This window comes from Nocardioides aequoreus (assembly GCF_000720335.1).
Lineage (GTDB): Bacteria > Actinomycetota > Actinomycetes > Propionibacteriales > Nocardioidaceae > Marmoricola > Marmoricola aequoreus.
In genome coordinates, this window is sequence record NZ_JOJN01000005.1 from 1 (window position 1) to 56486 (window position 56486).

Annotated in this window: 54 protein-coding genes (1 of these 54 running past the window's edge); 24 read left to right on the plus strand and 30 right to left on the minus strand. The window is 69.7% G+C overall.

The genetic code is table 11. The annotated features are described in order from the left end of the window. The first annotated feature begins 1285 nt into the window (after positions 1–1285). The gene (locus IG63_RS22655) at positions 1286–1465 is read left to right on the plus strand and encodes a hypothetical protein (RefSeq protein WP_157210128.1); all 180 of its coding nucleotides are present in this window, start codon (positions 1286–1288) and stop codon (positions 1463–1465) included. 247 nt (positions 1466–1712) lie between these two features. On the opposite strand, the gene IG63_RS0111180 is transcribed toward IG63_RS22655, so the two are convergent. Continuing rightward, a complete protein-coding gene (locus tag IG63_RS0111180; RefSeq protein WP_030484454.1) occupies positions 1713–2255 on the minus strand; it encodes a hypothetical protein in 543 nt (180 codons plus the stop codon). Positions 2256–2461: 206 nt separating this feature from the next. On the opposite strand from IG63_RS0111180, the gene IG63_RS23975 reads away from it, so the two are divergent. Next, positions 2462–2803 (plus strand): site-specific integrase, encoded by a 342-nt coding sequence (locus IG63_RS23975; protein ID WP_425411790.1) that lies wholly within the window; start codon positions 2462–2464, stop codon positions 2801–2803. Beyond that, positions 2800–3330, plus strand: coding sequence for a tyrosine-type recombinase/integrase (locus IG63_RS0111190; RefSeq protein WP_051706612.1), 531 nt, complete (start codon positions 2800–2802; stop codon positions 3328–3330). The genes IG63_RS23975 and IG63_RS0111190 overlap by 4 nt, the downstream gene beginning before the upstream one ends. Before the next feature lie 149 nt (positions 3331–3479). Here the strand turns inward: IG63_RS0111190 and IG63_RS22160 are convergent, their stop codons facing one another. From IG63_RS22160 to IG63_RS0111235, 9 genes are all read right to left on the minus strand, one after another. Continuing rightward, entirely contained in the window at positions 3480–4565 is a 1086-nt protein-coding gene (locus IG63_RS22160) for a phospholipid scramblase-related protein (protein ID WP_084597005.1), read from the minus strand. A 566-nt stretch (positions 4566–5131) separates the two neighbouring features. Then, positions 5132–8212, minus strand: coding sequence for a P-loop ATPase, Sll1717 family (locus IG63_RS22660; protein ID WP_157210129.1), 3081 nt, complete (start codon positions 8210–8212; stop codon positions 5132–5134). A 323-nt stretch (positions 8213–8535) separates the two neighbouring features. After that, positions 8536–9633, minus strand: coding sequence for a DNA adenine methylase (locus IG63_RS0111200; protein ID WP_157210130.1), 1098 nt, complete (start codon positions 9631–9633; stop codon positions 8536–8538). A gap of 40 nt (positions 9634–9673) precedes the next feature. Further along, positions 9674–11002 carry a hypothetical protein gene (locus IG63_RS0111205; protein WP_030484459.1) on the minus strand — a complete coding sequence of 443 codons (1329 nt, stop codon included), beginning with the start codon at positions 11000–11002 and terminating at the stop codon, positions 9674–9676. A gap of 2 nt (positions 11003–11004) precedes the next feature. After that, entirely contained in the window at positions 11005–12543 is a 1539-nt protein-coding gene (locus IG63_RS0111210) for a DGQHR domain-containing protein (protein ID WP_051706613.1), read from the minus strand. A gap of 388 nt (positions 12544–12931) precedes the next feature. Continuing rightward, entirely contained in the window at positions 12932–13492 is a 561-nt protein-coding gene (locus IG63_RS0111215; protein ID WP_030484461.1) for a hypothetical protein, read from the minus strand. A 113-nt stretch (positions 13493–13605) separates the two neighbouring features. Then, complete coding sequence (locus IG63_RS0111220) at positions 13606–15297, minus strand: WXG100 family type VII secretion target (RefSeq protein WP_157210131.1); 1692 nt, start codon at positions 15295–15297, stop codon at positions 13606–13608. 7 nt (positions 15298–15304) lie between these two features. Next, complete coding sequence (locus IG63_RS0111230) at positions 15305–15601, minus strand: hypothetical protein (RefSeq protein ID WP_157210132.1); 297 nt, start codon at positions 15599–15601, stop codon at positions 15305–15307. Positions 15602–15670: 69 nt separating this feature from the next. Next, complete coding sequence (locus tag IG63_RS0111235) at positions 15671–16378, minus strand: winged helix-turn-helix transcriptional regulator (RefSeq protein ID WP_030484463.1); 708 nt, start codon at positions 16376–16378, stop codon at positions 15671–15673. A 106-nt stretch (positions 16379–16484) separates the two neighbouring features. Here IG63_RS0111235 and IG63_RS0111240 point away from each other — a divergent pair, with 106 nt between their 5' ends. After that, positions 16485–17663 (plus strand): acyl-CoA dehydrogenase family protein, encoded by a 1179-nt coding sequence (locus IG63_RS0111240; protein WP_030484464.1) that lies wholly within the window; start codon positions 16485–16487, stop codon positions 17661–17663. 16 nt (positions 17664–17679) lie between these two features. Here the strand turns inward: IG63_RS0111240 and IG63_RS0111245 are convergent, their stop codons facing one another. Together IG63_RS0111245 and IG63_RS21530 are read right to left on the minus strand one after the other, a co-directional pair. Next, positions 17680–18000 (minus strand): SH3-like domain-containing protein, encoded by a 321-nt coding sequence (locus tag IG63_RS0111245; protein ID WP_030484465.1) that lies wholly within the window; start codon positions 17998–18000, stop codon positions 17680–17682. After that, positions 17993–19054, minus strand: a complete 1062-nt coding sequence (locus tag IG63_RS21530) for a nitrile hydratase subunit alpha (protein WP_157210133.1) — start codon at positions 19052–19054, stop codon at positions 17993–17995. The genes IG63_RS0111245 and IG63_RS21530 overlap by 8 nt, the downstream gene beginning before the upstream one ends. Positions 19055–19200: 146 nt before the next feature. Here IG63_RS21530 and IG63_RS0111255 point away from each other — a divergent pair, with 146 nt between their 5' ends. Together IG63_RS0111255 and IG63_RS0111260 are read left to right on the plus strand one after the other, a co-directional pair. Beyond that, a complete protein-coding gene (locus IG63_RS0111255) occupies positions 19201–20418 on the plus strand; it encodes a M24 family metallopeptidase (RefSeq protein ID WP_157210134.1) in 1218 nt (405 codons plus the stop codon). Positions 20419–20559: 141 nt separating this feature from the next. Next, a complete protein-coding gene (locus IG63_RS0111260; RefSeq protein WP_030484468.1) occupies positions 20560–21024 on the plus strand; it encodes an SRPBCC family protein in 465 nt (154 codons plus the stop codon). A gap of 439 nt (positions 21025–21463) precedes the next feature. Here IG63_RS0111260 and IG63_RS0111265 read toward each other — a convergent pair whose 3' ends face one another. From IG63_RS0111265 to IG63_RS0111280, 4 genes are all read right to left on the minus strand, one after another. Then, the gene (locus tag IG63_RS0111265; protein ID WP_030484469.1) at positions 21464–22063 is read right to left on the minus strand and encodes a UbiX family flavin prenyltransferase; all 600 of its coding nucleotides are present in this window, start codon (positions 22061–22063) and stop codon (positions 21464–21466) included. Continuing rightward, the gene (locus IG63_RS0111270) at positions 22050–23000 is read right to left on the minus strand and encodes a LysR family transcriptional regulator (RefSeq protein WP_030484470.1); all 951 of its coding nucleotides are present in this window, start codon (positions 22998–23000) and stop codon (positions 22050–22052) included. The genes IG63_RS0111265 and IG63_RS0111270 overlap by 14 nt, the downstream gene beginning before the upstream one ends. Before the next feature lie 13 nt (positions 23001–23013). Then, positions 23014–24420 carry a UbiD family decarboxylase gene (locus IG63_RS0111275; protein ID WP_030484471.1) on the minus strand — a complete coding sequence of 469 codons (1407 nt, stop codon included), beginning with the start codon at positions 24418–24420 and terminating at the stop codon, positions 23014–23016. 119 nt (positions 24421–24539) lie between these two features. Beyond that, positions 24540–25940, minus strand: a complete 1401-nt coding sequence (locus IG63_RS0111280) for a sodium:solute symporter family protein (RefSeq protein WP_211249300.1) — start codon at positions 25938–25940, stop codon at positions 24540–24542. Positions 25941–26298: 358 nt separating this feature from the next. Between IG63_RS0111280 and IG63_RS0111285 the strand changes: the two genes are divergently transcribed. Together IG63_RS0111285 and IG63_RS0111290 are read left to right on the plus strand one after the other, a co-directional pair. Continuing rightward, a complete protein-coding gene (locus IG63_RS0111285) occupies positions 26299–26703 on the plus strand; it encodes a VOC family protein (protein ID WP_030484473.1) in 405 nt (134 codons plus the stop codon). Beyond that, complete coding sequence (locus IG63_RS0111290; RefSeq protein WP_030484474.1) at positions 26700–26981, plus strand: winged helix-turn-helix transcriptional regulator; 282 nt, start codon at positions 26700–26702, stop codon at positions 26979–26981. Before IG63_RS0111285 ends, IG63_RS0111290 begins: the two co-directional genes overlap by 4 nt. A 105-nt stretch (positions 26982–27086) precedes the next feature. On the opposite strand, the gene IG63_RS0111295 is transcribed toward IG63_RS0111290, so the two are convergent. After that, positions 27087–28226: an LLM class flavin-dependent oxidoreductase gene (locus IG63_RS0111295; protein ID WP_245604407.1), complete on the minus strand. Its 1140-nt coding sequence runs from the start codon at positions 28224–28226 to the stop codon at positions 27087–27089. A 91-nt stretch (positions 28227–28317) separates the two neighbouring features. Between IG63_RS0111295 and IG63_RS22165 the strand changes: the two genes are divergently transcribed. After that, on the plus strand, positions 28318–30120 hold the full coding sequence (locus IG63_RS22165; protein ID WP_169741788.1) for an ATP-dependent nuclease: 1803 nt from the start codon (positions 28318–28320) through the stop codon (positions 30118–30120). A 181-nt stretch (positions 30121–30301) separates the two neighbouring features. Further along, positions 30302–31618, plus strand: a complete 1317-nt coding sequence (locus IG63_RS0111310; protein ID WP_030484477.1) for an HNH endonuclease signature motif containing protein — start codon at positions 30302–30304, stop codon at positions 31616–31618. A 242-nt stretch (positions 31619–31860) separates the two neighbouring features. Here IG63_RS0111310 and IG63_RS0111315 read toward each other — a convergent pair whose 3' ends face one another. Next, entirely contained in the window at positions 31861–32685 is an 825-nt protein-coding gene (locus IG63_RS0111315) for an alpha/beta fold hydrolase (protein ID WP_245604408.1), read from the minus strand. A gap of 132 nt (positions 32686–32817) precedes the next feature. On the opposite strand from IG63_RS0111315, the gene IG63_RS0111320 reads away from it, so the two are divergent. Next, positions 32818–33099: a HesB/IscA family protein gene (locus tag IG63_RS0111320; RefSeq protein WP_030484479.1), complete on the plus strand. Its 282-nt coding sequence runs from the start codon at positions 32818–32820 to the stop codon at positions 33097–33099. 160 nt (positions 33100–33259) lie between these two features. Here the strand turns inward: IG63_RS0111320 and IG63_RS0111325 are convergent, their stop codons facing one another. Continuing rightward, entirely contained in the window at positions 33260–34348 is a 1089-nt protein-coding gene (locus IG63_RS0111325; RefSeq protein ID WP_051706618.1) for a zinc-binding dehydrogenase, read from the minus strand. 114 nt (positions 34349–34462) lie between these two features. Here IG63_RS0111325 and IG63_RS0111330 point away from each other — a divergent pair, with 114 nt between their 5' ends. Together IG63_RS0111330 and IG63_RS0111335 are read left to right on the plus strand one after the other, a co-directional pair. Continuing rightward, positions 34463–34813, plus strand: coding sequence for a VOC family protein (locus IG63_RS0111330; RefSeq protein WP_030484481.1), 351 nt, complete (start codon positions 34463–34465; stop codon positions 34811–34813). Positions 34814–34838: 25 nt separating this feature from the next. Continuing rightward, the gene (locus tag IG63_RS0111335) at positions 34839–35039 is read left to right on the plus strand and encodes a helix-hairpin-helix domain-containing protein (protein WP_030484482.1); all 201 of its coding nucleotides are present in this window, start codon (positions 34839–34841) and stop codon (positions 35037–35039) included. A 10-nt stretch (positions 35040–35049) separates the two neighbouring features. On the opposite strand, the gene IG63_RS0111340 is transcribed toward IG63_RS0111335, so the two are convergent. Continuing rightward, entirely contained in the window at positions 35050–35619 is a 570-nt protein-coding gene (locus IG63_RS0111340) for a TetR/AcrR family transcriptional regulator (RefSeq protein WP_030484483.1), read from the minus strand. Between the two features lie 37 nt (positions 35620–35656). On the opposite strand from IG63_RS0111340, the gene IG63_RS0111345 reads away from it, so the two are divergent. From IG63_RS0111345 to IG63_RS0111360, 4 genes are read left to right on the plus strand one after another with little or no spacing between them, the layout of a single operon-like run. Next, on the plus strand, positions 35657–36397 hold the full coding sequence (locus IG63_RS0111345) for an enoyl-CoA hydratase/isomerase family protein (RefSeq protein ID WP_030484484.1): 741 nt from the start codon (positions 35657–35659) through the stop codon (positions 36395–36397). An 8-nt stretch (positions 36398–36405) separates the two neighbouring features. Further along, positions 36406–37812 (plus strand): AMP-binding protein, encoded by a 1407-nt coding sequence (locus tag IG63_RS0111350; protein ID WP_245604409.1) that lies wholly within the window; start codon positions 36406–36408, stop codon positions 37810–37812. Beyond that, positions 37809–39407, plus strand: coding sequence for an amidohydrolase (locus tag IG63_RS0111355; RefSeq protein ID WP_030484486.1), 1599 nt, complete (start codon positions 37809–37811; stop codon positions 39405–39407). The genes IG63_RS0111350 and IG63_RS0111355 overlap by 4 nt, the downstream gene beginning before the upstream one ends. Further along, a complete protein-coding gene (locus IG63_RS0111360) occupies positions 39404–39979 on the plus strand; it encodes a GNAT family N-acetyltransferase (protein WP_030484487.1) in 576 nt (191 codons plus the stop codon). Before IG63_RS0111355 ends, IG63_RS0111360 begins: the two co-directional genes overlap by 4 nt. Here IG63_RS0111360 and IG63_RS0111365 read toward each other — a convergent pair. Both IG63_RS0111365 and IG63_RS0111370 read right to left on the minus strand, forming a co-directional pair. Then, complete coding sequence (locus IG63_RS0111365; RefSeq protein WP_030484488.1) at positions 39968–40648, minus strand: alpha/beta fold hydrolase; 681 nt, start codon at positions 40646–40648, stop codon at positions 39968–39970. The two genes, IG63_RS0111360 and IG63_RS0111365, sit on opposite strands and share 12 nt — an antisense overlap. Before the next feature lie 216 nt (positions 40649–40864). Further along, entirely contained in the window at positions 40865–41383 is a 519-nt protein-coding gene (locus IG63_RS0111370; RefSeq protein ID WP_030484489.1) for a pyridoxamine 5'-phosphate oxidase family protein, read from the minus strand. A gap of 118 nt (positions 41384–41501) precedes the next feature. On the opposite strand from IG63_RS0111370, the gene IG63_RS0111375 reads away from it, so the two are divergent. Beyond that, on the plus strand, positions 41502–41813 hold the full coding sequence (locus IG63_RS0111375) for a hypothetical protein (RefSeq protein ID WP_051706621.1): 312 nt from the start codon (positions 41502–41504) through the stop codon (positions 41811–41813). Between the two features lie 16 nt (positions 41814–41829). On the opposite strand, the gene IG63_RS0111380 is transcribed toward IG63_RS0111375, so the two are convergent. Continuing rightward, entirely contained in the window at positions 41830–43071 is a 1242-nt protein-coding gene (locus tag IG63_RS0111380) for a glucose-1-phosphate adenylyltransferase family protein (protein WP_030484491.1), read from the minus strand. A 111-nt stretch (positions 43072–43182) separates the two neighbouring features. Between IG63_RS0111380 and IG63_RS0111385 the strand changes: the two genes are divergently transcribed. Together IG63_RS0111385 and IG63_RS0111390 are read left to right on the plus strand one after the other, a co-directional pair. Continuing rightward, positions 43183–44136: an iron-containing redox enzyme family protein gene (locus tag IG63_RS0111385; protein ID WP_245604410.1), complete on the plus strand. Its 954-nt coding sequence runs from the start codon at positions 43183–43185 to the stop codon at positions 44134–44136. Next, entirely contained in the window at positions 44133–44354 is a 222-nt protein-coding gene (locus tag IG63_RS0111390) for a CDGSH iron-sulfur domain-containing protein (protein WP_030484493.1), read from the plus strand. The genes IG63_RS0111385 and IG63_RS0111390 overlap by 4 nt, the downstream gene beginning before the upstream one ends. On the opposite strand, the gene IG63_RS0111395 is transcribed toward IG63_RS0111390, so the two are convergent. Beyond that, positions 44345–44971, minus strand: a complete 627-nt coding sequence (locus IG63_RS0111395) for an RsmD family RNA methyltransferase (protein WP_030484494.1) — start codon at positions 44969–44971, stop codon at positions 44345–44347. The genes IG63_RS0111390 and IG63_RS0111395 overlap by 10 nt on opposite strands. A gap of 115 nt (positions 44972–45086) precedes the next feature. On the opposite strand from IG63_RS0111395, the gene IG63_RS22170 reads away from it, so the two are divergent. Next, entirely contained in the window at positions 45087–45899 is an 813-nt protein-coding gene (locus IG63_RS22170) for a DUF1295 domain-containing protein (protein WP_030484495.1), read from the plus strand. A gap of 191 nt (positions 45900–46090) precedes the next feature. Here the strand turns inward: IG63_RS22170 and IG63_RS0111405 are convergent, their stop codons facing one another. Continuing rightward, positions 46091–47404, minus strand: coding sequence for a hemolysin family protein (locus IG63_RS0111405; RefSeq protein ID WP_425411787.1), 1314 nt, complete (start codon positions 47402–47404; stop codon positions 46091–46093). A gap of 34 nt (positions 47405–47438) precedes the next feature. Then, positions 47439–47990: a hypothetical protein gene (locus IG63_RS0111410; RefSeq protein ID WP_030484497.1), complete on the minus strand. Its 552-nt coding sequence runs from the start codon at positions 47988–47990 to the stop codon at positions 47439–47441. Between the two features lie 206 nt (positions 47991–48196). Between IG63_RS0111410 and IG63_RS0111415 the strand changes: the two genes are divergently transcribed. Next, entirely contained in the window at positions 48197–49246 is a 1050-nt protein-coding gene (locus IG63_RS0111415) for a fatty acid desaturase family protein (protein WP_030484498.1), read from the plus strand. A gap of 5 nt (positions 49247–49251) precedes the next feature. On the opposite strand, the gene IG63_RS0111420 is transcribed toward IG63_RS0111415, so the two are convergent. Both IG63_RS0111420 and IG63_RS0111425 read right to left on the minus strand, forming a co-directional pair. After that, positions 49252–50604, minus strand: coding sequence for an NAD-dependent succinate-semialdehyde dehydrogenase (locus IG63_RS0111420; RefSeq protein ID WP_030484499.1), 1353 nt, complete (start codon positions 50602–50604; stop codon positions 49252–49254). A 112-nt stretch (positions 50605–50716) separates the two neighbouring features. Continuing rightward, positions 50717–51898, minus strand: a complete 1182-nt coding sequence (locus IG63_RS0111425; RefSeq protein ID WP_030484500.1) for an alcohol dehydrogenase catalytic domain-containing protein — start codon at positions 51896–51898, stop codon at positions 50717–50719. 302 nt (positions 51899–52200) lie between these two features. Here IG63_RS0111425 and IG63_RS0111430 point away from each other — a divergent pair, with 302 nt between their 5' ends. Next, positions 52201–53064 carry a sigma-70 family RNA polymerase sigma factor gene (locus IG63_RS0111430; RefSeq protein WP_084597015.1) on the plus strand — a complete coding sequence of 288 codons (864 nt, stop codon included), beginning with the start codon at positions 52201–52203 and terminating at the stop codon, positions 53062–53064. A 53-nt stretch (positions 53065–53117) separates the two neighbouring features. Here IG63_RS0111430 and IG63_RS0111435 read toward each other — a convergent pair whose 3' ends face one another. Beyond that, entirely contained in the window at positions 53118–53957 is an 840-nt protein-coding gene (locus IG63_RS0111435; protein ID WP_030484502.1) for an SDR family oxidoreductase, read from the minus strand. Between the two features lie 71 nt (positions 53958–54028). Beyond that, complete coding sequence (locus tag IG63_RS20670) at positions 54029–56071, minus strand: catalase (protein WP_281174286.1); 2043 nt, start codon at positions 56069–56071, stop codon at positions 54029–54031. 345 nt (positions 56072–56416) lie between these two features. Between IG63_RS20670 and IG63_RS0111445 the strand changes: the two genes are divergently transcribed. Further along, a protein-coding gene (locus IG63_RS0111445; RefSeq protein WP_051706625.1) for a GAF and ANTAR domain-containing protein crosses the window boundary here: on the plus strand, positions 56417–56486 show its start. 641 nt of this gene lie beyond the right edge of the window; 70 of the gene's 711 nt are visible here — the first part of the coding sequence; the start codon lies at positions 56417–56419; its stop codon lies off the right edge, out of view.

Below are 56486 nucleotides of genomic sequence, written 5' to 3' on the forward strand. Positions count from 1 at the left end.
CCCGAGTGCGGTACAAGAACCCGACCACCAGCATCAACAGCGGCTGGAGCAGCTGGCGAGAAGAAGGCGGCGCCGGAGCCTGGGCCACCACCACCTCACGGTGAGGACCAGTGCCAGGCAAGAAATGCACCTGAGTCGGCCCGACTGGAGTCACAGGGCCCGCTCGCACCCCAGCACTAAGGGGACGCTGCGCGGCGCCTCGAACCTTTTCGCAGGACGACATCGTTAGCGCCGGCCGTGGTGCGCGCCTCAGTCGGGCGTTGATCCCCCTTGGGGCCTCTGACGAGGCGGCGCCGATCTCGACGTCGCACCCTCGGACCTGCGTCGCTCCCCCGCCTGTCGTCACACCGGACAGTCTGCACATCGAGCCTCACTAGCCCAGCGATTGGTCGCAGACCCACGGTGGCGATACCGCATTGGGTGCGTCGATCGTTACTGCGCTACCCGTCGACGACACGGCCGCGGGAGCGGTTGGCGTGGTCGACGCGAATGGGTTGGAAGAAGTCGCGGAAGCCGATACCGGCCTCGCGCCCAACCTGGATGCCGCTAGGCGGGGTGGTGAGGGGGAACCGCATCCCAAGTGGTGATCTGGCGTCGATGTGCGTCGGCCTTGGGCCACCGAGGGCGTAGCCGGGAAAAGGGGCGGTCGCTGGCCATCCCGCTGTTCGCGCCTTTCGAAATGCTCGACAGCAGCGACATGGAAGAATGCAGCGTGCGCCATGGCCCGCATGTGGGCGTCGGCCAGGAGCGCGGCCGGGTTCAGGCGTAGTTGGGTGAGTTCGAGCCCTTGTCGGTGTCCGTCCACCTTGGCCGCTCGCGCCAAGAGCTCGAGGACGGGCTGGTCGAAGATGTCGACCGCGTCACCGGATGTGAGTGCGCTCAGAGCGATGGTGCCGTCGTCGCTAGGCGGAGTGGTGCTAAAAGTCACCCTGAGGTCGGACCGGGCGCGAATTGCGAGCCCGTGCTTGCTCTTGTTATGACGGCCAGCAAGTCAATCTCGGCGGGGCTGAGCAGCGTGACAGCGTAAGAAGGCCAGTCCAGGAAGACATTGCAGGCGTCAACGATCTCCGGCCTATTTCCGCGCGCCGTCGACCTGATGCGGCGGTACCAGCGCCCGCAGCATCCTGTCACTCGCATTCGGCTCATCGGCGCTATCCCTCAACCGGGTGATGACGTCGGCGATCTGGTTGGGACCGCAAGCGACTTCCGCCCAAAGGCAAGCAGCGCCACCAAGCGCATGGGGTGCAAGCCTGGCGCAAGCGAGCCGAAGCAAAGCCTCTGCGGCGTGATGACGCACGGCGAACGCGTCGGCCGCTACCTGGGCGTGGACGTCAAGCTCCCGGAAAGGCGCGTCGGCTGCGGGCCGCTGGAGGTAGCCATTGAACTGCCCGCGGATGCTCCCGGGATCTGCCTCGGGCAGAGGACCATCGACGACTGGCGCGGCCTCCTGCCACATCAGGAGTGAAGAGATGCGAGAGCGGAAGTACTCGAAGGGGTCCGAGGCCAAGAACGTGTCGTCAAGTTCTCGCGCTTGCTCTTGAGTGAGGTCCTGGCCCGTGGGTGGCGGGTACATGGCACAACCCAAGCAGGCGTCCGTCTCGTGGGGTGACTGCCGCACTTGTGTCACACCGCCGCAACTCGGCCCAGTTTGGTCCCCTACGGACCCCGAATGTCCTCGATGGAGGTCCTGCTCATGCTGCGTGCAGGCCTCGCTATCCGTCGTCGTGGTCTTGGTACCAGCGAGGCGGCGGGCTGACCGGCGGGGCGGGCACCTCGATCGGAAGCTCTTGTCCTCCGTGCGTAGTCATGGATACCGAGACTGCGCCTAGTTCAACGCAGAAGTGGATTGCGACTGCCTGCAACCACTCGGCACGAGCGAGGCGTGAGCGTAGGTCGTCGACTCCAAGACGCAGAAAGTCTTCGCCCTTGCCGCGTTGCCGAGGAGTGCGATCGATCAAAAGCTGGCCCGGCTCCGTTGTGGGCAAAGCGCCGGAGTGTGCCAGCCGATTCCGCAGTTCGATGGATTGCAGGTAGACCTCATCGAAGTCGCGCAGGTCGACGGAGTAGTCCGCCTCGACCGCGGTAGCGTGGAGTAACGCGAGACGGTCACCGTCATTGGATCGGTCTAGCCACCGCTTGGTGATGAGGGCGCCGACGGTCGGCATCTGTTTCCTCACGAAGTGCGAGACTCCGGTATCGATGAAGTCCTGCGTCCTAGCGCACGCGTAGATGTGGCGAAGCAGCAGATCATCCATCGCTCGGAGGGTAGCCGCAGCCATTCACCTCATGCGACGTCATTCCCCGCCTGCAGACACGCTTTGGCTTCTCGGCGGCGTAGCCTCCGAGGCTTGGAGTGCCTCGCTGTGCCGGCGGCGGGCGTGGCTGAGGGCCTTCCGGTCGCCGCCCGAGGTGACTCACCATGTCCAGTCCTGACGGCCTGCTGCCGTTCCAACCGATACAGATGTCCCCAGCCCAATTGGCCGCGGTCTCTTACCTGGCCCGCTACTCCAGACGCACCCACCACCTCTACGCCTTCCAGCTACGGCGGTGGTTCTCCTGGTGTGAGAGCAACGGCCTGGATCCCTTGCTTGGGATTCAGCGTGCCCACATCGAGCTCTACATCCGCCAGCTCGGCGAGTCCGGACTAAGGGACTCCTCGGTGGTCACGATGATGCACGGTGTCCGTGGCTTCTTCCGCTACGCCACATCGACGGCACCATCGTCTTTGACCCCGCCGTCTACGCTCGTCTGCCCAAGATCCGCGACGAATCCCGCACCCAAGGCCTGGACCGGCTCGAGATGATCCGATTCCTCCAGGTCGCCCAGACGCTGACCGTTCACCACGGTGCGCTGGCCTTCCTGCTCGGCATCAACGCGCTACGCGCCTCCGAAGCAGCAGCCGTGCGAATCGAGGACTACGCCGAGACCTTGCGCGGCCATCGCGTGCTGCACCTCGTCGGCAAGGGCAACAAGCCCGCCGCCATGCCCGTGACCGTGCCCGTCCTGCGAGTCCTGGAGGCCTGCCGCGGGCAACGCACCTCAGGACCCCTAATCCTGCGCCCTTTGACCGGCAAGCCGGTCGACCGACGAGACGTCTACCGAATGGTCAAGCGCATCGCTCGCGCTGCTGGCATCCCCCGGCACATCAGCCCGCACTCACTGCGGCACGCTGCCATCACGAACGCTCTCGACGCCGGAGTCCCGCTACGCGACGCCCAGATCCTCGCCCGCCACGCAGACCCACGCACCACCGAGCACTACGACCGCGCCCGCGGCAACCTCGACCGTCACGGGGTCCACTTCCTCACCGCATACGTCGCCGGCGTCTAGACCATCGGTCTCCACGCCTCGAGGTGCGTCAGCTCCGCCTAGATACACGCACCCCGAATTCTTCGCGAAGTGTGGTGAAGGAAGAGAGCGACAGACCTGAACGGATCTCCCGTCGCGTCGCTGATGTGAGCGCGAACGCGACTGTGCCGTCACTTGTACGTGCGAGTGCCCAACAATGATGAGCCGCGCGTCTGCTTGCCCTGCTTCAACATGAGGTCGATGCTGAGCGAGGTAGCGATTGCGAGGGACCTCAACGGATCTTCGACGGTCCCGGGAACCTCGACGACGTAATTATCAGCGCGCGTGAACCGTTCCTTCGCCCATCCCGCCCACGACTTGGTGATGCGAGCGACCGCTTCATCATTGGCGTTCTCGATGCGGAAGTCCCAGTCTGTCCGGTCGTCGGCGATGACGGCACCAACCTGGCGGCCATCGACTTCGAGGCGAAAACGTGCTCGGAACATCGTGTCGAGGGTCGCGCCCACCGCCGTAGCGCGGGACTTCCAATCTGATCGCTCCGGATGTGAGGCCACCGAGCGGTAGCCCTCCCTAACGCCAATGCGGTCGAGGACGATACGTCCGATGCGGGTTCCGTCTGGGGCGTCGACGAACATCTCGTTCCACTTGCCGGGGTCGTTTTTCCCGACCAAGCGCCGGCCCGAGGGTGGCTTCGTCACCGCCAGAAGGACGCGGCCGTGCCTGTCGACGACATGAAGCCGGTACTCACGAATGTTGTCGGTGCGTCGATCGAACGTCTTCTTGGCCAGGCCACGACCGACCTCTTCCACGGCACCAATACGTTTCCCGTGCTGATCTCGGACTTTGTACGCGACGTTGGCGCCGCGGCGTTTGGGTTTCTGCGAAACCACAAGAACCGGTTCCGACAGAATCGATGCCTCAACGGGGGCTGCGCTGACAGGTGCCGCATATTGGACCAGCGTCGGCTCCTGTAATGCTGTCTTACGCATTCCTGGCGCATCGATTCGCTGCCGCCCTAGAATGGCGACGTGCTCAGTCCAAGCGGTGCCGTCCCAATACCGGGACTCGAACCGACCGAACGGGTCGGGGTGCCAGCCGGCATCGATCTGCGTGACCGCCGGTACGGAGTTCGGCGCATCGACCGCTTGGAGCCCTCGGGTGGCGACGTGCTCCGTCCACACAGCCCCATCCCAGTAGCGTGACTCAAACCGCCTGAACGGGTCGGGGTACCAGTTAGCGGGGCCATTCACGGGCATGGCGAGACGCTAACAGTGTCACCAGCACTGGCGGAGACCTCGGCACCCGGCGGTCCCAGCTGCTCTGGGACGCTAGTGGCATCGCTACGCCGGTGTATGTCCGACCACGGCGACCGTGGCATCGACGCGCAACACCGCGCTTGAGCTCCTCCGGCGTCGGATTGTCGCATCGCTGGTGCAGACCGTCGCGACTCAACCGCATTCATTACCGCACGACATCCCTTTCCACTCAGCGTCCCGCCCAAATTCACATTCCTCGAGATGGGCGCGAGGCCTTGCCAAGGTGTTTCAGTTGGGCGGCTTGGTCGCTCCCCGATCCTGAGGGACCTTGACCCCGAAGGGTCCTCGGCCAAGCTGCGTCAACTCCGCCCACAAAGACGCGCCTGCCGATTGCCCACGCACCATGCAAAATTGAATCAAAGTTCACCGCGACAGGTGGCTATAGGATCCGAGCACCGCCAGGGGGCGGAACCCGAACTGAGGCCGTCCTTCGAGCATCAAAGACGCCTGCTACGCAGTTCTTCTCTCGCGGTAACAATGACGAGACGGCCCTTGACATTGTCCCGTCACGGAGTCGAATCGAAGTCGAGGTCGTTATTGGACTGCGTTCGGGCGGGCAACACGCGTTGCGGGATCTCAGCCTCGCTATGGCGAGCCGGGTCATACACCCATCCGGGAGCGGGTGATCCGGTGTAACGCAGCTCGGGCAAGTAGTCGACGACAAATTGGCCAAACCTCCCCGAACCGGCCCATCCTCTCTTCGCCAGGCTGGCGTCTTGCTTCAACGCAACGTGGGCGACCACCGCAGACTTGAGCGGAACGTCCGCATGCGCTACCACATCCCGTACTGCCACCAGTACCTTCGGATCAACCTGACGTCTAGACTTCGCAGAGTCCGGACTACTCGCAACTGGCTGGACCTCTTGACCTCTCAGCCTATGTTCTGAACCACCTCGTCGCACCAGCACATCCGAGCCCAAGCGCCCGCCGTCTTCGCCTAGGAGTTCTCCCGAGCCGACGTGTTGGAGTACTTCGATCGCGATTCCGCTGAAGTGCTGCCAGTCCTTGAACCGATCCAAATGATCGGGCTCGGTCCTATTAAGGACTTGAGCAATAGCCAACACCAAATCGTCGCGAAGAGAATCAGGAAGGCGCCCCTTACTCTCGAGAACAGCCGCCATTGACAGTACTTGGTACGGTAGTGCAGCCGGCGTGACTGATTCCGTGTCCGCGGAATACGCGTACAGGAAACCTTGGAGCCTAGGAATAGAATCGGCCCAGGCGGCACCATCAAATACCTGTTCAACAACCTCGCGGAGCACGGCAAAGAGGCCGGGATCTGCTTGTTGCCAGAAGCGGAAAACTGGAAGCATTCGCCCCGCTGCGAGAATTGGCCATGCTGATTTGATCCACGATCCTGGAACAAATTCGGTAGCCATGATGCGCGGCAGACTGGTTTGCCAAAACGCCGCCTCGCGCGACGGCGCCTGACTTAGAGTCTTTACGATTCCGATCGCCAATACGTCTGCGCTTACCTTCGCGGTTCGCCTCATCAACGGTTCCAGGTTGACGTCGTTAGAGGGAGTTCCGTCGACGTTCGGGGCCAGCGCAAGCACGATACGCCTAGCCAAGACTGCTCCCGCCGAACTCAACTTGTCGTTGGCGAGAAATTTCGTCGCAACGAGTTTCAGGTCTGGCTCACCCGACCTGTAGGCAAGGTCTGCTGCCACACATGCGACAGCTGGATGATCAGTCCACGTGGGATATAAGATTGCGAATCCACCTCTAACGTCATCCGCATCCGCTAGATCCCAGGCAGCGTGCACGGCATCCCGTCGAAGAGCAAGCTCCTCTTGCTCCTTTGAGCTGAGGGATGGTGTAGGCGCTTTACGTTTCCACGCTGGCAGCTTCTTGGGCTTGGCTTGCGCCTCCCGGCCGGGCGGGCGCTCCCCACCTAGGCTTTCCCCGCCCTCGGCTTCGAGTTTGCCCCCGAGTTGCTCTGTAAGACTCTGCGCTACATCCAAGTCGTCGCTGAGCTCAGACTTTTGGCCGGTGGGGATGAGTTCATCGCGTCCCGAATTGTGACTTCCGCGACGCCCGCGGGATCGCTTCTTCCGCGCCGGCGGCTCAACATCTTGGCTCGACGAATCCTCAACGAGTTCGTCGCTACCGGCCACCAAGTCAGCTACCGCCGCGACCTCGGCCTGGCCAATGCGGGCCTCTGCGCCATGAACGGAGCGATACATTGCGGGCCGGAAAAGCGGCGGAATTACCCATTCTGACTTGTTTCCTGCCCTCAGCACACCTGCATTTGTGAGTGCTGCAATTAACTCGTTGAGCTCTTTCCCCTGCGCGCCGATCAAGAGTTCCAGATCGGCGAGTTTGAGCGTCATCTTGCTTCCACGAATACCTTCGATGGCAGCTCGGAGTTCTGGGCTCTCGGCAACGACCGTATCTTGCAAGCGAGCGACCGAGAGTTGCGTGTACCCGGAAAAGAGGGCCGCGCGGTTGATGACGGAGTCGCTTTCAACATGGTCGATGCTCTGCAAAGCAGCCAAGCGGGCGGTTCGAAGTAGGTACAGGATATTCCTGGGGTTGAATTCGCGGAAGCCGTCAGCGGTGACTAACAGTAGCCAGACAAGCGGATCTTGGTGATCTATCCGGGAAGGAAGCAGCCCTCGCACAATCTTGCGAAGCGCCGCATCGCCCAGACCGTTCTGCCTCGAGATCCGGGGGTCGATTCGGAGCGCAAGCATATGCACAATTGAAGGAGAGTCCCAAAGGATACGAAGTGTGCGAATGTGGGAGGCGTTGACCAAGCCTGCACGCTCAGTAATTCGGTCAAGGACGTCCAGACGCAGGAAGAGTTTCGACTTCAATCGAGGACCATAACTTGAAAGGTCCAAGTGAGCTTGGAGGAGACCCCGCAAAGCCAGGGCCTCTAGTTCCCGGCTTTCAGGAAATGCTTCGTCCAATCGATCGAAAATCACCCAACAGCGGCGTCCCAGGACGCCCAAGAATTCGTAACACTTCTCAAGGACCAGTTCGAGTTGGTCGAAGCCTGCCCGCAAGAATGGCTGGTCTGGCTCGCCATCTAGGTCGAACTTCCCACCCACTTCGGCGCTCGGGTTTGCGGAGATCTTCAACTTGGCCTCGACTGTACTTGGCCGAAAGCGTTCAAGTGCTCGACCCCATACCCCCTGAACGGTGGGGTCCTCGACAAATAGGCCCACGGACTGAAGAGCCTTTCGAATTGATCGCGTATCGTGGCTTTCGCCGTACGTGCGGTCAAGATGATTGCCGACCAGTCCAACAATGTAGGCTAGGAAAAGATCCCGGAAGTCATATTGCTCCCATTCTTTGTCGGCGACTAACTTCCTGAAGAGGATTGAGCCACGGATGTTAAAAGCGGGCAGAATGTCAACGTCATCGAGCTCGTGAATTTCCACATTGGGATCTGAGAGATAGCGGGCGATCGCGCTCTTCCCCGTGCCCTTTGATCCCAGCACTAAGTCACACTCGTCCTGAACGACTGCCCAGAATGCGCCCGTGCGCAAGAAATGAAAGTCCAACTGCAAGTCGTGTTCCGCTACATCCTCGCCGAAGCGAAGCCTGTTCAGAAGTTCTTGGCGCTCGTCTTTCAACATGTGCCCACCATTCTCTCGAGTGGCCGCGCGTGTCATCCCTCGTAGCAAACGCTTCGGCCCGGTCGCCAGACTAGTGGTCAACTAGGTCTTGCTGTCGAGGTAGTTGCGGACGCGTCGAGTGGACTGGGGGCGGATGACGATCGAAGCCCGACCGCGCCGCGTGCCTGGCGCCAACACGATGGTGCATTGCGCCGCCTGTCAGCGTGTGTACTTGATCGAAGGGTGTGCTGATGTCGCGGTGTTCCATGCACAGGCGGTGGCGCACACGGGGCACTCTCAACGGAACCGACCAGCCGCGTCAGCGCACTCAATGACACAAGGTTTCACTTTGGAGCCATCACAAGGACGGCTTCCTGCAAGTTTCGCCGCCCGCCACGGCCCGCGCCGGAGCCTCCGAGGGTGCTGTGACGAGAGTCGACGTAGAGCTCCGTGACGGTCCAGCGCGATCTGGCCATTTCCACGATCTTTTGCGCGCTGAGTCCGTTGCTCGCTTCAGCCGCAGGGAACGTAACGATGACCTGACAACCCTTCTCGCGCAGGTTGCAGAGAAGGGTGCTCATCGCTTGCAACGCAACGCGCTTCAGACTGAAGTCCGACGACGCACGCTGATCGATGGCTGGCGACCGACCTGAACCACTAACGCTGTCCCATCCGCCACTCGCGATGCCCTCGAGCACGTGGTAGAAGCGGCTGTACTGCACGTCTGAATACGGCGGATCGCAAAACACCAGATCGCCGGGCCCGATGTCATCAAGAGCAACCAGCGCGTCTGCAACTCTCACCTGCCCGATGACCTGCGCGTATCTAGTGCTCAGTTGTTCGACCTGGCGTGCACATTCGGCAAACGCATCCCGTCGCCAAGCGGCGTTGATGTACGGGAGCAACTTCGCGGTTGGTTGGAATGGTTGAGCCGTATGGCCCGGCGCGGCGGCACAAGCGCTGGCCGTTCGGATCAGCGCCGCCTCGGCCACGAAGCGCTCTGGGCCGCCCTCTGGCAGGCCCTCGTACAGCGAGTCGAGCGCGCGCGCTTGCTCGATTGAGTAGTAGTGGCCGCCGTACTGCCGCGTGATGAAGCCGCCACCAGCTTCAGACGGAGCCACACGACGCGCGTCCGACACTCCGGCGGCGTCTACCGAGCTTTGGGCGTTGAAGAGCGGTGCATCAAAGTCCGCCTCCACCTTCCACGCCCGCAGCACGGTGTCGCGTTCGATCGATGCATCCCTGAGCAGGATTGCCCCGCTTAGATGCGCGGAGTAGCGCTGCAGGTCGACCGCCAAGACCTTTGTGTCGGTGTTCTCAGCGACGTAGTGAGCGACGGAGCCTGAACCGGCGAACAGGTCGACGAAGCGCTCGCTCCGGTTGGCCTGGGCCAAGAGGCGCCGACCGAGTTCGCCTCGAAGGAGGGCCGCCTTGCTACCCATGTACTTCACGATCGAGGCCCACCTGACAGGGCTGTCGCACTCAGGCGAAACTCCACGCAACCACTCTCTCCGCCTGCGCAAGTACCGGACCCTCAGCGCCAAGACCCTGGATCATACGGAAGAGGTTGGCTGCCGACGAGTTTTGGAGCACATCCCTAGCGTCTCGAACGTCTGCCCAGAGGTCGACCGGCGACTCGGGTCGGTCCCCGGCATCCCAAACCCCGCGCGCCTCCGCTAGGAGGTCAACCCATGCCTGGACGTCGACCACGGACAGCCCGGCTTGATCCAGCAGGTCTACACAAGATCCTGTCGCGATGCGGAGAAGGATCACCGTGCGCATCATCATTCCCTCGATGAAGTCGACTGCGTGAGTTCCGGTTGACTTCGTCTGGAACGCTGCGTCCAAGAACGGAGCGGACGCCGCCCCAGACGACAGCGACGCAAGTCGCGCCTCCACCGCCCCGTCAAGAAACTGCGCGGGCAGGACGCCGTGGAGCCAAGAAGCCCACCCGGACCAGTCAGTCCCGACGGCTTCACCGTTGTTGTCGAGGATCTGGTGCCCAGCGCCATAGGTCGCGACTAGGACGTCCTCCAGCAAGAGGGCGTCCATCACGGGGAAACTTCCAGGCCCCTCGGGCTCCAAAACGGCCCAGAGGTTGAGCACCATGCGGCGAAGGTCATCTGCGCTCGGATCGGTCGGCCGGAGGCGAGTCGGGTTATAGGTTGAATCGTTCCGCCGATTCCGATCGGTGGCGAATGATTGCAGATCGAGCGCGACGCGCTGCAACAGATCCTCGACCGCGGGACGCAGGCCCCCCGACGGAAGACCAGAGGTCCACTGCGCGAACGGGACATTTTCAGGATGAAGCACGCGACCGAGTAGCGCCGCGGCTCCACCTCCCTGGATCCATTCCGAGAGCGCCTGCCATGTGGCCACGTGCGTTGGTTGCTTGTTCAGCAGCGTAATCGTCGACTGGCTCTCAACTACGAAGTTCCAGCGATCCGTGATGAAGATCCCGTGCCCGCCCATAAGGGACATAGCGGCTCGAAGTTCAGCGTAGTACGCCAAGTGGACGGCGCTATTCACGTCTCCCTGCAGCAGCGCAGACACTGCGCGACCGAGGTAAGACCAGCCGTCGCCGCAGTGAACTATCGACGCGTTCGCGACGTACCTCAGGAAGTCGGAATGATGAGCCGCCGGCACTTCCTTGTCGGTCTTTATCTGGTCGAGGGGGTTCGGAAAATAGGCGTTCGTGTGCGGTATCCACTCGGCAGCGGATGTCAGGGCGGGGTCGGCCACCACGGTCGCGATAGCGGCTCGAGATGCCCGATTCAGGATCTGGATCTGATCGGCGGTCAGCGGGTCCACGGTCAGAACTCAAGACTGGCCGCGGTGGCCTTCACGCGTTCAGACCCCACCGTGGCGAGGTGCTTCTGCAGTCGGGTTCGCAGTTCTTTGTAACCTCCCGACCCACGCAGCGCGGCCTTGGCAACCCTTTCAGTCTCTGTGAGTCCGGGCGTATTGCTCGATCGCCAATCGAATGACGCGAGACCATCGCAGACCTCTTGGATGAACTCAAAAACCGGCTGATCCCTGAGGGTCGCAGCAGCGTGGCCCACGCTTTCGGGCGTGACATCCGAGAAGTCCGTGTCATCCTGCCACTGGTCCAGTTGCAGCTCGTGGGATCGGGTGTAACAGAAGTCATTCAGGGTGGACTGGAACCCGCGAACCCCCTGATCTGATGCAAGCAGGCTGAACGGCCCAGAGAACGCTGGGTCGCTGTCGGAACCTCCAGGGCCTGTTGCCTCTAACGTTGCGGACTCGTCTCGCAGACTTTCCGCCCACTCCGCATCGGAGGACGTGACCGCTTCAGCAAGGGTCTTCCATGCGACGAGCAAGAACGCACTTTGCTGGATCCGCGACCAGGTAAGTCCGTCGTTCTTGTCAGGCGTGCCACCGAAGATGCCCCCCGGCCCACCCCGGCCGCGCCAGGGCTTCACCATGCTGGCCATCAAGCTGCGAATGAAAGCGGCCTGGGTGACGGGTCCGTTCTCCTTGCGGCTTCCACCGAGCATATTGATGCGCCGATACCATGGACTTTCCGGGCTTGACCACAGCATCTCAGTGAGTTCTTGACTTCTGGACTCGCGGTACACGATCACAGACTCGCCCTTGTCGAGCCAGTCCTGCTCCCGCAGCAACGGGTACAGGTCGAAGGCAAGCGACGGATTGATCTTCTTCGGTTTGATGTTGATGGTCCAGAACAGGTACGCCTGCCATGAGATGTCGAGACCATGAAACGCCACGACTGGCAACGCATAGTCGGCCAGCGCCGGATCATCATCGTCGAACGCGAAGAGCCGGTGTTGACCGTCGATGACTTCAAGCGGCGGGATGGCGTCGGGCAGGACCTCGTTGGGCAGTCTCAGTTGAGCGATGCCGCCCTTCTCGTCGTCAGTGATTACAATCGCGTTGTCCGCGCTTAGCGCCTGGCCGCCTCGCTCATCACCAGGCTGCAAGATGTTGACGACTACGGCAGTAGGGAGCCACCCCGGCTTCTTGAGAGCGTCATTCTCAGGATTTTTGCGCTTGGCCTCACTCAGACCAGACCAAGGGTGTCCCCCCTCGACGAATAGCCGAATCTCCTCGCTGCGCTCAGGATCATGCTTGCGTTGGATGCGCAGGTCGTCTTTGCGCGGCTGCACTTGGTCCGTGGACCGACGGTAGATCCCAGATAGTTTACGAAGTCGCGAGGCCGAGATGGAGCAGAGGTAGAAGTGCTCGCTAGGACGCGCTTGGTTTTGCGACGGGTCAAACGTGATGTCGTTCCACACTTCAAGCCACTGACGCACCTTCAGCGCAGGGACTTCCGAACTCAACTCTGCCGTCGCCTCGACGTCGTCAGCCATCTCCCCCAACTTCCATACCGGTGTGCGAGCAACACGCAGCCTAGTACGACTGACTCACGTCCAAGCGTGTTCTCGACGTTGCAGGGACCGCGACTCCGCGTGGGTGGGTGCACACGCATCTCCCGGGCAACGTCCTGCAAGCCGCTCGCTACTTCGACCACTACACCCCTCATCGCTCTGGTACATCGCCGACCACGAACTCAGGCGTCTGATCACGTGAGGCGCGAGCCAGCCCACGGGTGACGCACGCACACATACTGCGATCGGCGCTCTACTCGACCTGCGTCATTGCGCCGCTAGTGACGCACCTTCCGACACCGGTTCGTGGCTTCGGCGCGCCCCTCAGCGTCGGGTCTGCCGCACCTTCGCCCTGCGGTCGAGCCCGTGCTCAGCTCCGCGGCGGCGTCTCCCCCGTACGCCGGATCAGGTCCAGCGCGTCGGGCTCGTAGTAGCGAGGGTCGAGCAGCACCGTCCACTGGTGGGTCTGGCCCTCGCCCTGCTCGCCGCGGATCGTCACCTGCGTGACGAAGCCGCTGGGCGAGACTCCGAGGGGCAGGCTGACGTCCTGCTCGCCGCCGCGGGCGAGCGTCTCGCGCCAGTTGTCGATGGCCTCGGGCCGCAGCCCCCAGGTGTCGACGGCGGCCTCGAGCGCCTCGAAGGCCTCGGCCTCGGTGTCGTAGGACTCGAACCAGGTCACGGAGTCCGCGGTGTCGCTGCTGCTGGTGAAGGTCGCCGAGAAGGTCGAGGTCGTGACGGTCTCCTCGCCGTCCGGCCCCTGCAGCGTCAGCTCCACCGCGGGGCCGCCCGGGCGTCCCACGATCGGGCCGAGGCGGTCCGGGGGCAGACCGACCTCGTCGCGCGTGAGCTCGAGGTCGCGCAGGTCGAGCCGGGCCTCGCCGGACTCAAGGATCCGGTCGATGCCGTCACGGTCCAGTCGGGTCTCGCTCACGGTGGGGTCGCCTCCTGGGTCGGGTTCGGGGCTCTCGTCGCTCGTGCACCCCGCGGTCGTCAGCACGAGGGATGCCGCTGCGGCCACGGCCGCGGCGCGCCACGTCGTACACCTCATCGGCGGTACTGCCAGTCGGTCGCGAGGTCGTGCAGGATCTCCGGCGTCCGCTCCAGCAGCCGGTAGTCGCCGACGCGGTCGTCGAAGTCGCTGCCGACGAGCTCGCGCAGCCGCTCGGGGTCGTTGGCCAGGAGGTCCTGGTACGCCGGCAGCGTGTCCTCGGTGATGAGGTCCCAGCGGTCGTTGCGGTCGGCGATGTTGCCGTCGGGCAGCGGGGTGACGACGTCGCCGAGGTCGGCCTGCGGCAGTGGGATCGGGCCGACGTTGCCGGGCGTCTCGAGGTCGATCACCGCGGGGAAGACGTCGGCGTACCCCTGGGCGCCGGGGATCGACGGCGCCCCCACGAGCGTGGTCATCCAGGTCATCGCCTCACCCGTGCCCGGGCGGTCGCGCATCGCGTCGTAGTCGTCGGCGATGATGTCGAACTGCTCGCGGTAGAGCAGCGCCTCGTTGCCGGCCTGCACGCGGTCGGCGTCGCCGCTGGCGATGTCGTGCCACGCGTCGCCGGTGCGGCTGTCCATCAGGCCGGCGGCCTCCATCCGGTCGGTCTCCCCCGTGCCACCGAGCAGGTACGCCTCGTGCATCGAGGCCTGATCGAAGAAGATCTCCTGCTGCATCGAGAGCAGCGTCTCCTCGTAGTAGGCGATCTCGGAGTCGGGCAGGTCACGCAGCGCCTCGAGCATCTCGCGGGCGTCGTCGTCCCACGACCCGGGGGCGTTCGGGATCGAGGGCAGCGCGCTGTCGACGCCCTGGGCGAGGTCGCGAAACATGTCGAGGTCGTAGAAGCCCGCCGCGAAGCTCGGCCCGATGAGGTTGGCCATGCCCGCCCACTGCAGCTCGGGGTGGTCGAGGAAGAGCCGGCCGTAGGAGTCGTAGACCGAGGTGATGGTCTCGCTGTTGGCCGAGGCGCCCGCCGAGGGGTCCCAGTCGTCGCGGTCGATGCCGGCGGACTCGAGCGCCTCGTCCTGCCAGTACTGCTCCAGGAAGTCCCGGTACGCCGGGTCGCTCGCCGCCAGCTGCCCGCGGTCGACCGCGCCGTCGAGCAGGTCCTTGGCCGCGTCGGGGTGGTCCTCCATCCAGCGCAGGAAGTCGGGCGACGACAGCAGCTGCTCGACCTGCTCGGCGTCCATCCCCTGCGTGGTCGAGGGCGGCGAGTACTCCAGCCCGGCGTCGACGTCGGCGGAGGTCGCCCGGAGCTCGTCGAGGGCGCTGTCGATCTCGTGGGCGACCTGCGCGTCCTCGGTCGAGAGCGTGCTCAGCGCCGCGCTGATCGCCTCGACGTGCCCGTCGAGCTCCGCCTGGCGGGCGTCGGCCTCGTCCTCGGGCACGGTGCGGCCGTCGGTGACCATCCAGTCGTCGCTCACGCGGAAGCCGTCGCCGACGGCGGCGTCGACCTTCGCGAGCAGCGTGTCGCGGGCCGACTGCAGCCGCGGCACGCCGTCGTGCAGGGCCTGCTCCACGTCCTCCAGGCAGCCTCGCAGCCGCCGGCCGAACTGGACCTCCACCCGCACCCGGCTCTCGGCCGCGCGGGCGGCCGCGCCCTCCCACTCCGCGACGAGCTCGTCGAGGCTGCGCTCGGTGGCGCGCAGCTCGTCGGCGAGCCGCTCCGTACGGCGTGCGACCGCCTCGGCCGCGGCCGTGAGCACAGCCGGGCGCCAGCGGCGTACCGACGACAGCGTGTGGCTCACGGTCGCGTCACCGGCTCATCGCGTCGAAGCCCGCGACGATCTCGGCCTCCGTCGCCTCGTAGTCGTCCTGGGTGCCGTCGGCGACGTCGGCCATCGCCCGCAGCCTGCCCGCCAGCACCTCCATCGCCGCGTCGACGTCGGCTCCGACGGTCTCCACGGCCTCGGCGGTGCGCGTCGACGGCAGGTCGCCCGTCACGCCCGACCCCACCGACGTGGCGTCGATGCGCGACAGCGCGTCGGCCGCATCACGGCACTCCCCTGCGAACGCCCGCAGCCGTCCCGGCGGCACCTGCATCCCCGACATGCACCGAGGGTCTCAGATGGATCTCCGCGCGGCGGCCGAACGCGCCAGCGGCCAGGGTGTGCGACCCCCTCACCGGTGTGCTGGCGAGGAGAGCGCGCGATCCGCACGCTCCCGGGTGACCTCTGCCCACGGACTCCACAGGAACCACGTGGGCAGGGCAGCGGCCAGGCGGGGCGGCCCGGCGACGCCGATCCGTCCGGCGTCGACGGCCTCGGACCAGCGCTGGTAGCCCTGGAAGACCTCGGCGAAGGCCGCGGTGGTGGCGGCGGCGACGTCGGTCTCGAAGCCGGGGTGCTGCAGGCACACCGATGCCTGGCCGCGGTCGAGGACCAGCCAGATCGTCTGCGGGTCCGGCGCTGTGTGCCGGAACTCGATCACCGTGCGGTGCGGAGGGAAGCGGGCCGGGTCGATCCTGCGGTGCATCCACCACATCAGCGTGGTCGGCAGCACGTCGTGCGGACGGAAGTCCTCGAAGAGCCACTCCACCGCCCAGCGCCCGAGACTGTCGATGACACGCTCCAGGTCCCGCCCAGCCGGGGTCAGGTGGTACTCGCTCCCCCGGCCGGTTGGCGCCAGCCACGTCTCGACGACCCCTGTCTTCTCGAGGTGTCGCAGCCGCTGCACGAGCAGCGACCTCGAGATGCCGGGCAGGCCCCTCGCGATGTCGTTGAAGCGGGTGTTGCCCAGCACGAGCTCTCGGATGATGAGCGGGGTCCACCGGTCGGCGATGACCTCGCTGGCCATCGCCACGGGGCAGTAGCTGCCGTAGTCGGCCATGCCCCATGGTCGCAGGATCGGCGGGTGGCTGGAAGTCCAGGATCAGGACCACCGGGGTCACGATCGTGCACTGGATGGGGTCTGCGCACCGGCTGATGCTCGATCCATGACCACGACAGCCCAGCCCCGCACCGCCACCACACCCAGCGACCACGACACGGCCACAGGCTCGCTCGTCGAGCGCGCCAGGACCATCGGGCCACGGCTCGCCGAGCACGCCACCCGCCATGACGTCGACGGCACCTTCGTCACCGAGGCCTACGAGGCACTCCGTGACGCGGGCCTCCTGAAGGCCGCCGTCCCCCTCGAGCTCGGCGGGGAGGGTGCCACGATCCGGGAGCTGGCGGCCCTGCAGCGCGAGCTCGCCCACCACTGCGGCGCGACCGCGCTCGCCAGCTCGATGCACCAGCACGTCGTCGCCTTCACGGCGTGGCGCTACCGGCGTGGGCTGCCCGGCGCCGAGGCCACCCTCCGCAAGGTCGCCGACGACGGGCTGCTGCTCGTGTCGACGGGCGGGGGCGACTTCACCCATCCCCGCGGGGAGGCGGTCCCGGTCGAGGGCGGATACCGCGTCTCGGGTCGCAAGCGCTTCGCGAGCCAGTCCCGGCACGGATCGGTGATGTCGACGATGTTCGTCCTCGACGACGCCGAGCAAGGCCGTCGCGTGCTCAACGTGGCGGTCCCCCTCGCGGCAGCGGGCGTGACGGTCATCGACACCTGGGACACCCTCGGCATGCGAGGGACGGCGAGCCACGACATCCTCCTCGAGGACGTCTTCGTCCCGGAGGACAAGGTGCTCGCCAACCGGCCGTACGGCGTCATCGACCCACCGCTGCAGGTCATCGCGAGCGTCGCCTTCCCGATCATCGCCGGCGTCTACCTCGGGGTCGCCGAGGCGGCGTACGCCGAGGCGCTGGGCTCTGCCGCGGCGCGACCCGAGGACCCCTCGGTGCAGCGCACGGTCGGGCTCATGCGGCACAAACTGCAGGTGGCCGAGTCGGCGCTCGACGGCGCGCTGCACGTCATCGGCGACGACCCGACGCCGTCGCACGACCGCTTCCTCGCGGCGATGACCGCCAAGGCCGAGATCGCCCACGCGGGCATCGAGGTCGTCGACCTGGCCATGGACGTCTCCGGCGGGCCTGCCTTCTTCACGGGGTCGGTCATCGAGCGCGCCTACCGCGACGTCCGTGCCGCGAAGTTCCACCCGCTCACGCCCGAGGCCACGCTCCTCGAGTCGGGTCGGCAGGCACTCGGAGTACCCGGCCTGCTCGCCCAGGCGTGATGTCGAGCCAGGTTGCTCAACTTGGCGATGGGGTGCGGCCTTCTCGATCACCGGGTGCAGCGGGCTCGACCTTCCGCAGCCACTCCTCGTGGATGTCGGCCAGCACCTCGTCACGTCGAGCGGGGTCGTCCGGGACGGCGAAGAGGACGGAGTACAGCGGTGGGTAGGGGTGCTGGTGGTCCAAGGGGTTGACGACGACCCCGTGGTAGGCGACGACCGTCCCGGTCCGGCCCTCCAGGTAGCGCGGGGTGCGGGGGTTGCCGTCCTGCACCCCGCTGAGCACCTGCACGTGGTCACCCAGCTGGAAGCGAGGCTCCTCGGCCGCCGCCTCAGCCACGGGCGTCTCCGGGCTGGTCCTCGGGCGACGGCACGAGGGCCGCGCCGACCAGACTCTCTGCCGTGACCAGCGCGGCGAGCGCGTCCTCGTCGAGCCCCTCCGTGCCAGGCGGCCGCTGAGGCAGCACCATCCACCGGACGTCGGAGGTCGAGTCGTGGACGCGTACGCGGACGTCGTCCGGGATCGCGAGCGCGAACATGTCCCGGATGGTCTCTCGCGGACTCCGGACGATGCGCTCCTTGTACTCGTCGGTGCGGTACCACCACGGGGGGTTGCCGAGGAGGTCGTGCGGATAGCAGGAGCACAGCGTGCAGACGACGGTGTTGTGCTGCTCGTCGGTGTTCTCCGCCACCCCGAGCCGCCCCAGCTTGCCCGGAGGGATGTCCAGCTCGGGGACCGCGGCGCGACCGGTCTCGAGGAGCCGTTGCTTGAAGTCCGGGTCCAGCCAGGCCCGCGCGACGATCCTGGCGCCGTTGTGGTGGTTGATGGTCGTCAGCTGCCGGCGCCGCTCCTCGAGCTGTCCGCTCGTGATCCGGCCCCGGGCCAGCATCGCGTGGGTGAAGGCTCGGAGCAGGCGGTGGGAGTCGGCGAGCTCGGCGTCCAGACGCTCGAGCCTCTCCTCGAGGGTGCCCGCACCCAGCCCGCGCGTGGCGATCCGGAAGAACTCGTCGTAGTCGCCACGCTCCTTGCGGGTCTCGTCGATCGCGACCGGCGCCGCGCCGCTGTGCGGGACCGAGACCGTGGCGATCCCCCGGACCAGCTCGTCGAGCTGGTCCTCGACGTGACGGATGGGTCCGTCGGCGTCCTTCCAGACCCGGTCCCTCCACGCGGGTGCGTCAGCGGGGCTGTCGGCACGCAGCAGGTCGGCGAAGGTGATGATGCCGCGCCGCAGGAAGTGCAGGACACGCGACTCCAGGCGCTTGCGGCGGAAGTACTCGAAGTCGGTCTCCACCGCGGTGACGTGACCCTCGGGGTCGTGGATTTGGGTGTGTGCGCTGCCGCCCGCGAGCCCGTCGTGGGAAGGGGTGGAAGCGCTGGCGCCGTGCTCGGTCAAGGTCCATACCTCCGTGAAAGCCGGTGAGATCGTCGCAGCATACAATCGATTGCAGGACCCCGTCGGCGCTGCTAGCGTGCGCCTTCCGTCACCTGGCGCTGGGCCATGGATAGGCGCTGCAGACGTCCGGTATCGAGGAGGAACGCGTGAGCCTTCAGCTGGATCGAGGGGGTCCCCCACCGTCGAGCACCGTCGAGACGCTCCTCGCGGGCGACTGGCCCCGGTTCTCCGGCGCCGAGCGGGCCAGGCGACGCGAAGCGATGCTGGACGCCGCTGCGGAGCAGGGCAGCGACCTGGTCATCGCGTACGGCGCAGACCGCGCGGGAAGCGCGGTGGAGTGGCTCTGCGGCTGGCCGGTCACCCGCGAGGCGGTGCTCGTCATCGACGGCCGCTCGGGCGAGGACCTGCTGCTCGTGCAGTTCCACAACCACGTGACGCAGGCGGGTGAGCTTGCCGAGGGCTGCGAGGTCCGGTGGGCCGGGCCGTCGACCAACGACACGGTCGTCGACGTGCTGACCGGGCGCGACGGGAGCCGACGGCGGGTCGGGGTCGTCGGGCCCGTCCCCGTCGGGCTCCACCAGCGGCTCGTCGCGACGGCGGACGAGGTCGTCCCCCTGGGTGCGGCGTACACGACGCTTCGTCTCGTGAAGTCTGCCGAGGAGCTCGACCGTCTCGCGGTCGGTGCCTTCCTCTCCGACCGAGGGGTGCTGGGCCTTCGCGACGGGCTGAGGGCCGGCCTGGTCGACCACGAGCTCTCCAACCTCGTCGAGCGCGCGTACGTCCCGCTCGGCGGGACCACCCACATCCACTACTTCGCGATCACGCCGATGGCGAGTCCTCGGCGTGCGGCGCCGGCGCAGCACACCACGAACCGACGGGTGCAGGACGGGGACGTCGTGGTGACCGAGATCAGCGCCGCCTTCCAGGGCTACTCGGGCCAGGTGCTGCGCACCATGACCACCGCGGATGAGCTGTCTCCCCTGTACCAAGACCTGCACGCCGTCGCGGACGCGGCCTTCGCCGCCGTCTGCGACGTGCTCCGACCCGGCGCCACCGCCGCCGACATGGTGGAGGCCGCCGGACTCATCGAGGATGCCGGCTACACCATCGTGGACGACCTCGTGCACGGCTTCGGCGGCGGATACCTCCCACCCGTCGTCGGCTCGCGCAGCCGACCGGCCGGCCCCCTGCCCGACCTGGTCCTGGAGGAGGGCATGACCCTCGTGGTCCAGCCGAACGTCACGACACGCGACCACACCGCCGGGGTCCAGACCGGTGAGCTGATGGTCGTCACCGAGTCCGGCGCGAAGTCGCTGCACGGCGTCGACCGTGAGCCCTGGCTCGGGGTCGGCGCCAAGGCGTAGTACGTCGCGGGCACCCGTGCTCCCCCGCCGCCGCCGACATCGCGCCGGCCTCGGGCACGGCCTGTCCGAGGCCGGTCGGCGCTCACTGCGCAAGACGTGTGCGAAGGTCCGCGAGTAGGCGGGAGCAGGATGGGGTGGAGCATGACCAGGACGGTGCGGAACCACGTCACTATTCCTGCTGATGCGGCCGCGGTCTGGGGTCGCGTCGTTGATCCCGAAGGCATCAACGACGAGATGCGGCCGTGGATGACGATGAGCATGCCGATCGAAGCATCCGGGCTGACCCTCGAGAGTGTTCCGCTGGGACGTCCAGTCGGTCGCGCGTGGCTGCGTCTGTTCGGCCTGATCCCGTTCGACTTCGACCACGTGACCATCGTCGAGCTCGAGCCGGGCCGCCGCTTCCTCGAGCGGTCCACGATGTTGAGCATGCGGCTGTGGGAGCACGAGCGGACGTTGACGCCTGTCGCAGGAGGTACACAGGTGAGCGACCGCGTCACGTTCCGGCCTCGCCTACCGGTCCCGGGTCTCGCCGCGGTCCTGGCGAGCGTGGTCGATGCCTTCTTCAAGCACCGGCACCGACGGCTCAAGAAGTACTTCACTGAGTGAGGCTCGCTTGAGCCGGCGCCGCCGGCAGCGCGCGGCAGATGCTCACGTCCAGGCCATGGTCAGGAAGCGAGCCTCGCGTCTGATGACGGCGAGCATCGTCGGGAGCAGATGACAGAGTTCGCCCCGATCCCGTCCGAGTCGACCAGCCCGCCGACGTCCTCGTCGCGCTCATCCGCGGATCCGGCTGCTCGAGCTGCGGCGTCAGGCGGCGGAAAAGACGCACCCATCCCACGAAATAGGGGTCGCACCGTTCCCCTGGCTCGCGGCAGACATCCGGACGTTCGACTCGGCGTCCCGCGCGGGCGTGGCGACCAGATGACCCCCTACACCTCGGTGTGGAGGTGGAGCGCGTGACCTGGCGACCCGGGAAGACCGGGACAAGCGCAGCCGACCCGTCCCGCACCTGACGGGCGGCGCCGGTGCCATCGGCCCGACGGTGTCACGACTTCGCGACGCTCGGCGTCAGTCCGCCCCACCGCTCGACGAGTCCAGACTCGATGTCGAACAGGTCGAGCACGCGACCAACCGTGTGGTCGACCATCTGCTCCAGACTGTCCGGATGCGTGTAGAACGCCGGCACGGGTGGGGCGATGATCGCGCCCAGCTCCGTCAGCTCCGACATGGCGCGGAGGTGGTTGCGGTGCAGCGGCGTCTCCCGCACCATCAGAACGAGCCTGCGACGTTCCTTGAGGACGACGTCGGCGGCACGGGACAGGAGGCTCCCGGTCACGCCGGCGGCGATCTCCGACATGGTCTTGACCGAGCACGGCGCCACCACCATCCCCATGGTCCGGAAGGATCCGCTGGCGATGGTCGCCCCGATGTCCTGGGGACGGTGCACGACGTCGGCAAGCGCCTCGACGTCGGAGGGGGCGAGCTCGGTCTCCTGCGTGATGGTCATCCGCCCCGCGCGCGAGATCACCAGGTGTGTCTCGACAGGAGTTGGTCGCAGGATCTCCAGCATCCGGATGCCGTAGGCGGCACCTGATGCTCCCGAGATCCCGATGACGAGGCGGGGGGTCAGGTCAGGAAGCGTCATGGGTTGTCTCCAGACTGTCGGGGAGGGTGGCTAGCGTCGTCGACGTCCGCTGCTGGGCGGCCAGGTTGTCGGTCAGGAGCGTGAGGAACACCTCTTCGGCGGCGGGGCGCGTCCGACTCGGATCGGTGAGGTACAGCATGCGTCGCCGGATGCCGGGCGCGGCGAGCGGGAAGGCCCGGAGCCGGCCCTCGAGCAGCCCCGGACTGATGACGCTGGCCGGCAGGATCGTGAACCACCTTCCTCGGCTCACGACCTCCTCGATCACCGTGGCGTCGTCGATCTCCATGTGCGGGTGGAGGTCGATGGAGTGTGCCTGCAAGACGACCTCGATCGCGCGACGCAGGCCGTGGCGGCGGGAGGGGAGGACAAGGTCGAGCTCGGCGAGCCGGTACAGCGGCACCGGTCGCTGAACGGGGACATCACATGTGGCGCCGGCCACGAGCAGCAGCTCCTCGTCGAAGATCTCGTGGGCGCTGAACTCCTCCTGGCCGAACGTCTGGTTGATGACGGCACCGTCCAGCTCACCGAGGCGGAGCTTGTTGACCAGCTCGGGACTGAAGCCGGTGGTGACGTAGAGCGTCACGTCGGGCCACCGGTCAGCGAACTGGGCGACGGTTTCCCCGAGCGCGTTGTTCGTGGCCGACGCGACCAGCCCCACCCGCAGCGAACCTGACACCCCCGGATGGTTGGTGAGGGCGGTCCTCGCCTCGACCACCTGCTCCAGGATCGGTTGGAACAGCTCGTACGCGCGTTGACCTGCGGCCGTCGGGCGCATGCCCCTCGGTGTGCGCTCGAAGAGGGTCTGGCCGAGCTCGCTCTCCAGCTTGGCGATCTGCATCGAGAGCGCCGGCTGGACGATGTTGAGCGCCTTGGCGGCGCGGGTCATGCTGCCTTCACGACACAACTGCGCGAAGTAGGTGAGTTGACGCAGCTCCATGGTTCCTCCGGCCTCAGCCACGCTCGTAGGCCCGAGCGTGCCAGTCTGCCGCGGCGGGTGCCACCGAGGACATGTTGACCGCCTCCTGGCCGGGGACGCGGATGCGGGTGAATCGCATCCCGCGCTGATCCACCGGGACTGTGGCGTCCAGCACCATCTTCGCGCCGAACCCGTCGGCCGTGGACGGGTCGAGCTTGGAGCCCTGGGTGCCCGGCACGACCAGGAGGTCGCGGTCGGCCTGGAAGCGGGTGGCCACCGCCCACTCGACCTCGGTGGGGTTGTGCACGTCGACATCGGTGTCGACCACGGTGACGTGCTTGATGTCGTAGTGAGTGCCGAGCGCCGCGAGTCCGACGTTCTTCGCCTCGCCTGCCTGAGGGTCGGCGACCTGGACGTAGAGGTGGTAGCGGCGCGTTCCTCCCTGCGAGAGGTGCAGGTCTCGCACGCACGGGAAGCTCAGGCGTAGGTGGGAGAGGAAGGACGCCTCGCGAGGGATGCCGCCCAGCAGGAGATGCTCGCGGCCACCTCCCACGATCGTGTGGTACAGCGGGTCCTCGCGGTGCGTGATGGCGTCGAGCTGGATGACGTGACGCTGAGCGCGCTCCCCGTAGTACTGGGGGAACTCTCCGAAAGGTCCCTCTTCTTCGCGGACGTCTGCGAGGAGCCGTCCCTCGAGCACGATCTCGGCATCCGCCGGGACCGTCACCTGGTTGGTCACGCAGCGGACCACCGGCAAGGGGCTGCCGCGCAGCGCCCCGCTGATCTCCAGCTCGTCGTGGTCGACCGGGACGATGGCTTGTGAGGCCATGAGGGTGAGCGGGTCGACCCCGATCACGATCGCGACCTCGAGATCCTCCCCGGCGGACTCCTGCTCCCGGAAGAACTCCATCGTGTGCCGCGGCAGGAGGAGGGCGCCGAGTCGATCGGGGCCGCTCACCTGGAGTCGGTGGATCGAGACGTTCTGCACCCCGGTGCGCGGCCGTCGGGTGATGAGGAGACCGGCGGTGATGTAGGCCCCGGAGTCGTGCTCGTTGTGGGTCGGGATGGGCAAGGCCTTCTCGAGGTCCACGTCGCGGTGAACAACCTCGTGGCAGGGTGCCGAGTCGACGAGCTCGCACGGGACGGGTTCGCGGCACGCGCGCTCGAAGGCCGTGATCAGCTCGGACTCCTCGACCCCGGCCGCTTCTGCCATCCAACGGCGCCGCGAGAGGAGGCCCGATATCACCGGTACGTCGTGCCCGCCCGGCCGGGCGAACAGCGTGGCCTGGGTGCCGTCGAGCCGGTTGGCCACGGCAGCGAGGCCGAAGCGCAGGTCGACGCCGGGCGTCGCCGCCGCAAGGCGTCCGGTCCCCGCCAGATGGTCCAGCCAGCCACGCAGACTGGCGCCCATCGGCGCTTCCCGGGTCGTGTGGTCGCTCATGAAGCCTCCAAGGATGGAACGGCGGACGTGTCGTCAGTGCTGGTTCGGGGAGCGCTTGGCTGGCGGCCGGAGGTCCGGCCAGGCAGGCGCTCCGACCCGGGCCCAGGCCGGGCGCTAGGTCACGTCGTGCGCGACGCCGCCACCTCGGGCTCGGCAGGATGACCGAACACGTCGGCCGCCTTGTCTGCCGGATTCCGGGAGACAAGGTGCGCGAGCGTCATCACGAGGATCGGAGTGAGGATCGCGATGTAGGAGTTGTCCATGAAGGGATCGCCGGCCAGGAACCAGCCGATCGTCATGGGCACCGTGATCAGGATGGACACGAAGGCGCCGGTCCGGGAGCCGAAGGAGGGCTTGAAGAACATCAGGACCACCAGGACGGCGAGAGACGCACGCAGGGCCTTGGCGAGGAACGTCACGGACAGCACGTCACTCGCAAAGAGGGCAAGCGCGATGGGTGCGACTCCCGCCACCATGGTCGCGGTCCGCAGGAAGACCACGTTCCTGCGGTCGTCGCCACCCTGGTTGAAGTAGGGCTGGTAGAAGTCGCGCAGCATCAGGGTCGCGGAGCCCAGGATCAGTGCCGCGATGCTTCCCAAGATCGCTCCGACAAGGCCGCACATCACCAGGCCGGTGGCGAACGGGTTCATGTCGACGGCGAGCACCGGAAGCGCGTCGATGGACTCGATGTCGGGATAGAGGATGGAGCTGGCCATGCCGACGATCGCCGCGAGGATGCCGAAGGGGATCAGCATGGCGGCGGCCCAGATGCCCGCGACCTGCGCCTTCGCGGGGTCGGGCACCGTCACGACCGCCTGGATGACGTACTGGGTGGCGAAGATGGCGCCCACCCCGGCGATCAGCCACGCGAAGACCTGGCCCCACCCCACACCCGAGACGGAGAAGGCGTCGGCCGGCAGTGCTGCCTGCATCCCGGAGAAACCCCCGGAGCGATGGACTCCCACGTAGGCCAGCAGGCCGACGGTCCCGATCTTCATGATGGCGTGAAGCACGTTGCTGTACACGACTGAGCGCATCCCGCCGATCATCACGTAGAGGGTGCCGAGGACGCCGACCACCACCGTGGCCAGGCCACGGTCGATGTCGAGCAGCTCGTGCAAGACCGCTCCGCCGGCGGCGTAGATCGCGACCGCCACGATGAGGAGGGCCGAGATCATGATGAGCGAAACCGCGATGCGGGTCCGGTCGCCGTAGCAGGCGGCCAACGCCTCCGAGATCGTGTTCTTCCCGAGCTGGCGAAACTTCTTGGCGAGCAGCAGGCTGAAGAGGAGGAAGCCCAGGGCCAGGGCGATCACGTTCCACGCCGCCGAGATCCCGAACTCGTAGGCGGACTGCGCGGTGCCGATGGTGGCCGAGGTCCCGATGAACTCCGACATCAGCAGGAACCCGATCATGGCGGCCGGGAATGCCTTGCCGCCGCCGGTGAACCCGGCGGAGGAGCTTGAAGAGCGACGCGCGTAGTACGAGATGCCCGCGATGATCAGCATGTAGATGGCCACGATCGTCAGGATCACTGCTGTGGATTCCATGTCCGTCCGTCTCCGAAAGTAGGTGAGAGGTCACGCGACGGTGATCGCGGTCACAGCACCATATGAATCGGACCATGGGGCGTCCAATATCCATCTACGATCGCGCCCATCAGCATCCCTGATCCGGGCTGCCAGGTGTCGTCTCGCGCTGCTCGACGGGCGCCGCCTAGGGGATCCGGCAGTGGGTGGAAGGGCGCCCCACGCGAAGACAGCAACGGAACGGCACTGCGCTTCGCGGCTCGACGGCAACCTGGTGCTCCCAGCAGGGTGGCGCAGCAGCGCAGCGGTCGACCTTGAATGGTCACTTGCATTTGCAAGCGTGAGACCCATGAGCCTCTTCATCCCCTGCCCCGTGGACAGCGTCGAACGCGCGACCGCCTTCTACTCCGCCCTCGGACGGACCCTGAACACCGAGATGTCCGACCACAACGTGTCGTGTTTCGCGATCGCGCCCGAGCATTACGTCATGCTCGGTAGCCGCGAGATGTACGCGAGCGTCGGCGGCGTCGAAGAACTGATCGGTGGACCAGCTACTCCGTCGAAGGTCACGGTCTCCTTCGACCTCGACAGCCGCGAGGCCATGGACGCGATCGTCGAGCGCGCCAGCGCTGCCGGCGGACGGATCGGAGACACGGACGACTACTCCTTCATGTACCAGCGGCAGTTCGACGACCCCGACGGCTACCACTACTCACCGTTCTGGATGAAGCCAGACGCCCAGACGACCGCGTGAGCGACCTGGCCGCTGCTCTCGACGTCGTCGGAGCACGGTGGGCCCTGCTCATCGTCGAGCGGATGCTCGAAGGACCGCAGCGGTCCTGCGACCTGCAGCGCGATCTCGGAGTGCCGACGAACATGCTCGCGACCCGCCTCCGCGAGCTCGAGGCTGCCGGAGTCCTGACACGCCTGCCGCTGCGGCACAACACGCGTGCCTACGCGCTGACCGATCGCGGCCTTGCTTTGCGCGACGCCATCGCCGCACTCGGACGCTGGGGCGATGAGGAGTCCTGACGCTGGCGCGGTAGTGCGCCTTCCTCACCCTCCGCGATCGAGCACTGACTCCGCCACCAGGACGGGTCGGCACGGTGACGTCCCGACCGGCCCTCCGGCATGCCGTCAGCGCCAGCCCAGCTCCGGCGCGACGTACCTGAGGACGCTGTCCAGCAGGTGCGCGTTGTAGTCGACGCCGAGCTGGTTCGGAATCGTCAGCAGCAGGGTGTCCGCGGCAGCGATCGCCTCGTCCTCGGCAAGGTCCTTGACGAGCTGGTCCGGCTCCCCGGCGTACGTCTTGCCGAAGCGGGCCGTGCCGCCGTCGATGATCCCGACCTGGTCCTCGCTCCGCGACTCCGCGCCGAAGTACGCGCGGTCGGTGGCGTTGACGATCGGGAAGATGCTGCGGCTGACCGACACCCGCGGCTCGCGCTCGTGCCCGGCGTCCCTCCAAGCGTCCTGGAACATGTGGATCTGCTCGGCCTGGAGCTGGTGGAACGACACCCCGGTGTCCTCGGTGAGCAGGGTCGAGCTCATCAGGTTCATCCCCTGCTCCGCCGTCCAGACGGCGGTCTGGCGAGTGCCCGCGCCCCACCAGATCCGCTCACGCAGGCCTGGCGACTGCGGCTCGATGCCCAGCAGTCCAGGCGGGTTCGGGAACATCGGTCGAGGGTTCGGCTCGGCGAACCGCCGCCCGTCGATGACATCGAGGAAGACTCGGGTGTGCTCGCGCGCCATGCTGGCGTGGTCGTTGCCCTCGCCCGGGTCGTAGCCGAAGTACTTGTAGCCCTCGACGACCTGCTCCGGTGACCCCCGGCTGATGCCGAGCTGCAACCTGCCGCCGGCGATCAAGTCCGCCGCGCCAGCGTCCTCGGCCATGTAGAGCGGGTTCTCGTAGCGCATGTCGATCACGCCGGTGCCGAGCTCGATACGACTCGTCCTCGCGCCCGCCGCCGCAAGCAGCGGGAACGGCGAGGCGAGCTGCCGGGCGAAGTGGTGCACGCGGAAGTAGGCCCCGTCCGCGCCGACCTCCTCCGCCGCGACCGCCAGGTCGATGGACTGCAGCAGCACGTCGGAGGCCGTCCGCGCCTGCGACTGAGGCGACGGGTTCCAGTGACCGAAGGACAAGAAGCCGATCTTCTTCATGTGACAACAACCGGCATCGGCGACGCCTTCTTCCCGGGGACGAACACGAGGTCGTCCAAGCGATGCGACTAGAGGCGCTAGCCGACTCGCGGCGGTTAGACGCGCACCGTAGGCGGCCATCTGGAGCCGCTGAACGTGACCCGAGGACCCGTTCACATGACAGCATCCCCACATGACGGGGACCCGGCGCTCTTCGCCTACTACCGCCCACGTGGAGCGCGTCGAGATCGAGAACCTCCGCGGCTTCAAGCGGGTTGCGATCGACATGACGCACAGGTCAAGGTTTCTAGTCGGCCCGAACAATGCGGGCAAGACGTCGCTGCTAAGGATCCTCGACTGGTCGCTCAACCGCGCAGACGCCGCGCTGCTGACGGGAGCTCGCGGACTCTCGGACCAGGAGGCGCGCCTCCTGTTGCCTGCCGCGGACGCTGCTGGCCGGGCTCGGCGGATATCCATACGTATTCGCGTGAGCGATCTGAGAGTGGCTCGGGGATTCCGCGCGAAAGAGGGTGTCGCCCAACTACGCCTAAAGGTCAGCAGCCGCAGCGTTAGCGCCCACCTGGGACCTCCCCGTCGAGGCGAACCCTCTGCCTCAGATCCCAAGGCTATCGAACTCCTTGAACTCCTTCGTCAGAGCGAACAATGGCTTTACGTCCCGAACGTCCGTGACACTAATGCAGGAGCTTTCCGCGACCAACTCCGATCTGTCGTTCTGGAGCGACTGAAGTCTTCAATGTTGCCCGCTGCTCAGGGGCGTCCCGCGGAGCGCGTGCGACACGTACGAAATGCCCTCGATTCATTGCGCGAGCGTGCTGAGGAAGAACTGGTTGAGGTGATCGAAGAGTTCAGCCAGGAGTCGCGACATCTGTTCAATCGTGCCGAGCTCAGACTCGCGTTCGAGCACGATGACGCTCTCGGTTGGCTCGCCGATGCAGTTGCCTTGAGACTCACAACCGGAGCTCACGACTCGCGAATGGTTCCAGTGGAGGAGGTCGGCTCGGGGCTTCAATCACTCTTGGTGATTGGCCTGCTGAAGGGTGTAGCGCAGGGGCAGCGGCGGGTACGGCTATTGCTTGAGGAACCGGAGACCTTTCTCCACCCTTCGGCGCAAAGGGAACTGGCACGCAGTCTCTTGGACAACGATGACCTGTGGTTCATCGCATCCACTCACAGCGCGGCCATGATTGATGAAGCGACAGTCTCGGACGTGATCATCGTCCGCGACCACCGACTCTTCGCGGCGCCAGCCGCGACGGGTGTCGATGACCGACAGTCCGCATACATGAGTGGGCGCGGCGCCGAGGCACTCTTCGCTCGCAGTGTGCTTCTGGTAGAGGGCGCCGGCGATGTGGCCGCGTTCGAAGAGATCCGCAGAAGACTGGCTAGGCATCCGGCACTGCGCCCAGCATGCAGTCAGATGACCGTCATTGCGGTTGGCGGCAAGACGGCCTTTACGCCATGGATCAGGCTTCTGCGAGGCTTCTCCGACCAGGAGCGACGGCAAGCCATCCGCTGGCTTGTGTGCGCAGACGGCGATGCCGCGACCCAGGTGATCAAGTGCCTCAACCAAGCTGGTCTAGAGGTGCCCGAAGCCGTGAGAAGCACTCGGGCGAACGTAGATGCGTCCTACGCTGCACGGGATCAGTTGGTTCACCCATCGGCCGTCCGCGAATTTAACGGCGCGGCAGTGGACGCCGGCGTGGGTGTGCACCTGCTTCCATTCGACCTTGAGTTTGCGCTGATGAACGGCATGTCCACGACCCGAGCCGCCGAGGTTGGCGCGGCAATTGGGGTCGATGCCCAGAATGGCGAAGAGCTGGCACACAAGTTGGGGTCAAAGTGCCGGCCAGCAGCCGCCAAGGGAGCCAGCAAGGCAGACGTAACGAGGCGCGAGGTGGCGCGCGTGTGCAACTGGACGCACCTTGACCATGAGATGCAGTGGGCTATCGGTCGGTGGCTGCAGCCAGTTCTGAGTAGCCAAGAACACCTCTCGTTGGCCTCGGAGGCGCTCTGACGCTGGGACTGTGGCGTTTGCGCCGAATCGCCACGCCATTTCGGGCGCTGCGCCGCTGCGGGCGGCCGTTGATCGACAGTCGCAACTGCCCAGAAGATCGTTCTGAATTCATTGTCCGCATCGTGGATGAAACCGCAGCTCAGAGGGCTGGACTGTCGTACCTCACGGCTTGAATGGAGCCATGACAGAGCAGGTCGGCGGGGGTGGCGAGGTGGTGGCGGAGCGCCACCCGGTGGCCGACTTCACCGACCGTCTGCTCGCCCGGCTCGAGGGGCTGCGGGAGTCGCCGGTGCCGGTGTGGTCGATGGGCGCGGAGGACAAGCGGCACACCCTGATGGCGCTCGCGACCGCGCAGGCCGAGCTCGAGGCGCTGCGCCTGGAGGTGCTGCTTGCCGCCGACCGCGACGAGGCCGCGATCGATGCCGGCGACCGCAGCGCGGCCGACTGGGCCGCGCGGGTCACTCGGCAGACCAGGGCCTCGGCGCGAGCCGATCTCACGCTGGCCGAGGACCTCGAGGACCGCTACCCCGTCGTCGGGGCCGGCGTCCGGGCCGGGGCGGTGCGCGTCGACCAGGCCCGCGCGATCGTGCGTGGTCTCAGGCTGCTGCCCACCTCGGGCAAGTTCGCCGTCGATGCCGACCAACGTCGCCAGGCCGAGGAGCATCTGGTCGACCTCGCCGACGCCCACGACGCCAAGGCCCTCGAGCAGCTGGCCCGGAGCATCTACTCCGTCATCTGCCCCGAGCACGCTGACGACTACGAGGGCCGCCTGCTCGAGGCCGAGGAGGCTCGCGCAGCGCGCAAGGTCACCTTGGAGATGCACGAGGACCACCAGGGCGTCGTCCACGGCCGCTTCCGCCTTCCCAAGCTGCACGGCCACATGCTCCGCAAGCAGCTCCAGGCGATCATGTCGCCCCTGCGTGCCGACGCCGCCGACACCTGCGCCGCGCCCGGCGAGCGGAGCGAGCGCGACACGCGGCCCGTCCCGGTACGTCGTGGCGAGGCGCTGTGCGAGCTGATCGAGCGCACCAGCGCCCGCGACCTGCCGCAGACCGGCGGGGGCGACGCCACCGTCATCGTCACCATGACCCTCGCCGACCTGCTCCACCGGCTCAACCGGGCCGGAGTCGCCACCCTCGACACCGGCGCCCGCATCTCCGCTGCCGAGGCGCGACGCCTGGCCTGCCACCACCGGGTGGTGCCGATGGTGCTGGGGGGCGACTCCGTCGTGCTCGACCAGGGTCGCTCCAAGCGCCTGCACACCAAGCAACAGCGGCTGGCGCTCTACGCCACGCAGACCCACTGCTCCGCCGAGCACTGCGACGTGCCCGCCTCGATGTGCCAGGCCCACCACGACGTGTCCTGGCAGCACGGCGGCCGGACCGACACGACCACCGGACGCCTGCTCTGCGGCCAGCACCACCGCCGGCTGCACGATCCCGGCATCGAGCACCGGATCTCTGCCGACGGCAAGGTCGAGCTCCACCGGCGCACCTAGGCCGACCCGGCGGGTCTCGAGACGGGCGCTGCGCGCCTTCCTCGACCACCCGGGGTCCGGTTGCGCGCCTCCCCCGACCACCCGGACCCGGGCTTCCCCTGACCACCCGGACCCCGGCTGCGCGCCTCCCCCGACCACCCGGATCCCTGTTGCCCGCGGTCCTTGGCCACCCGGCACCCAGCACCACGCGCTCGCCTCACCCGGCACGTCGCGTGCCATGCCCACGCGCCGGTGGCGTGGTGTTAGCGGACCTCGGTGAGCCACCGGTGCAGCGTGGTGGCGAGCTGCACGGGGGCGTCGAGGTGGATCAGGTGCCCGGCGTCGTCGACGATGGCCAGCTGGGCGCCGGGCACGACGTCAGCCAGTCGCTGGGCACGGTCGACGGGGATCCAGGTGTCCTCGCGTCCCCAGATGACCGCCACCGGGAGGTCCAGGTCGGCGTACCGGCGCTCCACCTCGTCGGTGAAGCGCTCGTCGGCGGCGGCGATCTGCCGGTAGAAGGCCGCCTGCCCCTCGGCGGAGAGCCACGGGGCGGTCAGCGCGTCGAGGTCGGTGCGGCCGAGGCCGCGGTGGCTGGCGCCGGCGATGTAGGCCTCCAGGGCGCCGCGGTGCACGTGAGGTGGCTGCGCCGCGAAGACGTGGGGCTGGTCGGCGACCAGGCGGAAGAAGTCGGAGCCCCACGGCCGCAGGGCCACCACGTCGACCAGGGCCAGGGACGCGTACGCCGCCCCGTGGAGCAGGTGAGCGCGTAGCGCCACGGCGCCCCCGATGTCGTGCGCGACCACGTGGGGCGACGTCAGCCCCCAGTGCTCCAGCAGGTCGCGGAGCAGCTCGCCCTGGGTGCCAAGGTCGACCTCGTGGCGCTCGTCCATCGACGACCGGCCGTAGCCGGGCATGTCCCACAGGTACACGGTGAACTCGGAGCTCAGCGCCTCGGCGTACGGCGCCCACAGGACCGAGGACCACGGCGTGCCGTGGCAGAAGACGACGGGTGGGCCGGAGCCGGCGCTCATCCACGCGACGCTGCGGCCGCGCCACCCGAAGGACTGGTCCAGCTCCGTCGCCACGGGCCCAATCTCGCACAGGCGACGGGACGCACCCGAGGAGTGCAGCGGGGCGCGCCGGCGGTGGCGGTCGCTTGTGTCCTGAGGACCCGCGAGCAAGGGTGGACGATCCTGCACACCATCGGAAGGGGAGCCATGCTCACGCTCACCGAGAACGCCAGTGCCATCGTCAAGGAGATCGCCTCGCAGACCGAGGGTGAGGACACCGGTCTCCGGATCGCGGTCGAGCCCGGCCCGGAGGCCGCCTTCGGCATCACCGTCACCGAGCAGCCCGAGCCCGGCGACCAGGTCGTCGAGCAGGGCGGCGCGACCGTCTACCTCGAGAGCAACGCCGCCGAGGTGCTCGACGACAAGGTGCTCGACGCAGGCGTCGACACCGCGGGCAACGTGGAGTTCGCGCTGGCCCAGCAGGCGTGACCTGACGCGGGCGCCGGCAGGACCATCCGCCGGCGCCCGCGGGAGGCGCGCACGTCGGCCGGGCTCGTCGCGACCCGTGCGCAGCCGACCGGCACCGGGTCTCGAGACAGGCGCTGCGCGTCTGCCTCGGCCACCCGGGACCCCGCGCAGGTCGGACGGGTCAGGGGACGACGACGAGCTTGCCGACGTGGGCCCGCTGGGCGAGCACGCGCTGCGCCTTGGCGACGTCAGCGAGGGCGTAGGTGGCGGCGACGACGGGTCGTACGGCGCCCTTGCGCGCGAGGTCGACGAGCAGGTCGAAGATGCGGGGCGAGTGCATGGTCGACCCCACCAACGAGACGTTGGCGAGGTAGAGACGGCGTACGTCGAGCCGGACCTCCCAGCCGTCCAGGGCGCCCGCCACGACCCACCGTCCCCCTGGTCGCAGCAGGTCGAGGCCCGCCTCGAGCGTGGGACCGGCGACCACGTCGACGACCACGTCGTAGCCGTCGGGGGCGGCGCGTGCGAGGTCCTCGACCACGCTCCCCCGGGTCCGGTCGACGACCACGTCGGCGCCGGCCGCGCGGACCGCATCGCTCTTGCTCCCCGAGCACACCGCCACGACCCTGGCGCCACGGGCGCTGGCCAGCTGCACGGCAGCCAGGCCCACCCCGCCGGAGGCGCCCGTGACGGCCACGGTGTCGCCGTCGGCAGCGCCACCCCGCTCGAGCATGCCCAGCGCGGTGCCGTAGGCGATGGGGAGCGACGCCAGCTGCTCGTCGCTCAGCGGTGAGTCGCCGACATCGTGCACCCGCGCGAGCGGCGCGACGACGTACTCGGCGAAGCCGCCGTCGCGCTCGCTGCCGAGCACGTCGGCCGGCCGTGCGTCCGGCGAGTCGTCGTCGTACAGCGCCGGGTCGACGAGGACGCGCGTCCCCAGCAGTCCCCGCCCGTCCGGGTCGCCCGCAGCGGCCACGCGGCCCACGACGTCGCCTCCCTGGATCCGGGGGAAGTCCAGCGGCCCGAGCCAGCCGGCCTTCGCGTCCGGCCCGGAGCCGGAGCCGTAGCTGCCCTCGCGGGTCCACAGGTCGGTGTTGTTGCAGCCCGCCGCCAGGACCCGCACCAGCACCTCGCCGGGCCCCGGCTGCGGCCGGGGGACACAGCGCACGTCGATGGCGTCGAGGCCACCGTGGTGGGTCGTCACGGCGGCCAGCATGGTGTCCGGCAGCGACGCGTCGTCCGCCTCGTGGGGATCGGGGCTCGAGGGCATGACCCAGGATGACAGCACCCGGACGCCGATGGATCGGGTCGGCCGGCCGGGTCTACCTCGATGACGGCTCCCACCCACGGGACCGCGACCGGCCCGCCACGACGAAGGAGACCCATGACCGTCACCACCGTCCTCGCCGCCATCCCCTCGAGCGACCTCGACGTCTCGCGTCCCTGGTGGAGCACCCTGCTCGGCCGGGAGCCCGACCTGGTGCCGATGCCCACCGATCTCGAGTGGCACGTGCCCGAGGGCGGAGGGCTCCAGCTGATCGAGGACGCCGAGCGCGCAGGCTCCGGGAGCGTCACCCTCGTGGTCGACGACGTCGGGGCGGAGGTCGATGCCGCCCGCGGGCGTGGGCTCGACGTCCCCCATGCGCAGACCGTGCCCTCCGGGCAGTTCCGCCTCTCCGTGCTCGCGGACCCCGACGGCAACCGCGTCGTGCTCGCCGAGTCGCTCGAGCGCTGACCCCCACGACCAGCAGGAGACGCCCGTGACCGACCACGCCGCCCCACCCCCCGACCGCGGACCGACCTTCGACGGCGTCCGGATCGGCCGCCCGGCGACCGGCGCGCTGATCGACGCGGGCTACGGCTCGCTCGCCGACCTCCCCGCAGACCTCGGCGAGCTGGCCGGGCTGCACGGCATCGGACCCAAGGCCCTCCACATGCTGCGTGAGGCCCGCGGTCGCTGAGGTACGCCGCTCAGGTCGGGGCGCCGAGCATCGCCAGCGCCAGCTCGACGTAGCGCTCGGTGAGCTCCTCGAGACCGACGCGGCCGTCGGCGGCGTACCACCGCGCGACGCCGGTGCACATCTCCAGCAGCGCGAGCCTGGCCAGAGCCGGGTCGGGCACGCGGAAGTCGCCCGCGGCCGCCCCCCGGTCGATGACCTCGGCCCACAGCGACTCGTACCGATCGCGCAGCGCGACCACCTCGGCGCGCTGCGGCTGCTCCAGCGCGCGGAGCTCGCCGTCGACCACGAGGGTCTGCAGCCGTCGCTCGGCGTGCTCGCGCACGTGCATCCGCACGAGTGCGCGCACCTGGTCGCCAGGGTCGCTGGCCGAGACGACCGCGGCCTCTCCCTCCACGAGCAGGTGCTCGAGGCTGGCGCGCATCACCGCGGCCAGGAGGTCCTGCTTGGTGCCCATGTAGTGGTAGAGCGACGCCGAGGAGAGCCCTGCCTCCTGGGCCAGGTCGCGGATGCCGACGCCGTGGTAGCCGCGCTCGGCGAAGAGGCGTACGGCGGCTTGCTGCACACGGTCGGCGGTGTCCACGGACGACAGCCTATCGATCGATCGATAGAGTGCCCGCATGGACGTCGAGTACTCCTGCCGCGACGGCATCGCCCACCTCGAGCTCAACCGGCCCGACCGCCTCAACGCCGTCTCCGCCGACCTCGTCGAGCAGCTGCTGGCCGGGCTCGACCGGGCCGCCGCCGAGGCCGCGGTGATCGTGCTCTCCGGCCGCGGTCGCGCCTTCTGCGCCGGCCACGACCTCAAGGAGCCACCGCCGGCCGAGACGCCGCTGCAGACCCGCACCCGGCTGCACCGGCTGCAGGAGGTCACCCGTCGCGTCCGCTCCTTCCCCGGCATCGTCGTGGCGGCCGTGCACGGCTACGCCCTGGGCGCCGGCTGCGAGTTCGCGCTCTGCTGCGACCTGGTGGTGGCCGACGAGACCGCACAGCTCGGCTTCCCCGAGGTCGGCGTCGGGCTCAGCGTGACCGGGGGCATCAGCAGCCTGCTCCCCCGCGTGGTGGGCCCGGCTCGGGCCAAGGAGCTGCTGGTCCTCGGCGAGCGCTTCGGCGCCGACCGAGCCGCCGGCCTCGGTCTGGTCAACCGCGTCGTCCCCGCCGGGGAGCACCTGGACGCCGCGATGCAGCTGGCCCGCCGCATCGCCGAGCGTCCCCCGCTCAGCACCAGCCTGGCCAAGCGCGTGGTCGACCGCTCGGTCGAGGCCGAGATCGAGTCGGCGATGGCCGCGGAGGTCGACCACGCCCTACTCACCAGCCTCTCCGGCGAGGGCGAGGCGCCACGCGAGGCCTTCACCCGATGACCGACCCGATGAGCGACCTCGTCACCCGGCTGCGGCACGCCGCCGCGAGCTGGCCCGACCGCCCGGCGTGGACCTTCGACCTCGACGACGGCTCGGGGCGCACGCTGACCTTCGCCGAGGTCGACGACGAGTCGACCGGCCTGGCCGGGGCCCTGCAAGTACTGGGCGTGCGCGAGGGCGACCGGGTGGCGGTGATGCTCGGCAACCGTCCGGAGCTGCCGCTGCTCTGGCTCGCGCTCGCCAAGCTGGGCGCCGCCCTGGTGCCGGTCAACCCGCGTTACCGCAGCGTCGACACCGCCCACCTCGTCACGTCGAGCCGTGCCGTCGCCGTCGTCGGCGACGCCGCCCACCTGCCGCTCCTCGCGGAGGTCGCGCACGTGCCGGCGTACGACGTCGACGCGCTCGCGCCCACGCAGCCGCGGGACCTGCCGGGGCCGGACCCCGACCGCGTGGTCAACGTGCAGTTCACCTCGGGCACCACGGGGGCGCCCAAGGGCTGCCTGCTCCCCCACCGCTACTGGACGACACTCGCCGACAGCCTCGTAGACGGCTTCCCGCACCTGTCGTCCGACGACGTCATGCTCACGGCGCAGGCCTTCACCTACGTCGACCCGCAGTGGAACGTCGCGGCGGCGCTCACCGCCGGTGCCCACCTCGTCGTCCTCGACGGCTTCCACCCCTCGACCTTCTGGTCGAAGGTCCGCGACCACGGGGTCACCTACTTCTACTGCCTGGCCGCCATGCCCACCCTGCTGCTGCGGCAGCCGCCCGACGCGGCCGACCGCGACCACCGCGTCAGCCGGGTGCAGTGCTCGGCGATCCCGCCCGCGCTGCACGCCGAGCTCGAGGAGCGCTGGGGAGCGCCCTGGTACGAGTGCTTCGGCATGACCGAGACCGGAGCCGACATCCGCGTCGGCGACGACGACCACGACGAGCTCGTGGGCAGCGGCTGCCTCGGGTCGCCGGCGCCCCACCGCGAGGTGCGCCTCATCGACGGCGAGCTGCAGCTGCGCGGCCCCGGCATGATGCAGGGGTACGACGGCCTGCCGAGCCCCTTCGCCGACGGGTGGTTCGCGACCGGTGACCTGGCCCGCCTCGACGAGCAGGGCCGCGTCTACCTCGTCGGCCGCAAGAAGGACATGATCCGCCGCAGCGGGGAGAACGTCGCGGCCCAGGAGGTGGAGGCCGTGCTCGCCAGCCACCCCGCGGTGCGCCTGGCCGCGGTGCTCGGCGTGCCCGACGAGCTGCGCGGCGAGGAGGTCAAGGCCTTCGTCGTCGGCGACGTGACCGAGGACGAGCTGGTCACCTGGTGCCGCGAGCGGCTGGCCCCCTTCAAGGTGCCGCGCTACTGGGACTTCCGCGACGACCTGCCGCGCACCGCCTCCGAGCGCGTGGCCAAGGAGCTGCTCCGATGACGCTGCGCGCCGACCTGCTGCTGACCAACGCCCGCTTCGTCACCCTGGGTGCCCCCGCCAGCGCGCTGGCCGTGCTCGGCGGCCGCATCGTGGCGACCGAGGAGGTGCCCGCCCGCGAGGTCGTCGACCTCGGCGGCGCCACCGTGGTGCCCGGCTTCCACGACGCGCACAACCACATGGCCTGGCACGGCCTCGGGCTCGCCGAGGTCGACTGCCGGGTCGACAGCCTCGACGCGCTGTACGCCGCCCTGGCCGCGGGCGCCGACGACCTCGACGACGACGCGTGGCTGGTCGGCTCCGGCTACGACGACAACAGGACCGGCGGCCACCCGACGCGGGAGGGCCTCGACCGGGTCTCCGGCGGCCGCAAGGTCTGGGTCAAGCACACCTCGGGCCACATGTGCGTGGTCAGCTCGGCGGTGCTCGCCGAGCTGGGCATCGCCGAGCGACCCGTCGAGGTCGACGGCGGGCTGGTGGTGACCGGTGCCGACGGCCGACCGACCGGGCTGCTGCAGGAGACCGCCCAGAGCCTCGTCGCCCCCCTGGTGCTCCCGTACCCGCTCGAGACCCTGGTCGACGCCATCGAGCGGGCGGGTCGCCAGTACCTGACCGAGGGACTCACCAGCGTCGTCGAGGCCGGCGTCGGCGGCGGCTGGATCGGCAAGAGCCCGGTCGAGGTGGAGGCGTACCTGCGTGCCCGCGAGCAAGGCCGGCTGCCGCTGCGGGTCGAGCTGATGGTGACCTCCGACGTGCTGCACGACGTCGTCGGGCTCGACCAGTCGCCGGCGCTGGGGCTCGACCTCGGCCTCCGCACCGGCTTCGGCGACGACTGGCTGCGCCTGGGCCCGGTCAAGGTCTTCTCCGACGGCTCGCTGATCGGTCACACCGCGGCGATGTCGCGTCCCTTCTGCGACCTCCCCGACGAGGTCGGCTACCTCCAGGCCGACGCGGAGGCGCTCACGGCGCGCATCGTCGGCGCCCACGTCGCCGGCTGGCGCGTGGCCACCCACGCGATCGGCGACGCCGCGATCGACGTGGTGCTCGACGCCTACGAGCAGGCCCAGCGCGTGCGTCCACGGCACGACCCGCGTCACCGGATCGAGCACTTCGGCGTCTCCCGTCCCGACCAGGTGGCGCGGGCGGCGGCGCTCGGCGTCGTCCCCGTGCCGCAGGGGCGCTTCGTCAACGAGATCGGCGACGGCATGCTGCGCGCCCTCGGGCCGGAGCGGGTGCCGTGGGCCTACCGACAGCGCTCGCTGCTCGACGCCGGCATCGTGGTGCCCGGCAGCTCCGACCGTCCGGTGGTGCAGGGCGCGCCGCTGCTCGGCATCCACGACCTGGTCAACCAGCAGACCGCGTCGGGGCAGCCCTTCAGCCCCGGGGAGGCGCTCACCGGCCTCGAGGCGCTCACCGCCCACACGCTCGGGTCGGCGTACGCCTCGCACCAGGAGCACGACAAGGGCAGCCTCGAGGTGGGCAAGCTCGCCGACCTCGCCGTGCTCTCCGACGACCCGACGACGGTCGCCCCCGAGCGGATCCGCGAGATCGAGGTGCTGCGCACGGTGGTCGGTGGGGAGACCAGGTGGCAGCGGTGAGGTGGGTGCGCGACCCCGGCCCGGCGCTGCGTGCGCACGCGGAGGAGATCTACGGCGACGCCTTCCCGCCCGAGCTGCGGGCGCCCTTCGACGACCTCTTCGACGACGAGGTCCTGGTGTACGCCGAGGACCCTGACCGTGCCGCCGGTCTCGTGGTGCTGCGACGCATCGGCGAGCAGCGCTGGGCCTTCGTGCGCTACTTCCTCGCGGGCCGCCGCGGGGCGGGCGTGGGCAGCCGGATGTTCGCCGACCTGCGCCGCGAGCTCGGTGACGCGCGCGTGGTCCTCGACGTCGAGGACCCGGGCGAGCCGGGCATCGACGGCGCCGAGCACGCCGTGCGCCTGCGCCGCATCGCCTTCTACGAGCGGCTCGGCATGACGGTGCTTCCCGTGCGCGGCTACGAGCCGCCCCACGACGACGGCCACGCCCCCGCCCTGCTCCTGCTCAGCAGCGACGTCGACCCCGGCCTCGACGTCCGCCACCTGGTCGAGACCGTCTTCCGCGACCGCTACCACCTGGCGGACGATCACCCCGTCGTACGCCGGGTGCTGGAGGCGAGCTCACTGCTCTGACGTCGCTGCGAGCAGCCCCGCCAGCTCCTCGGGACGGCTCAGGTGCGGGCAGTGCCCCGAGGCGATCTCCAGCGGCGCGGTCACGCCCAACCGGGCGGCGGCGACCCGGCGCTGCAGCGGCGGCGGCAGGAAGCGGTCGGCCGTGGTCACGACGTACGCGCTCGGCACCGCCAGGACCTCCACCTCCGGCCACGGCCGGAGGGCCAGGGCGTCGCCGACGGGACGCTCGTGGCGCACCGCCTCCTCGGCCACGTCGCCGGGCACGTCGTGGTGGAAGGTGACCGCCGGGTCCGCGCTGCCCGTGACACCGTCGAGGCGCCCCTGCTCGGCCACCGCCGCGGACCAGCCGAGGGCGTCGAACCACCCGTAGCCGTCTTCCCCCGCTCGCGGCACCATGCCGGCGACGTACACCGCCCGCACCGCCGACAAGCGCTCCGCGACGAGCGGCACCAGGAAGCCACCCGCGGAGTGCCCGACCACCACCGCGTCCCGCGGCCCTCCCAGGGCGTCCACCACGGTGTCGGCGCACTGCTCCCAGGTCAGATCGTCGCGGACGGTGGGCAGGTCTGGCGCCACTGCTGCGTGGCCCAGCCCGCGAAGCGCCCGGACCACCGCTCGCCAGTGCCAGCCGCCGTCACCGGAGCCGTGCAGCAGCACGAAGGTCGTCATGCGCGGGCAGACCCGGCGTGGACGCCGGACTCACCGGTCGCCGGCGGTCGAGCCTGTCGAGACCTCGTCGCGCACGTCACCGGGTCTCAAGACAGGCGCTGCGCGCCTTCCTCGACCACCGGGACGTCGCACGCGCATTCCTCGACCACCGGGGTGGTCGAGGAGGTTGCGCAGCAACCGTCTCGAGACCCCCCGTGGTCGCGGGAGGCGTCGTCGCTAGTCGAGCCGCACGGTCTCGTTGGTCGAGGGGAACTTGTCGGGCTCGCCGCTGACGGCGGCGCGCAGGCCACCGACGAGCTGCTTGACCTTCGACTTCGGCGCGTCCCAGTACTCCGCGGTGTCGACCTCGACGCGCAGCAGCGCGAGGCCAGGCGTCTCGAGCCCGTCGGCGAACCACACCTCGAGGGCGGGCGACCACAGCGTCTCGGCCTTCGCCCGGTCGTGCACCACCGTCGCGCGCCCCGACAGCGACACCCACGAGCTGTTCTTCTCGTCGGAGAAGGAGACGTTGACCTCGGGGTGGGCGACGACCTGGCGTGCCTTGTCGGAGTCGTCGTAGCAGAAGAACCACAGGTCGCCGTCGAACTCGACCTCCTGCAGCGCCATCGGCCGACTGACGTGGCGTCCGTCGTTGGTCATCGTGGTCAGCATGCTCATCCGCGCCCGGTCGACCAGGCCGGCGACCTTGGCCACGGCGTCGTCACGGGTGGGTGTGTCGGTGTCGTGCTCGCTCATGTGTCTCCCTCCGAGATGGGCCACGCAGCTCGCGACCCCCTCCAGGGGTGCCCGAAGCAACCACGCTCACGCGGGTACGCCCCGACGAGAGCCGTACGTCGACTGGGAGGATCGCCCGATGGGACAGAAGCAGGCACGCAAGAAGCACGAGCGACGGGTCAAGGAGCTGGTCGCCGCCGCCGAGGCGGCAGCCACCCGCGCCGAGAAGGCCGCGCGCAAGGCCCGGCGCGAGCGCAAGCGCGCTGCCGAGGCGCCACGGCCCGCAGGGACGACGCCGGTGCCGACCGAGGCCCCCGAGTCCACTGCCGCGCCGACCGCCGAGCTGGAGTCGGCGACGAAGGCCGAGCTCATGGAGCGGGCACGCGCCGCCGACGTCACCGGTCGCGGCTCGATGACCAAGGCCGAGCTGGTCGCGGCGCTCGGCGGCTGACCGCTCCCCCGGCGAGTCACACGCTGCCGCCCGGCGGCACCCGGCCGCCGGGGCCGACGTCGCGTCGCACGTGCGACTCCCGACCGATGATGGCGATCGCGTCGGGGTCCTCCAGCGAGGTCTCGGCACCGCCCACCGTGGCCTCGGGCCCGATCTCCGCGTCGCTGTCGACGACGGCGCGCACCACGCGTGCCCCGGAGCGCACGGTGACCCCCGCGCCCAGCACGCTCTCGACGACCTCGGCTCCGGACTCGACCACCGAGTCAGGGCCGACGACGCTGCGGGTGACCGTGCCACAGACGCGGGCGCCGGGGCTCAGCATCGCGTCGGCGAGCGTGGCGCCCGCGCCGACGTACGCCGGCAGCCGCTCCGGCTGCTGCGTGCGGATCGGCCACGCGGGGTCGAAGAGCCCGACGTCGCCGGTGAGCAGCTCGAGGTGCGCGTTGAGGTAGTGGTGGGGCTGCCCGAGGTCGCGCCAGTAGCCGTCGAGCCGGTGGGCGTAGGTCTTGCCCCGTGCCACCAGGCGCGGGACCAGCAGGTCGCCGAAGTCGCCGAGGCCCGAGTCGCCCGCCTCGCGGTCGGCGTCGGCGCCCGACAGCTCGCGGTGGAGCTCCTCGAGCACCTCCACCAGCACGTCGACCCGGTAGGCGAAGACCTCGGCCGCGACCACGGTGCCGCGCGGCTTCTCGGGCTTGTAGCTGACGTCGGTGACCCGGCCGAGCCGGTTGTGCTCCACCACGGCGTGGTCGGACGGGTCCTCACCCGTGACGCCGGCCAGGTCGGTCACCACCATGGTCAGCTCGGCGCCCTTCTCGGCGTGCGTCGCCAGGACCTCGCGGTGGTCGAGCCGGTAGACGTGGTCGGCGCTCATCACGAGCACCGTGGTGGCACCGCTGCGGCGCAGGTCGTCACGCAGCCGGTAGAGCTCGTCGGCGTTGCCGTGGGCGAAGCCCTCGTCGTCGAGGGAGCCGCTGCCCTGCCGCGGCACCAGCAGGCGGAGACCGCCCCGGGTGCGGTCGAGGTCCCACGGCCGGCCGTTGCGCACCTGCTCCTGCAGCGACTCGGCCTGGTACTGGACCGAGAGCCACACGTCGTCGACCCCCGAGTTGACCAGGTTGGACAGCGCGAAGTCGATCAGCTGGTAGGACCCCGCGAAGGGCAGGGCGGGCTTGGCGCGCTCGGCGGAGAGGACGTCCATGCGGGCACCGGCGCCACCGGCCTGCACGATCGCGACGACACGAGGGTCTGGGGCGGTCACGGCGTCACTGTGACACGCAGGCATGGATCGCCGTCGGCGGGGCATCCAGCGGGCAGGGAGATGCCCTGGTCGTGAAGCCGCCGCGACGCCCCCAGCCGGAGGAGCTGCGACGTGACCCACCTGCCCCGCCCGCGCGGAGAGCTCACCGCGCGCCTGGTCGAGACCCTGCGCGGGCCTCTCGACGGACCGCCCCTGACCCTCGGCGGGCCCGCGCCCGACGCCTCGCTCGCGCTGTGGATGCTCCACGAGCTGCACTACCGCGGCTTCGACGAGGTCGACGACCGCTGGGAGTGGTCCCCCCGCCTGATGCCGCTGCGCCGCGACCTCGAGGACGACCTCGAGCGACGCCTCCGTGAGCGGTACGCCGGCGTCGCGACGTACGACGACCTGGAGGTCGACGAGGCGGTGGTCGCGGTCATCGACGACCACGAGGGTCCGTCGCTGGCGCGTCACGTGCAGCGCCACGCCACGCGGCAGGAGGTCGAGGAGCTGCTCCGGCAGCGGTCGATCTACCACCTCAAGGAGGCCGACCCCACCAGCTGGACGATCCCGCGGCTGAGCGCCGGTCCCAAGGCGGCCCTGCTGCTCGTGCAGCTCGACGAGTACGGCGCCGGCGACCCGGCCCGGCTCCACCACGCCCTCTTCGCGCAGGGGCTCGCCGACTCCGGCCTCGACGCCGCCTACGGCGCCTACGTCGACGAGGCCACCGACGCCGTGCTGGAGCAGAACAACGCGGTCAGCCTCTTCGGCCTGCAACGACGGATGCGCGGCGCCGCCCTGGGCCACTTCGCGGCCTTCGAGGCGACCAGCTCGATCCCGTCGCGGCAGCTGGCGCAGGGCATGCGCCGGGTGGGGCTGCCCGAGTCGATGGCCGGCTACTACGACGAGCACGTCGAGGCCGACGCCGCCCACGAGCAGGTGGCGCTGCGCGACATCTGCGGCCGCCTGGTCCGCGAGGAGCCTGCGCTGCGCGACGACGTGCTGCTCGGCGCCTGGACCTGCCTCGACCTGGAGGCGCGCACGGCGCGCGACCTGCTCGGGCGCTGGGAGGCGGTGGCGGCGTGAGCGGCTCGCGTCCCCCCGTGCTGCGCGTCTGCGCCGACGGTCCCGTGCTCGTCACCGGCGAGGTGGAGGTCGAGGACGCCGACGGCGTGCGGCACCGGAGCACCCGCCCGGTCTCGGCCGTGTGCCGCTGCGGCGCCAGCAGCCGCGCGCCGTGGTGCGACGGCACCCACAAGCTGCTGCGCGCCCGCGACGCCGACCGCGGCTCACCTCAGGGGTGACGCAGCAGGAGCACGACGCCGCCGGCTCCCTCGCGCAGGCCGTCGGCGTACCACCCGTCCGCGGCGGCCCAGCCGACGATCTCGTCGGCCTGCGCCTCCGTGCCGAGCTGCAGCAGCAGCGGGCCACCACGGGGCAGGTGACCGAGTGAGGCCGTGACGCAGGCGCGGGCGAGGTCGAGGCCGTCGTCGCCGCCGTCGATGGCCAGCGGCGGGTCCTCCGCGAAGTCGCCGATCCGGTCGCTGCGCACCCACGGCGGGTCGGCCACCACCACGGCGAAGACCTCGCACCCGGTCAGCGCCCGCTGCAGCTCGCCGCGGCGCACCTCGACCCGGTCGCCGAGCCCGGCGCTGCGGGCGTTGCGCTCGGTCAGCTCGACGGCGGCGGGGTCGACGTCGACGCACACCAGCGCGCGACCGCTGAGGGCCGCGGCTCCCAGCCCGATGTGCCCGGCGCCCGAGCACAGCTCGAGCAGCGGACCCCGCGGCGCGGTCTCGGCGAGCTCGGCCGCCCACCGCGACTGCAGCTCGGTCCACGGCCGCGGCTCCAGAACGCGCGCGTCGTACTCGATGCGGAGCCCGGCGAACTCCAGGTACCTGCCGACGTCCGTGCTCTCCACCGAGGCTCCTCGCTGTGCTGGTCGTGGGTGTCGTCGCCCGTGTAGCCCGCCGGCCCCCACGCGATGCGCGCCTCCCCGGACGGATCGACCACGCCACGATGGGCACCCCCAGGCCATGGACCTCGACGTGAGCAACCTGCGCCGTGTCGCGGTGGCCTCGGCCGCCGTGGTGGGCGTGATCCAGGCCGGCACCGCCACCCTCGCGCTCCGCGCCGGGCGCCGTGACTACGCCGACGGTGCGTGGGGCCCGGGCCTGGCCGCCGTGGCCGTCACCAGCGCGGCGCTGGGCACCGGTCACGCCGGGCGCCGCTGGGCGCTCGCCGGCGCCACGACGGCGTGGGCGAGCCGCCTCACCACGCTCATGGTGGGCCGGCTGCGCGGCAGCGAGGAGGAGGACGAGCGCTACACCGACTTCCTCGAGGGCGACTCGGCGCCCACGGTGGTCGCCAAGGTCTTCCTGACCCAGGCCGTGGCCCAGCTGCTGGTCTCGGCCCCGATCCAGGTCGCCGCCGCGGCACGACTCCCCCGCTCCCGGCGCCGGTGGCTGCTGCCCGCCGGGCTCGCCGTGATGGTCACGGGCGCCGTCGTCGAGGCCGTCGCCGACCGGCAGAAGGCCGACTTCATGGCGCGCAAGCAGGCCGCGAAGGAGCGCGGCGACGACGCCCCCGACGTGCTCGACACCGGCCTGTGGCGCTGGTCGCGGCATCCCAACTACTTCGGCGACTCCGTGGTCTGGGACGGCGCCTGGCTGGCCTCGGCGGCGTCGGCCCCGGCGCTGTGGACGCTCCCCGCCCCGGTCGCGATGTCCTACTTCCTGGTCTACGCGACGGGCGCCAAGCGCACCGAGGACCGGATGGGCGAGCGGCCGGCGTACCAGGACTACCAGCAGCGGGTCGCCTTCTTCCTCCCGCGTCCGCCTCGTCGCTGAGCCGTTCCAGGTCCCGGACCGGACACTGCGGCTGCAAAGGTTTGCGGTCGCAGGACAGCGGGGATGGTGCTGCGCGGGGAAGGTACGGCCCGCGTCGCCTGCCCCTCCACGCTTGCGGCGGCGCGGGCCGGTCGGTCAGCCGGTCGGTCAGCCGGTCGGTCAGCCGGTCGGTCAGTCGGTCGATCAGTCGATCAGTCGGCCGGGTCGGAGGCGGGCTCCTCGCGGGGAGCCGTGGGCCGCAGGGCGACCTGGGCCACGCGGCGCCCGTCCATCGATGTGACGACGAGCTCGTCGCCGTCGAGCGGCACCACGTCGCCGCGGGCGGGGAGCCGGCCGAGGCGGTCGGTCACGAAGCCCGCCACGGTCTCGTAGCGACCGTCCTCCAGCTCGACGCCGGTGTGCTCGCGGAACTCCTCCAGCGTGATCCCGGCGTCGACGAGCCGGGCGTCGCCCGCCTGGATCACGACCTCGGCGGCGGGCGCGTCGTACTCGTCCTGGATGTCGCCGACCAGCTCCTCGACGAGGTCCTCGAGCGTGACGATGCCCTCGAAGCCGCCGTACTCGTCGACGACGACGGCCAGGTGGGCGCCGACGGCGCGTAGGTGCGACATCGTGGGCAGCACCCGGTTGGTCGAGGGCACCCCGGGCAGGTCGCGCACCAGGCCGTCGATGAGGGCGTCCTCGGACGCGCCCAGCAGGTCGCGCACGTGCAGGTAGCCACGGGTGTCGTCGAGGCCGTCACCGACGACGGGGTAGCGCGAGTAGGGGTGCTCCTTCACCGTCGCCGTGACCTCACCGACGCTCTGCCCGGCCTGCAGCACCGTGACCATCGGCCGAGGCGTCATGACCTCGCGGATGATCCGGTCGCCCGCCTCGAAGACGTCGTCGAGGAGCTCTCGCTCCTGCTCGGGAAGCCCCTGCAGCCCGGCGATCTGGGTGCGCAGCTCCTCCTCGGTGACCTCCTCGGCCACCGCGTGGGGGTCCTGGCCGAGGAGGCGGAGGACCAGGTTGGTCGACTTCGAGAGCAGCCAGATCACCGGGCGCATCAGCGTCGCGAAGCGGTCGACCAGCGGCGCCACCAGCAGCGAGACCCCTTCGGAGCGCTGCAGGGCCAGCCGCTTGGGCACCAGCTCGCCGAGGACCAGCGAGAAGAAGGCGACCACCAGGGTGAGAGCCACCAGCGCCACCGTGGGCGCGATGCCGCTGGGCACGCCGATGGTCTCGAGGCCGGGGACGAAGTCGGGGGCCAGCGAGGAGGCGCCGAAGGCCGCGGAGAAGAAGCCCGCCACGGTGACGCCGATCTGCACCGCGGAGAGGAAGCGGTTGGGGTCGCGTGCGACCCGTGCTGTGCGCTCGGCCCGGCCGCCGCGCTCCGCCAGGTTGTCGACCTGGCTGGGGCGCAGCGAGATCAGCGCGATCTCGGTGCCGGCGAAGACTCCGCCGACGAGCACGAAGCCGAGCACCAGCGCGGCGTTGCCGAGGGTCATCAGGTCCACGGTGGCCATTGTCCGGCAGCCGTGGACGCGCCGGGGACCGGGACTAGCGCGGGGTCCCGTCGGTGCGCCCGTCGGTGCGCCCGTCCGGGCCGTCCGCGGGGCCGCGCACGAAGTCGGGGTCGTGGGGGTCGGTCGGTGCCACGTCGGGCTGCGTCTGACCGGCGTGCGTCTGGTCGGCGTGGCCCGACTGCTCGGTGCCGACCTCGGCGTGGCCCGACCGCGCGGTCACCGGGTCGGTGGGCGTGTAGTCGTCGGCGCGGTGGTCGACGGCGGGGTCGAGGCGGTCGGCCTCGCGGACGGCGTCCTCCTGCTGCGCGCGGGTCTGCTCGTACGCCGTGCGCTGCTCGCGCGCGTGGGCCTCCAGGCGCTCCGCCTCGGCGCGGGCCTCGGCCGCGGCCGCCTCGCTCTCCTGCGCCCGGACGGCCTGCTCGGGTGCCTGGGCGGCCACCTGGGCCGCCTCGGTGCGCAGCTGACCCGCCTGAGCCGCCTGCTCGCGGCGACGCTGGGCGCGCTGCTGCAGCACCAGTCCGACCGCGACGGCGGCGACCACCACCAGCAGCACGACGATGAGGGTCACGATCAGGGCCGTCGACATGGCAGTCCTCCTGGGGCACGGGGATGGGGGGTACGAGATGGGGCACGGGTCCGCGGCGCGGACGCTGCCCCGGCCAGTGCCCGCGCCCGGGCCGGGCAAACCCGGCGTCGTACGCCGGTGACAAGCCCGCGGGACTGTGCTGTCCTGAGCGGGCTGCCCCGGACGTGGCGGCGCCGGCCTCCCAGGGCCACGACCCGGAGCGTGCCATGACCGTCGCCCGACGCGACCAGAGCCTCTACACCGACCTGGCGCGCGCGGTGCGCGACAGCGGGCTGATGCGACGACGCCACGGCTGGTACTCGGCACAGATCGCCACCATGGTCGCGCTCTTCGTGCTGGTCTGGGTGGCCGTGGTCCTCGTGGGCGACAGCTGGTGGCAGCTGCTGCTGGCGGTCGCCCTCGGTGCGGTGGTCACGCAGTTCGGCTTCCTGGGCCACGACGCCGCCCACCAGCAGGTCTTCGCCTCCTCGGCCTGGAACGAGTGGACGGCGCGCGTCCTCGCGGGCGCCTTCGCCGGCCTGGCCTACGGGTGGTGGCGCGGCAAGCACCACAAGCACCACGCCGCCCCCAACCAGGAGGGCCGCGACCCCGACATCGCCCCCGGCGCGATCGCCTTCACCGCCGCCATCGCCGAGGCGCGGGCCGGCGGCCCGCGCGGCTGGTTCGTCCGGCACCAGGGGTGGCTCTTCTTCCCGCTCCTGACGCTCGAGGGTCTCCACCTCCACGCCAGCAGCGTGCGGCTGCTCCTGGGCCGGGCGCCGGTGCGCCACCGCTGGGCGGAGCTGGTGCTGGTCGTGCCCCGGCTGGCCGGCTACGTCGTGGTGCTGCTCCTGCTGCTGCCTCCCGGCAAGGCCGCGGCGTTCTTCGTGGTGCAGATGGCGGTCTTCGGGTTCTGGCTGGGGTGCTCCTTCGCCCCCAACCACAAGGGCATGCCGATCGTGCCCGCGGCCACCCAGCTCGACTTCCTGCGGCGGCAGGTGCTGATGTCACGCAACGTCGGGGGCGGCCTCGTCCTGGAGACGGCGATGGGCGGGCTCAACCTCCAGATCGAGCACCACCTCTTCCCGAGCATGCCGCGGCCCAACCTGCGGCGGGTGCGCCCCATGGTCCAGGCGTACTGCCGGGAGCACGACGTCGCCTACACCGAGACGAGCCTGCTGGCGTCGTACGCCCTCGTCGTCGACTACCTCAACCACGTCGGGCTGCGCGCCCGCGGGCCCTTCGAGTGCCCCCTGGCGGAGCGGCTGCGGGCCTGAGCCGGTCAGCCCGCGACGTAGTACATCCGCTTGTTGACGAACTCGTCCATGCCGAGCGGCCCGAGCTCGCGGCCGAAGCCGGAGCGCTTGACGCCGCCGAAGGGGATCTCGGCGCCCTCCCCCGCCGTCGTGTTGACGTTGGCCATCCCGACCTCGAGCCGCTGCGCGACCTTCTCCGCCCGGGCCACGTCGGTGCTGAAGACCGCCCCGCCCAGGCCGTAGGTCGTGTCGTTGGCCAGCGCGAGCGCCTCCTCGTCGGAGGACACCTTGTAGACCACGGCCACCGGGCCGAAGAGCTCCTCGGAGTAGGCCCGCATCTCCGGCGTGACGCCCGAGAGCACCGCCGGGGAGTAGTACGCCGCCGGCGCCTCGCCGAGCACGCCGCCGGCGTGCAGGGTGGCGCCCTTGGCGACGGCGTCCTCGACCTGCTCGGCCAGCAGCTCCGCGGCCCGGCGCGAGGAGAGCGGGGAGTAGGACTCCACCGCCTTCGCCTTCTCGGTGAGCTTGGCGACGAAGTCGTCGAAGAGCTCCTCCCGCACGATCATGCGCTTGTTGGAGTTGCACGCCTGGCCAGTGTTGTAGGTCCGGAAGTCCCAGGCGTCGCCGACCAGGCCGTCGAGGTCATCGGTGTCGAGGACGACCATGGGGTCGGAGCCGCCGAGCTCCAGCACGCACTTCTTCAGGTGCTTCCCCGCCAGCGAGGCGACCACCGAGCCGGCCCGCTCGGAGCCGGTCAGCGACACCCCCTGGATCCGGGGGTCGGCGATGACCGTCTCGATCTGCTCGTGGGTGGCGAAGAGGTTCTGGTAGACGCCCTCGGGCAGGCCGGCGTCGTCCATGATCTGCTGCACCGCGAGCGCCGAGCGCGGCACCGACTCGGCGTGCTTGAGGATGATCGTGTTGCCGAGCACCAGGTTGGGAGCCGCGAAGCGGGCGATCTGGTAGTAGGGGAAATTCCACGGCATGATCCCCAGCAGCGGCCCGATCGGCAGTCGCTGCACCATCGCCCGGCCGCCGGAGAGCGCCTTGATGGGCTGGTCGGCCGCCAGCGTGGGCCCCTCGTCGGCGAAGTAGTCGAAGATCGCCTGGCAGAACTCCGCCTCCTCGACACCCTCGGAGCCGGGCTTGCCCATCTCCTGGGTGGCGATGGCGGCCAGGTCGTCGGCGCGCTCGGCGAAGAGCGCCGCCACCTTCTTGACCACGGCGGCCCGCTCCGCCATCGGCACCTCGCGCCAGGAGGCGTACGCCGCGGCGCTCGCCGTCAGCGCGGCCTCGACGTCGGCGTCGGTCGCGTGGTCGAAGGTCTGCACGACCTCGCCGGTCGACGGGTCGGTCACCTGGTAGGCGGGGCTGCTCATGGTCTCTCCTCGGAGGTCGGGGCGCTGGGTGCCGAGGAGGCCATCATGGCCGTCCCCCGGTCGCGCCGTCGACGCCGGTGCAGCAGCCCCGCCACCAGGCCCACCACCAGGGCTACGGCGTGAAGACCACCTTGATCGTGCCGTCGGTCTTCTTCTGGAACTGCTCGTAGGCCTGCGGGGCCAGGTCGAGCGGCATCCGGTGGGTCGTGAAGCTCTCCGTGCCCAGCGGGTCGGCGTCGTCGAGCAGCAGCGGCATCAGGTCGTCGACCCAGCGCTTGACGTTGGCCTGGCCCATCCGCAGCTGCACTTGCTTGTCGAAGAGCGTGAGCATCGGCATCGGGTCGGCCTGGCCGCCGTAGACGCCGATCAGCGAGACGGTGCCGCCGCGGCGCACCGCGTCGATCGCCGTGTAGATCGCGCTCATCCGGTCGACGCCCGCCACGCTCATCACCTTGGCCGCGAGGCCGGACGGGAGCATGCCGAGCACCTTCTGCCCGGCCGCGGCGACGCGGGAGCCGTGCGCCTCCATGCCCACGGCGTCGACGACGGAGTCGGCGCCCCGGCCGGCGGTGCGCGAGCGCACCTCCTCGGCGACGTCGTCGACCTGCTGCAGGTCGATCACCTCGGCCCCGGCCGCCGCGGCACGGGCCAGGCGCTCGGGCACGAGGTCGACGGCGATGACCCGTCGGCCCTGGTGCAGCGCGATCCGCGTCGCCATCTCGCCGATCGGCCCGAGCCCCAGCACGAGGAGCGTGCCGCCGTCGGGCACGTCGGCGTACGCCACGGACTGCCAGGCTGTCGGCAGCACGTCGCTGAGGAAGAGGAAGCGGTCGTCGGGCGGACCCTCGGGCACCTTGATCGGCATGTACTGCGCCTGCGGGACGCGCAGGTACTCCGCCTGCGCCCCGGGCACCTCGCCGTAGAGCTTGCTGAAGCCGAAGAGGGCGGCACCCATCCCCTGCTCACGCACCTGGGTGGTCTCGCACTGGGTGGGCAGCCCCTGCGAGCACATCCAGCAGTGCCCGCAGCAGATCTGGAAGGGCAGCACCACCCGGTCGCCGACCTTGAGGTCGCCGGCCTCGGGACCGACCTCCTCCACGATGCCCATCGGCTCGTGGCCGAGCACGTCGCCGCGGCCCATGAAGGGGCCGAGCGTCTCGTAGAGGTGGAGGTCGGAGCCGCACAGGCCCGACGAGGTGATCTTGACGACGGCGTCGTTCGGCTGCTCGATGCGGGGGTCCGGCACCTGCTCGACGCGTACGTCGCGGACGCCCTGCCACGTGACTGCCTTCATGTGTTGCCAGCTCCTCGGGATCGGTGTCGCTGCGAAGGGCCCGGGATACCCGGACCCTCTCGCGCCATGCACCAGGACCCACCGGCCTCCGGCCACATGAGTTGGCGCGACCGGGGTACGAGCGAGGAAGGCCGGCCAGCAGAGACCGCCCTCGGGTGCTCTCGTTGAGACGAAGCGATCGCCCCACATTTTTCGTGCGCTGAAGCGACCGGCGCACTGCCTTCTCCGCGTCACCGACCGTCTCCGGGCCCAGTCCCGGCCGGACCCGGTCAGGCGCGGCACTGACCCCACAGGGGGTTCACATGACCATCGTGGCCACATCACCGACCCCGGACGCCGACCAGGCCTCCGCACCCTTCCCGGAGCAGGCCGAGGGCGCCTCGAGCGGACGCACCTCGACCGCCCGGCAGCTGCGCGACGAGCGCACTGCCGACTGCGTCCTGGAGCTGGCACAGTGCACCGATGCGCAGGAGGAGCAGCGCCTGCGCACCCGGCTGATCTACCTCAACATCCCCATGGCCACCGCGCTGGCCTCGCGCTACCGCAACCGCGGGCAGTCCGACGACGACCTCGAGCAGGTCGCCTACGTGGGGCTCTGCTCGGCGGCCCGGCGCTTCGACCCGGCCGTCGCCGACAGCTTCGCCAGCTACTGCGTGCCGACCGTGCTTGGTGAGCTGCGCCGGCACTTCCGCGACCGCGGCTGGGTGGTGCGCCCGCCCCGCCGGGTGCAGGAGGTGCAGATGCAGGTGCTGCGGGCCCAGAACGCGATGTCGGGCGACCTCGGGCGCGACCCGACCCCCGCGGAGCTCGCGGCCCACGTCGGGTCGCCCGTCGAGGACGTCGTCGAGGCCCTGGCCGTGCGCAGCTGCTACGTGCCGACCTCGCTCGACAAGCCGGTCGGCGGCGAGCACGACGCACCCTCGCTCAACGAGCTGCTGCCCGGTGCCGCCGACGGCAGTGCCGCGGCCGAGGCCCGGATGCTCCTGGGGCCGGCCGTGCGCGGCCTGGGCGAACGCGACCGGCGGATCCTGCGGATGCGCTTCTTCGACGACCTCACCCAGCGCGAGATCGCCGAGGACGTGGGGGTGACGCAGATGCAGGTCTCCCGCGTGCTGACCCGCATCTTCAGCGACCTGCGGACCGCCATCGGCGACCGCGAGGGCTGAGGACGGGCTGAGTCGCTCGGGGACCGGCCACATGGCCGGGCCCCGAGCCGCTCTCACAGGATCGGCTTGCCGCCCGTGACCGCCACCCGTGCGCCGGAGACGTAGCTGCCGTCGTCCGACCCGAGCAGCACGTAGACCGGCGCGAGCTCGGCGGGCTGGCCCGCGCGGCCCAACGGGGTGTTGTCGCCGAAGCTCTGGACCGCGTCCGGCGGCAGGGTCGCCGGGATCAGCGGCGTCCAGACCGGCCCCGGCGCCACGCTGTTGACGCGGATGCCCCGCGGGCCGAGCATCTGGGCCAGCGACGCGCAGAGGTTGGCGATCGCGGCCTTCGTGGCGGCGTACGGCGCGAGCGTGGGGTTGGGCGCGTCGGAGTTGACCGACGAGCTGCCGATGATCGAGGACCCCTCCCCCATGTGCGGCAGCGCCGCCTTGACCATGTGGAACATCGCGGAGACGTTGGTCGCCCAGGTGTGGTCCCACTCCTCGTCGCTGACGTCCTCGATGCTCTCGTGCGACATCTGGTAGGCCGCGTTGAGCACCAGCACGTCGATGCGACCGAGCTCCTCGACGGCCTTGGCCACCACGTCGCGACAGTGCTGCGGCTCGGCCAGGTCACCGGCCACCAGCACCGCCCGTCCCCCGGCCTCCTCGACGTGACGGGCGGTCTCGCGCGCGTCCTCGTGCTCCGAGAGGTAGGAGATGACGACGTCGGCCCCCTCGCGGGCGTAGGCGATGGCGACGGCGCGGCCGATGCCGCTGTCGGCGCCGGTCACCACCGTGGCCCGGCCCGGCATGCGGCCCGAGCCCCGGTAGGAGCTCTCCCCGCAGTCGGGCACGGGATCCATCGCGTGCTGGTCGCCCGGTGGGGTCTGCTGCTGGCGTGGCTGTGGCATGTCGGTCCTCTCGAGGAAGGGGTGGGACGGCCCGGTTACCCGCTCGGGGCCGGGCCATCCCGCCCCACCGCTCAGGCGCTGGGGCCGAAGCGCTCCCACACCCGGTGCGAGCCGAGGCTCTCGAGCACCCACGGCACCAGCTCCCCGGGAGCCGCGTCACGACGCATGCCGACCTGGCCGTCGCCGAGCACCGCGCGCACCAAGGCGGAGCCGGCGCCCCAGGCCCCGATCGCCTTCCCGTGCCGCCAGGCCTCCTGGAGCAGCACGTCGACGCGGGGGTCGCGTCCCTGTCCCGCCATCACGGGCTGGTCCGGGGCGACGGGCGCGGACCCCGCCACCAGCACAGCGTCGAGCTCGACCGAGCGCACGGTCGCGAAGGTGCGCTGCACCGCCACCGACCCGCCGAGCTTGCCGCCGACGGGCGCGACCACGAAGGGGACCACCTGGGCCGCGAGCAGGGCACGCCGCACCTCGTCGAGGGTGTCGAGGTCGGTCTCCTCGTCGGCCACGATGCCGACCATCCGGCCTGCCACGGGCCAGGTGCCGACGACCTGGGAGAGCGCCGGGCTGGAGGCCGCCCCCGGCGTCGCGGCGTCGAGGAGCGCCTGGTCGGCCGCCGGGACCTCGAGGCCCAGGCCCGCGGCCACCCGGGCGCACAGCTCGTCGTCGATCGCCGCGAGCGCGGCCAGCTGCCGCTGCTTGATGGCCTCCTCATAGCACTTGCCGAGCTCGAAGACGTAGGCCCCGACGATGTGCTCGCGCTCGATCGGGCTCATGCTCTGCCAGAACATCCGGGGCTGGCTCACGTGGTCGTCGTACGACGCCGGAGCACCCCGCACCTTGCGCGACTCCGGCACGACCGCCGCGGCCTCGACGAAGGCACGGTCGCCGGCGCCGGCGTGGAAGGGACACCCGCCGTCGAGGGAGTTGGGCTGGTACGGCGCCACGCCGCGGTGCACGCCCTGCTGCCCGTAGCCGTCGCGCAGCATGTCGTTGACCGGCACGTGCGGCCGGTTGATCGGCAGCTGCTTGAAGTTCGGCCCACCGAGCCTGGTCAGCTGGGTGTCGAGGTAGGAGAAGAGCCGCGCCTGGAGCAGCGGGTCGTCCGTGACGTCGATGCCGGGCACGAGGTGGCCGACGTGGAAGGCCACCTGCTCGGTCTCGGCGAAGTAGTTGGTCGGGTTGGCCGTGAGCGTCAGGCGGCCGAGCGGCTGCACCGCGGCGAGCTCCTCCGGCACCAGCTTGGTGGGGTCGAGCAGGTCGATGCCCTCGAAGGTCTGCGACGGGGCGTCGGGGAAGACCTGCACGCCGAGCTCCCACGAGGGGAAGGCGCCGGCCTCGATGGCGTCGGCGAGGTCGCGCCGGTGGAAGTCGGGGTCGATGCCCGCCAGCAGCTGCGCCTCCTCCCACACCAGCGAGTGCACGCCCAGCTCGGGCTTCCAGTGGAACTTGGCCAGGCACGTCGACCCGTCGGCCGCGACGAGCCGGAAGGTGTGGACGCCGAAGCCCTCCATCATCCGGTAGGAGCGCGGGATGCCGCGGTCCGACATGTTCCACAGCGTGTGGTGCTGCGCCTCGGTGTGCAGCGAGACGAAGTCCCAGAAGGTGTCGTGCGCGCTCTGCGCCTGCGGGATCTCCCGGTCTGGGTGCGGCTTGGCGGCGTGCACCACGTCGGGGAACTTGATGCCGTCCTGGATGAAGAAGACGGGGATGTTGTTGCCGACGAGGTCGAAGGTGCCCTCCTCGGTGTAGAACTTCGTGGCGAAGCCCCGCGTGTCGCGCACCGAGTCGGCCGAGCCGCGGCTGCCGAGCACCGTGCTGAAGCGCGTGAAGACCGGCGTCTCGACGCCCTCGGCCAGGAACCGCGACGAGCAGATCGCGTCGGCCGCGCCGTAGCCGACGAAGACGCCGTGCGCGGCGGCACCGCGGGCGTGGACCACACGCTCCGGGATGCGCTCGTGGTCGAAGTGGGTGATCTTCTCGCGCAGGTGGTGGTCCTGCAGCAGCGTCGGGCCGCGCTCCCCCGCCTTGAGCGAGTGGTCGGTGTCGTGCAGGCGCACGCCGTCGGCCGTGGTCAGGAACTCGCCCTGCTGGCCCCGCCCCCCGGCGGCCACGGTCGCCTCCCCACCCGCGGCGGTGCGCAGAGCCGGCTCCTGCTGGTCGTCCTTCGGCGGCAGCGGCGCGCGGGGCGTGGTGGGCTCCTCCAGCGACGCGGCTCGGGAGCCGGAGCCCCGGGCACGGGCGGCTCGAGCAGCTCGGCCGCCTTGTCCTTGATGCGGCGCGCGGCCTTCTGCACGGCGTCGGCGGGTCCAGTCATGGTCGTGCCTCCTGAGGTCGGGGAGCCCCCGCGATACCCCCGGCGGTGCGGTGACATGCGCGACCGCAGGGGTGGCGCGCCGGGCCGCCTAGGATGGCGAGCGGGCCCGACCCCGGCCCTCACCACCAGATCGGAGGCCCTCGTGCTGTCACCCACTCCCGACCGTCCCTCCGCGACCGAGAAGGGTCTGGCCGGATGGCTCGCCGAGGTCG

Coding starts and splice junctions, on each gene's coding strand:
- IG63_RS0111180 (WP_030484454.1), bottom strand. CDS start 2,255: ATGGATGATCTGCTGCTTCGCCACATCTACGCGTGCGCTAGGACGCAG.
- IG63_RS23975 (WP_425411790.1), top strand. CDS start 2,462: ATGTCCCCAGCCCAATTGGCCGCGGTCTCTTACCTGGCCCGCTACTCC.
- IG63_RS0111190 (WP_051706612.1), top strand. CDS start 2,800: ATGATCCGATTCCTCCAGGTCGCCCAGACGCTGACCGTTCACCACGGT.
- IG63_RS22160 (WP_084597005.1), bottom strand. CDS start 4,565: ATGCCCGTGAATGGCCCCGCTAACTGGTACCCCGACCCGTTCAGGCGG.
- IG63_RS22660 (WP_157210129.1), bottom strand. CDS start 8,212: ATGTTGAAAGACGAGCGCCAAGAACTTCTGAACAGGCTTCGCTTCGGC.
- IG63_RS0111200 (WP_157210130.1), bottom strand. CDS start 9,633: ATGGGTAGCAAGGCGGCCCTCCTTCGAGGCGAACTCGGTCGGCGCCTC.
- IG63_RS0111210 (WP_051706613.1), bottom strand. CDS start 12,543: ATGGCTGACGACGTCGAGGCGACGGCAGAGTTGAGTTCGGAAGTCCCT.
- IG63_RS0111230 (WP_157210132.1), bottom strand. CDS start 15,601: ATGTCGGGGATGCAGGTGCCGCCGGGACGGCTGCGGGCGTTCGCAGGG.
- IG63_RS0111235 (WP_030484463.1), bottom strand. CDS start 16,378: ATGGCCGACTACGGCAGCTACTGCCCCGTGGCGATGGCCAGCGAGGTC.
- IG63_RS0111240 (WP_030484464.1), top strand. CDS start 16,485: ATGACCACGACAGCCCAGCCCCGCACCGCCACCACACCCAGCGACCAC.
- IG63_RS0111260 (WP_030484468.1), top strand. CDS start 20,560: ATGACCAGGACGGTGCGGAACCACGTCACTATTCCTGCTGATGCGGCC.
- IG63_RS0111265 (WP_030484469.1), bottom strand. CDS start 22,063: ATGACGCTTCCTGACCTGACCCCCCGCCTCGTCATCGGGATCTCGGGA.
- IG63_RS0111270 (WP_030484470.1), bottom strand. CDS start 23,000: ATGGAGCTGCGTCAACTCACCTACTTCGCGCAGTTGTGTCGTGAAGGC.
- IG63_RS0111275 (WP_030484471.1), bottom strand. CDS start 24,420: ATGAGCGACCACACGACCCGGGAAGCGCCGATGGGCGCCAGTCTGCGT.
- IG63_RS0111285 (WP_030484473.1), top strand. CDS start 26,299: ATGAGCCTCTTCATCCCCTGCCCCGTGGACAGCGTCGAACGCGCGACC.
- IG63_RS0111295 (WP_245604407.1), bottom strand. CDS start 28,226: ATGGCCGCCTACGGTGCGCGTCTAACCGCCGCGAGTCGGCTAGCGCCT.
- IG63_RS0111310 (WP_030484477.1), top strand. CDS start 30,302: ATGACAGAGCAGGTCGGCGGGGGTGGCGAGGTGGTGGCGGAGCGCCAC.
- IG63_RS0111320 (WP_030484479.1), top strand. CDS start 32,818: ATGCTCACGCTCACCGAGAACGCCAGTGCCATCGTCAAGGAGATCGCC.
- IG63_RS0111325 (WP_051706618.1), bottom strand. CDS start 34,348: ATGCCCTCGAGCCCCGATCCCCACGAGGCGGACGACGCGTCGCTGCCG.
- IG63_RS0111330 (WP_030484481.1), top strand. CDS start 34,463: ATGACCGTCACCACCGTCCTCGCCGCCATCCCCTCGAGCGACCTCGAC.
- IG63_RS0111345 (WP_030484484.1), top strand. CDS start 35,657: ATGGACGTCGAGTACTCCTGCCGCGACGGCATCGCCCACCTCGAGCTC.
- IG63_RS0111350 (WP_245604409.1), top strand. CDS start 36,406: ATGAGCGACCTCGTCACCCGGCTGCGGCACGCCGCCGCGAGCTGGCCC.
- IG63_RS0111355 (WP_030484486.1), top strand. CDS start 37,809: ATGACGCTGCGCGCCGACCTGCTGCTGACCAACGCCCGCTTCGTCACC.
- IG63_RS0111365 (WP_030484488.1), bottom strand. CDS start 40,648: ATGACGACCTTCGTGCTGCTGCACGGCTCCGGTGACGGCGGCTGGCAC.
- IG63_RS0111370 (WP_030484489.1), bottom strand. CDS start 41,383: ATGAGCGAGCACGACACCGACACACCCACCCGTGACGACGCCGTGGCC.
- IG63_RS0111375 (WP_051706621.1), top strand. CDS start 41,502: ATGGGACAGAAGCAGGCACGCAAGAAGCACGAGCGACGGGTCAAGGAG.
- IG63_RS22170 (WP_030484495.1), top strand. CDS start 45,087: ATGGACCTCGACGTGAGCAACCTGCGCCGTGTCGCGGTGGCCTCGGCC.
- IG63_RS0111405 (WP_425411787.1), bottom strand. CDS start 47,404: ATGGCCACCGTGGACCTGATGACCCTCGGCAACGCCGCGCTGGTGCTC.
- IG63_RS0111410 (WP_030484497.1), bottom strand. CDS start 47,990: ATGTCGACGGCCCTGATCGTGACCCTCATCGTCGTGCTGCTGGTGGTG.
- IG63_RS0111415 (WP_030484498.1), top strand. CDS start 48,197: ATGACCGTCGCCCGACGCGACCAGAGCCTCTACACCGACCTGGCGCGC.
- IG63_RS0111420 (WP_030484499.1), bottom strand. CDS start 50,604: ATGAGCAGCCCCGCCTACCAGGTGACCGACCCGTCGACCGGCGAGGTC.
- IG63_RS0111425 (WP_030484500.1), bottom strand. CDS start 51,898: ATGAAGGCAGTCACGTGGCAGGGCGTCCGCGACGTACGCGTCGAGCAG.
- IG63_RS0111430 (WP_084597015.1), top strand. CDS start 52,201: ATGACCATCGTGGCCACATCACCGACCCCGGACGCCGACCAGGCCTCC.
- IG63_RS0111435 (WP_030484502.1), bottom strand. CDS start 53,957: ATGCCACAGCCACGCCAGCAGCAGACCCCACCGGGCGACCAGCACGCG.